General features: G+C 41.2%; 28 protein-coding genes and 2 pseudogenes. 20 read left to right on the top strand and 10 right to left on the bottom strand.

From position 1 onward, the window contains the following. A partial coding sequence (locus tag ACLFKQ_RS12905; protein WP_449000191.1) for an IS701 family transposase occupies positions 1–1,047 on the bottom strand: 1,047 nt, incomplete at its 3' end. Positions 1,048–1,295: 248 nt separating this feature from the next. Here ACLFKQ_RS12905 and ACLFKQ_RS12900 point away from each other — a divergent pair. The 3 genes from ACLFKQ_RS12900 to ACLFKQ_RS12890 all read left to right on the top strand — a co-directional run bounded on the left by ACLFKQ_RS12900 (position 1,296) and on the right by ACLFKQ_RS12890 (position 7,883). Then, positions 1,296–2,948: an alpha-amylase family glycosyl hydrolase gene (locus ACLFKQ_RS12900; protein WP_449000190.1), complete on the top strand. Its 1,653-nt coding sequence runs from the start codon at positions 1,296–1,298 to the stop codon at positions 2,946–2,948. A 343-nt stretch (positions 2,949–3,291) separates the two neighbouring features. Then, entirely contained in the window at positions 3,292–5,118 is a 1,827-nt protein-coding gene (locus ACLFKQ_RS12895) for a response regulator (protein WP_449000189.1), read from the top strand. Positions 5,119–5,354: 236 nt separating this feature from the next. After that, entirely contained in the window at positions 5,355–7,883 is a 2,529-nt protein-coding gene (locus ACLFKQ_RS12890) for an ATP-binding protein (RefSeq protein ID WP_449000188.1), read from the top strand. 159 nt (positions 7,884–8,042) lie between these two features. Here the strand turns inward: ACLFKQ_RS12890 and ACLFKQ_RS12885 are convergent, their stop codons facing one another. Beyond that, positions 8,043–8,909, bottom strand: a complete 867-nt coding sequence (locus ACLFKQ_RS12885; RefSeq protein ID WP_449000187.1) for an SHOCT domain-containing protein — start codon at positions 8,907–8,909, stop codon at positions 8,043–8,045. A 164-nt stretch (positions 8,910–9,073) separates the two neighbouring features. Here ACLFKQ_RS12885 and ACLFKQ_RS12880 point away from each other — a divergent pair, with 164 nt between their 5' ends. Beyond that, the gene (locus tag ACLFKQ_RS12880) at positions 9,074–9,814 is read left to right on the top strand and encodes a pantothenate kinase (RefSeq protein ID WP_449000186.1); all 741 of its coding nucleotides are present in this window, start codon (positions 9,074–9,076) and stop codon (positions 9,812–9,814) included. A gap of 103 nt (positions 9,815–9,917) precedes the next feature. On the opposite strand, the gene ACLFKQ_RS12875 is transcribed toward ACLFKQ_RS12880, so the two are convergent. The 3 genes from ACLFKQ_RS12875 to thyX all read right to left on the bottom strand — a co-directional run bounded on the left by ACLFKQ_RS12875 (position 9,918) and on the right by thyX (position 15,579). Continuing rightward, entirely contained in the window at positions 9,918–12,578 is a 2,661-nt protein-coding gene (locus tag ACLFKQ_RS12875) for a family 10 glycosylhydrolase (RefSeq protein WP_449000185.1), read from the bottom strand. Between the two features lie 497 nt (positions 12,579–13,075). Next, positions 13,076–14,803: an ABC transporter ATP-binding protein gene (locus ACLFKQ_RS12870; protein WP_449000184.1), complete on the bottom strand. Its 1,728-nt coding sequence runs from the start codon at positions 14,801–14,803 to the stop codon at positions 13,076–13,078. A 68-nt stretch (positions 14,804–14,871) separates the two neighbouring features. Further along, entirely contained in the window at positions 14,872–15,579 is a 708-nt protein-coding gene (gene thyX / locus ACLFKQ_RS12865; RefSeq protein ID WP_449000183.1) for an FAD-dependent thymidylate synthase, read from the bottom strand. Positions 15,580–15,702: 123 nt separating this feature from the next. Between thyX and ACLFKQ_RS12860 the strand changes: the two genes are divergently transcribed. From ACLFKQ_RS12860 to ACLFKQ_RS12845, 4 genes are all read left to right on the top strand, one after another. Then, entirely contained in the window at positions 15,703–16,368 is a 666-nt protein-coding gene (locus ACLFKQ_RS12860; RefSeq protein WP_449000182.1) for an HAD family hydrolase, read from the top strand. A 147-nt stretch (positions 16,369–16,515) separates the two neighbouring features. Then, a complete protein-coding gene (locus ACLFKQ_RS12855) occupies positions 16,516–17,055 on the top strand; it encodes an NADPH-dependent FMN reductase (RefSeq protein ID WP_449000181.1) in 540 nt (179 codons plus the stop codon). Between the two features lie 1,265 nt (positions 17,056–18,320). Further along, complete coding sequence (locus tag ACLFKQ_RS12850) at positions 18,321–18,455, top strand: hypothetical protein (RefSeq protein ID WP_449000180.1); 135 nt, start codon at positions 18,321–18,323, stop codon at positions 18,453–18,455. A gap of 41 nt (positions 18,456–18,496) precedes the next feature. Beyond that, positions 18,497–19,711, top strand: coding sequence for a serine/threonine protein kinase (locus ACLFKQ_RS12845; protein ID WP_449000179.1), 1,215 nt, complete (start codon positions 18,497–18,499; stop codon positions 19,709–19,711). An 86-nt stretch (positions 19,712–19,797) separates the two neighbouring features. On the opposite strand, the gene ACLFKQ_RS12840 is transcribed toward ACLFKQ_RS12845, so the two are convergent. Beyond that, entirely contained in the window at positions 19,798–20,691 is an 894-nt protein-coding gene (locus ACLFKQ_RS12840; RefSeq protein WP_449000178.1) for a c-type heme family protein, read from the bottom strand. Positions 20,692–20,821: 130 nt separating this feature from the next. On the opposite strand from ACLFKQ_RS12840, the gene ACLFKQ_RS12835 reads away from it, so the two are divergent. Next, on the top strand, positions 20,822–21,700 hold the full coding sequence (locus ACLFKQ_RS12835) for a phosphate/phosphite/phosphonate ABC transporter substrate-binding protein (protein WP_449000177.1): 879 nt from the start codon (positions 20,822–20,824) through the stop codon (positions 21,698–21,700). A gap of 492 nt (positions 21,701–22,192) precedes the next feature. Here the strand turns inward: ACLFKQ_RS12835 and ACLFKQ_RS12830 are convergent, their stop codons facing one another. Further along, a complete protein-coding gene (locus ACLFKQ_RS12830) occupies positions 22,193–22,369 on the bottom strand; it encodes a DUF4278 domain-containing protein (RefSeq protein ID WP_449000176.1) in 177 nt (58 codons plus the stop codon). 52 nt (positions 22,370–22,421) lie between these two features. Then, positions 22,422–22,658, bottom strand: a complete 237-nt coding sequence (locus tag ACLFKQ_RS12825; RefSeq protein WP_449000175.1) for a DUF4278 domain-containing protein — start codon at positions 22,656–22,658, stop codon at positions 22,422–22,424. A 177-nt stretch (positions 22,659–22,835) separates the two neighbouring features. On the opposite strand from ACLFKQ_RS12825, the gene ACLFKQ_RS12820 reads away from it, so the two are divergent. After that, complete coding sequence (locus ACLFKQ_RS12820) at positions 22,836–25,856, top strand: WD40 domain-containing protein (RefSeq protein WP_449000174.1); 3,021 nt, start codon at positions 22,836–22,838, stop codon at positions 25,854–25,856. Positions 25,857–25,938: 82 nt separating this feature from the next. Next, a pseudogene (locus ACLFKQ_RS12815) lies at positions 25,939–27,209 on the top strand (IS701 family transposase). Between the two features lie 102 nt (positions 27,210–27,311). On the opposite strand, the gene ACLFKQ_RS12810 reads toward ACLFKQ_RS12815, so the two are convergent. After that, entirely contained in the window at positions 27,312–28,604 is a 1,293-nt protein-coding gene (locus ACLFKQ_RS12810) for a HEAT repeat domain-containing protein (RefSeq protein ID WP_449000173.1), read from the bottom strand. 301 nt (positions 28,605–28,905) lie between these two features. Between ACLFKQ_RS12810 and ACLFKQ_RS12805 the strand changes: the two genes are divergently transcribed. Next, positions 28,906–31,584: a cation-translocating P-type ATPase gene (locus ACLFKQ_RS12805; RefSeq protein WP_449000172.1), complete on the top strand. Its 2,679-nt coding sequence runs from the start codon at positions 28,906–28,908 to the stop codon at positions 31,582–31,584. A 137-nt stretch (positions 31,585–31,721) separates the two neighbouring features. On the opposite strand, the pseudogene ACLFKQ_RS12800 reads toward ACLFKQ_RS12805, so the two are convergent. Next, a pseudogene (locus tag ACLFKQ_RS12800) lies at positions 31,722–32,375 on the bottom strand (IS66 family transposase); the annotation flags it as partial. A 73-nt stretch (positions 32,376–32,448) separates the two neighbouring features. Here ACLFKQ_RS12800 and ACLFKQ_RS12795 point away from each other — a divergent pair. The 8 genes from ACLFKQ_RS12795 (at position 32,449) to ACLFKQ_RS12760 (ending at position 41,438) form a co-directional block, all read left to right on the top strand. Then, a complete protein-coding gene (locus tag ACLFKQ_RS12795) occupies positions 32,449–33,660 on the top strand; it encodes an IS256 family transposase (protein ID WP_448998010.1) in 1,212 nt (403 codons plus the stop codon). Between the two features lie 297 nt (positions 33,661–33,957). Continuing rightward, positions 33,958–35,700, top strand: coding sequence for a potassium-transporting ATPase subunit KdpA (gene kdpA, locus ACLFKQ_RS12790; RefSeq protein ID WP_449000171.1), 1,743 nt, complete (start codon positions 33,958–33,960; stop codon positions 35,698–35,700). 95 nt (positions 35,701–35,795) lie between these two features. Next, on the top strand, positions 35,796–37,862 hold the full coding sequence (gene kdpB, locus ACLFKQ_RS12785; RefSeq protein ID WP_449000352.1) for a potassium-transporting ATPase subunit KdpB: 2,067 nt from the start codon (positions 35,796–35,798) through the stop codon (positions 37,860–37,862). 133 nt (positions 37,863–37,995) lie between these two features. Then, positions 37,996–39,348, top strand: coding sequence for an IS4 family transposase (locus tag ACLFKQ_RS12780; protein ID WP_449000170.1), 1,353 nt, complete (start codon positions 37,996–37,998; stop codon positions 39,346–39,348). A 31-nt stretch (positions 39,349–39,379) separates the two neighbouring features. Next, positions 39,380–39,649, top strand: a complete 270-nt coding sequence (locus ACLFKQ_RS12775) for a potassium-transporting ATPase subunit F (RefSeq protein ID WP_449000169.1) — start codon at positions 39,380–39,382, stop codon at positions 39,647–39,649. Between the two features lie 25 nt (positions 39,650–39,674). Continuing rightward, positions 39,675–40,256, top strand: a complete 582-nt coding sequence (gene kdpC, locus ACLFKQ_RS12770; RefSeq protein ID WP_449000168.1) for a K(+)-transporting ATPase subunit C — start codon at positions 39,675–39,677, stop codon at positions 40,254–40,256. A gap of 66 nt (positions 40,257–40,322) precedes the next feature. Next, on the top strand, positions 40,323–40,985 hold the full coding sequence (locus ACLFKQ_RS12765) for a response regulator (RefSeq protein ID WP_449000167.1): 663 nt from the start codon (positions 40,323–40,325) through the stop codon (positions 40,983–40,985). A gap of 6 nt (positions 40,986–40,991) precedes the next feature. Continuing rightward, positions 40,992–41,438 carry a CHASE3 domain-containing protein gene (locus ACLFKQ_RS12760; RefSeq protein WP_449000166.1) on the top strand — a complete coding sequence of 149 codons (447 nt, stop codon included), beginning with the start codon at positions 40,992–40,994 and terminating at the stop codon, positions 41,436–41,438. The last annotated feature ends 124 nt before the right edge of the window (positions 41,439–41,562 follow it).

Below are 41,562 nucleotides of genomic sequence, written 5' to 3'. Positions count from 1 at the left end.
GTAAGCTGAGAAAATAATTTCCCACCACCTTTCAATTTGTTCGAATTTAGTGAAACGGTAATCTGTCCAACCTAACTCTTGTTTGCACTGTCGAAATCCATATTCAACCCAGGTTCTCAATCCATAAAGATTACCAAGACGTTGCTTAATTTGACTTCTTTTGTCAGTAAGATTAGTCATAACAAAGGATGTAGAATTCTCTGGCATGGTTTCGGGGTTAGTAGTTAATTCCCAGTAGGTTCTCCAACATCTGCGACCAAAAACAATTTCTCTAACATATCTGATTTCTGAATTTTGATTACTAAAAATTCTTTCAAATTCACACCATTTATTAGCTCTAACTTTTTGATTATGAGGCATCCAAACCCCGTGATTATTCCTAATTGCTAAGACCCAAGGCAATTTAGGTTTGTCTAATGTCTGTATGAAATAACTGCTTTCTCCATACAAACTGTCTGCTAATACTAATTCAATCTCAAACTCAAAATCTATTAGTTCTTCGATTATTTCGGCAGCTAATTCAATCTTGGTTTGATATTTATCCCCTGGTTTTAATGTTCCTTTCGGTTTAAAAACTTTCAACATTAAAGGAAAAGTAATATTGTCGTATATCCCATAGCTATTTACTGTAACTATCCCCTGGTCTATCTTGCCAATACTTCCTAAGTATTGCCGCGCTACGTAGTCGGTTTTTTTTCCTTTCTTTCTATCTCCTGTTTCATCAATGACTACTGTTATTTTCTTCCCTGATAATGCCGAAAGTGTTTTTGATAATCTTCGTTTTCGAATCTCAATTATTGACCAAGGGGACTTAGCTAAAAAATGATGTAGTGATTGCGCTGAATTAATACCTACTATTTTCGCTATTTCTGGGAGTGATTTTCTCTTAATTGGTGAGACAATTCCTAAATGTAAGTACTTAAAACACTCGTAACTTCTTACTTCAGGGAATAAGTCTTTGTAGCTGCTACAATATTCGTCAATCACCGATACTGTCGGTCGTGCATCTCTGGCTAAATGTTTGAGAATTTGTAACTCTACATCCATTGCACTATGTACTCTCTAGCAATTTTGTTTTTCTAGTCCTTTATTTTACTACTCGGAGAGTGACATAAGAGGGTTATTCTGGCAACTGACCGGAGGAGAGGTTAAGTCAGCACTACTAGTCAAGCACCCAAAAAATTGTCGGCAAATATACCGCGATCGCTTATCTAGCAGTAAAATTTAAGGCGGTCGTTAATTTTAAGCTAGATCGAGTAACCGCAATCAAGATTAAAGAGAATAGAAAGAACAACATGCCCAAGCTGGAATGGTGGCAAAATGCCATAATTTATCAAATTTGTCCCTGGAGTTTTTACGATACTACTGGTAATGGTATAGGCGATCTCAACGGAGTCATTGCCAAACTAGATTATGTTGGCACCTTAAGCGTTGATGCTATTTGGCTCTCGCCCATTTTCGAATCCCCCATGGACGATCTCGGTTACGACATTACCAATATGTGCCGTATCGATCCTCTTTTTGGCAGTATGGAAGACTTTGAACGCTTGCTGGCTATGTGTCATGCCAGAGGATTGAAACTCATTATCGACCAAGTTTGGAATCATACTTCAGACCAGCATCCTTGGTTTATCGAAAGTCGCAGCAGTCGGGATAATGATAAAGCTGACTGGTATGTTTGGGTAGATCCTCAAGAAGATGGTTCGCCTCCTAATAACTGGTTATCTTCCTTTTTGGGCGAAAGTGCCTGGGAGTGGGACAAAACCAGACAACAGTATTATTTATACAATTTCGTTAAAAGTCAGCCCGACCTCAATTGGCATAATCCGGCGGTAATGGAGGCAATCTTGGAACGAGCTAAATTTTGGTTGGATAAAGGTGTAGACGGCTTTCGAATCGATGCCCCCAATTATTTTCTTCACGATCCTCAACTGAGGGACAATCCTCCTCGTCCCGACGACGCACCCTTACCCGACGGTATACCACCAGATAATCCGATAGTGCGGCAATTATTTAAATATAATTTTTGTCGTCCCCAAGTTGTCGAGATTATCAAACAAATTCGCGCCTTTGTCGATCCCTATCCTGAAGTTTTTCTTATAGGAGAAACTACTCTAGCAGAAGATTCGATCGCACTCTCGGCAGAATATGGTTCTGGTTCGGACAAGCTACACTTAGTTTATAATAGTGCCTTATTAGTCGACGAGCCTATTAGTGCCAAACTGATGCAGCGCATTATCAAAAAAGTCGAACATTACTTTCCCCACGGCGGCAACTGTTGGATGGTAGGCAATCACGATTACGGACGGATGCGATCGCGCTGGACTGGTAAAGATGCTAACGGTAAGCCCTATCCAGAAGAGTTTTATCAACTATTAGCTGGAATACTAATTTCCTTGCCTGGAGCTTTCTGTCTCTATCAAGGTGACGAGTTAGGATTGCCAGCAGCCAGAATTCCCGAAGATATTCCTGTAGATCAAATTAAAGACCCCTTTGGTAAGGCTTTATATCCTAAAGTTGAGGGGAGAGATGGTTCCCGTACCCCCATGCCTTGGCAAAAAGAGGTACCTAATGCTGGGTTTACCAAGGCAGAAAAACCCTGGTTGTCCATTCCCCAAAACCACTACGATCGAGCCGTAGACGTTCAAACTCACGACAGACGATCGCTGCTTAATACCTGGCGGCGTTTGCTTCACTGGCAAAAACAGCAGCCTGCTTTAAGATTTGGTACTTGTAAAATCCTAGACACTGAAGAACCAATATTAGGTTTAATTAGAGACTGCCAACGACAAAAAATGATCTGTTTGTTCAATCTCAGCGAAGAACCTACCAATTATTATTTACCTTCTCCCTGCCAAAATATTGGCTATTCGGGTTTTATCGCCAACCGACAGGGCGATTTGGTCAAAATTCCCGGTTACAGTGCTTTTTTTGGAGCTTTAGAATAACTTCATCCAAAATTTGTGTTTCCCTTACCTAACGAGCGAGTCAGAGCGATCTCTTTGGATGGTATCTACTCGGAATCGATGTTTTTTCAATATAGATTTTTATACATAGCTTCGATCCCAAAAATACGATCGAAAATGAGCGGAATAATTAAGAAAAAACTGAATATTTACCAATACAAAAGTAAACAATTGTAAAAAAGTGGGATTTTATAAAATTATTTAGCTAGAAATGAAAATAATATTATATTCAGTTTTAAAAAATTGCTAATTACTGACTTTAGTTTAGTAGTATTTGGATTCATCAACTGAATTAAATGCTAATCTAAATCGCAGTGTATATTTTATGAAAATTTTAGTGGTTGAAGATGATGAATTTATCGCTCAAACCTTAACAAAAATTTTACGCGATCGCCATTACATCGTAGATCTCGCTTCAGAGGGTGAGTTAGGTTGGGAATTTGTCGAAGCTTATGATTATGACTTAATTTTGCTCGATATTGTACTACCCAAACTAAATGGCATTGAGTTTTGTAAGAGATTGCGTTCTAGGGGAGATCGAACGCCAGTACTGCTGTTAACCGCACAAAATTCTAGTAATAAAAAAGTAATTGGACTAGATGCAGGGGCAGATGATTATGTGGTCAAACCTTTTGAGATTTCCGAGTTACTAGCTCGAATTCGCGTTCTCTTACGTCGCAGAAATAGCCTCACCGCACCAATTTTACGCTGGGGAAAACTAAGCCTTAATTCTAGTACCCATGAAGTAACTTATGACGAAGAAATATTAACTTTAACTCCCAAAGAATATCGTTTATTGGAACTCTTTTTAGATAGGAATGATAGTGTTTTAACCCGTGACCTTATTTTAGATCGTCTCTGGTCGATAGAAGAAGCTCCAAGTAAGAATGCTGTTTCTGCTCATATTAAACAGCTACGGCGAAAACTCAAACAAGCAGGAGCTGATGCTGACTGGCTCGAGACGATATATGATGTGGGCTATCGTCTGAAACCATTAGCTAAAGCCGCCGCTCCCTCTAAAGCATCTCAGCAGACAGAGAAATTAACCCGACAAGAGACTAAAGCATCACTAGCGGCAGTTTGGCAAAAGTTTGAAAGCTTAAATAGCGAGCGTCTAGAAATTCTCGAACGGGCTAATCGCGCCTGGCAAGAGGATCGTTTACAAGGACATCTCCTGCAACAGGCAAAATGGTCAGCTCACCGACTAGCAGGAGGACTTGGTATCTTTGGCTTTTCTGAAGGTTCCCGTTTGGCAACTAAAATTGAAGAACTGTTAAAAATTCGAGCAACTTCAGAATTAGAGAGAGCCAGATATTTTTCCCAACTCTTAATTGCTTTAAAAAACTCAGTCAAACCCCATTCCCCTCCCCAGCCAAATATAGTACGAGTACATCGACCCATTATCTTTGCAGTCGATCGCCATCCAAAATTGGTTCGAAAAATCGTAGCAGAAGGCGGTGCTTTAGCAATGAACCTGGAGATGGTCGCCGAACTAGCCGACTTGCAACGAGCTTTAAGCGATCCCAGCTTAGAGCTGGTGGTGTGGCAGTTCTCCCTCAGGGAACTGACGGAGACAAGTCTTATCAGATTCGTCGCAACAGTCAATCACCTACCTCTGACGATAATTCTCTTTACGGATAACGACAATTTAAGCGAGCGCCTAAAATTCGTCCGTTGCGCTAATAATATACTTTTACAGCCAGCTTCACTAAGCGATCTCGCTATTACCGCGCTTGTCAAAGCTGTAGAACGATTGCAAAACCAAGTTGTCAAAGTCTTGGTAGTCGATGACGATCCCCAGGTATTAGCTTCGCTTCACAACTGGTTCGAACCGTGGAAAATCGATCTAACTACATTAGAAGACCCCCAGCAATTTTGGTATGTAATTGCCCAATTAGACCCAGACTTACTAATTTTGGATGTAGCTATGCCCGAGATAAATGGTATCGATTTATGCCGGTTAGTACTGACGGAACCTCGTTGGCACGAGTTGCCAATTTTGTTTTTTACAGTTCACAACGATCTCAGCACCATGTATCGGGCTTTGACTGCGGGAGCTGACGACTATCTTAGTAAAACTCTCACTCAGTCAGAGATGGTAACTAAAATGTTTAATTACCTCAACCGCGTGCAGTTACTACGGGCGATCTAAAATCTAAAAAGCTAGTGTTTGGCGACGATGGAAAAATCTGAACTACTGAAAAATTTTGCCTACAAATTGTCGCCCTTCAATCGCACTATCTAACTCGATCCTGCTTTCTTAACGATCTCTGTTGACTTAGCCTGACAAATTCAAAGGCAGTGAGAGTTCCAAGTTTGGTCAAACCTTACCCAAACAACCAACAGCGAGGCTAGCATTAACTCCATCGATTTTAACTTGCTCGAACTATGATCCAATCTCATAATCCTTCAAACGGTCTACCAGAATACCATGCTCGAACCGATAGCAAAGCAGGAAAAATAGATTCTTTGGGAATGCTATTGCATCGGATGATGACTCGCATCCGTCAATCTTTAGAGCTATCGGTAATACTTTCAGCTACCGTAGCCGAGGTACGTGCCTTTTTGGGTACAGACCGAGTTAAAATCTATCAATTCGAACCAGACGGCAGTGGTGAAGTGGTAGCCGAATCAGTAGATAACGAACGCTTACCATCTTTGTTGGGTCAACATTTCCCCGCCGAAGATATTCCCCTAGAAATGCGCGAACTTTATCTCAAGGAACGCCAACGAACTATCGTTAATATGGCGACACGCCAAATAGGGATGATTTCCTCAGCAAAGGCAGCAACAGGAGGTAAAATTCAATTTCGCGATGTCGATCCCTGTCATGTTGAATACTTAATGGCGATGGGGGTAGAGTCATCACTGGTAGTTCCCATCGTGGATGATGACAGGCTTTGGGGATTGTTGGTTTCTCATCGCCGATTGCCGCGAATAGTCACAGAGAAAGAATTGGAAGTAGTTCAGCTAGTTGCCGACCAAACCTCGATCGCGATCGCTCAATCTAATTTATTAGAGTCAACCCGCATTCAAGCCAAACAAGAAGCCTCGATAAATCGAGTTGGCAAGTCACTGCATTCTATGACCGAGATGCAGCTAGAAAAGGCATTAAAGCAAACTATTACGGCATTAGGAGGATCCGGAGGCAGAGTTTATGTCCTTCCTCAAAATTCAGAGCAAGAAGCTCAATTGTTTGTTTCTGGAGAACAACCTTTATTGCTGACCACAACCAAGGGGGAGGCTCAAACCGATCCTTCGCTTCCCCTAGAACGACATCCCAGTTGGCAAACATGGTTAGAAAACACCCTACAAGCTCGAGAAGGGGAGGTAACTATACCTTGGGTGATCGCCGATTTCGATCTCAATCCCATGCCTTCGGCTTGGGAACTAGCCTTTCAACCGACAAAAATTAAAAGCATTTTGACCGTGCGGCTAGAGTATCGCCGCCAAATCTTGGGCTATCTGACTATTTTTCGACAAGGAATCGATACTGAAACCATTTGGGCGAGGCGCCCCGACCGCGACGATCCCCGTAATTATTTTCCCCGTCAATCTTTTGAGACTTGGCGCGAACTCAAACGAAATAAAGCTCGTCAGTGGACGAGTAGTGAAATCCAACTAGCTCAAACCTTAGGCAGTCACTTTGCCATCGCTATTTACCAATATCAACTATATCAGCAGATTCGCAATCTCAATACTACCTTAGAATATAGAGTACAAGAGCGTACGGCAGAGCTATGGCAAACCAACCAGAAATTAGTCCGAGAAATCAGCGAGCGTCTTAAAACTAGAGCCTCCCTAGAAAGACTCAGCCATCAACAGGAATTAATTTTAAACTCCGCAGGAGAAGGCATTTATGGACTAAACCTAGAAGGAGTAACGACATTTGTCAACCCTGCTGCTGCCGAAATGCTAGGATATCAGGTCGAGGAATTACAAAACCAGCCGCTACAAGAACTTGTCAATCACTCAACGGCAGAAGGAACTATCTATTCTTGGCAGGAAAATCCAATTTATCAAACCATACATACTGGCAACACCCAGTACGTAACTAATGAATTATTTTGGCGCAAAAACAAAACTAATTTTCCCGTAGAGTATGTTAGTACTCCAATTCGGGAAGAACAGCAGATTGTGGGGGCGGTAGTGATTTTTAAAGATATTACCGAACGATCGATCGTAGACCGCATGAAGGATGAATTTATCTCGGTGGTCAGCCACGAACTACGAACACCCCTGACCTCAATTCGGAGTGCCATCAGCATACTGTCGAGCGGTCGTTTAGACCCAAAATCTGCTAAAAGCCAGCGTCTGTTAGAAATCGCGCTCGATAATTCCAATCGTCTAGTGCGTTTAATTAATGACATTCTTGACTTAGAACGCATCAAATCTGGCAAAGTAACTATGGTTAAGAAAAGTCATAATGCTGCCGAGATAATGACCGATGCTGTAGAAATCGTCCAAAGTATGGCTGATAAGGCTGAAATAACTATCTATGTAACCCCAATCTCAGTTCGTCTCTGGTGCGATCGCGATCGCATTATTCAAACCCTAACTAACTTACTGAGTAATGCGATCAAATTTTCTCCTCCCCACACTACAGTTAATCTGGATGCTCGGTTTCACGAGGTTAAAACCACTGAAACTAAGTCAAATTCTGACTCTGGCGACTCTTCTGACTGGGTGATGTTTCGGGTTCGAGATTGTGGTCGGGGTATCCCGCCAGAAAAACTCGAAACTATCTTCGACCGCTTTCAACAAGTCGATGCTTCCGACTCTCGCGATCGAGGTGGAACCGGTTTGGGACTTGCTATCTGCCGCAGTATCGTCCAACAGCACGGAGGTCAAATCTGGGTAGAAAGCGTTTTGGGTCGAGGTAGTACTTTCTATTTCACCTTGCCAATTAGCGAGTAGTCCTTCGTCTTCGATGCTAGTAACTAAGAAGAAAAGACAAGATACATCAAAAAGGATGAAAAACCAATGACTAAAAAAATTTTGCTCGTTGACGACGATGACGAAATGATGAGTACCGAATCCATTTGAGCACTCTAAAAACTATTACAGAGGCAGAATTTATGGACAAGAATTAAGATTGGCAACTTTAGCTTCGTATTCTTCTTGGGATAAAAGACCTCCTTCTACAGATTGTTTCAGTTTAGCTAGATACTCTTTTTGCTTTGCTTCTAAACGCTGTCGCACGATTTGTTCTTCTATCCGCTCGGCAATATTGGCGACTTTAGCTTCGTATTCCCGTTCGTTTAAAATTCCCTCAATAAAGGCTGTTTCTAATTTTGCCATCTGTTCTTCAATGGCAAAATCGATTTCATATCGTTCGACTGTTACCTCTAATGCCTTTTTTTTAGCACTAAATTCAGCTTGTTCTAATATTCCTGCCTGGTAAGCTCGTTCGAGTTTTTGTAATTCTATTTCTACCTTAGCTTCTGCTTTTTGTCTGGGTGAAAGTTGGGTTTTGCTTTCCCAATCAGAGGTTTGGTAGTCGTGGCGATCACCACTTAAATCGGAAGCAAGATCGGATTTAATTCTGGTACAATGCAAAGAATTTTCTACATACTCCATTAGGTTATTCTCTACTACCACAGTCCACCCCGCACCTGCCAATCCCGTCAGGATGGTAATTCCCCCTGTAAATATCGAGGTTATGCCAGCACCTGCAAAATTGGAAATCCATTTTCCCGTAGTAGTTTCAACTACGAATTCATTGGCATGATGGCTCGATCTGTTCCAATATATTTTTACTTTAAAAGCTAAATTAGTACCAGTAAAAGTTCTTAGAAAACTGGTTTTTCGAGCTTGAATAAAATATTCATCCTGGTTTTGTTTCCCATTTACTTCATACTGTCTGGCTTTAAACCAAAGTAATATCTGTTGATAAACGTTATCTAAATCTCGTTTGTTGGCAATAAAGTAGTTAGTAGCCATCTAAAAATTACCCAAAATATATAATTAATTCTAATATGTTATGAATATAATAAATACTTGTTTCAGAACGCATACCGCTTAAGAGCGATTTATTTCAAAGTATTAATAGTATTAATTGGTGCGAAGGATATTCTGTTTTTAGCTGTTTATTTAAGTTCATTATAATGAATCAGTGGTTGGGGTTAACCATCGGAAATTCCAGATTAAACTGGGGTTTATTTCACACAGATAATTTAATCGAGTTCGGAGGTTGTCCTCATTTATCTACCGTTAGCGAAAGAGATACATTATTAAAACAAATAGGGCAATTTCCCAAAATATTATTGCCAGTTTGTTTGGCTTCAGTAGTTCCGCAACAAACTGAGTTGTGGTTAGATTATCCTCACCTAACCCTAATATCTCTAAAAGATCTTCCCCTGAAAAACCTCTATCCTACTTTAGGGATCGATCGCGCTTTAGGGATTTATGGTGCGGGAGAAACCTACGGCTATCCTGTATTGGTTATCGATGGCGGTACGGCATTAACCTTTACCGGAGTAAACGCCGAACGAAGTTTAGTAGGTGGTGCAATTCTGCCTGGATTGCGATCGCAACTTGCCTTTTTACCGCAAAACACTGCGGCTTTACCACGGATAGAACCACCCCAATCTCTACCCAATCGCTGGAGTTTAACTACAGAAACCGCGATCGCTTCTGGCGTAATTCATACTCTCATTGCTGGAATTCAAAGCTTTATCGATGATTGGTACGGACGATTTCCCAACAGTCACATTATTCTCACCGGAGGGGATAGTAATTTACTATGGCAATATTTATCGACTGCAAATAAAGTAATGGCTGATAACCCGATCGTCGACCGCCACTTAGTGCTTCAGACTCTAAGATTAATTTACCGACCAGCTTAATTTAATTTCATTTCACAACTTACACCAGTATAAATAAACTTAATAATCTAGGATCGAGCGTCAATTTACGATCCTTTTCCCCTTGACCTTAGTTCAGAAATTGCTAATGAAGAGAAGTTTGTCGCTGATTATTTAATACCCTCCTTTCTCCATAACTCAACAGACGCTCTAAAGTAGCCAAGCGATTTTGCCAAACTCGTGCTTGGTAGGGAGAAACGGTTGTGGTTTGTTTCATCAGTTGAGGAAATTGGCGACGAAAAGAGGAAAGTGCGAGTTGACTAGAGAGAAGGTGTTTGGTAGAGGGTTCTCTGGCTAGTTTTTGTAAATCTGTTGCTAATTCATCGGCTCGTTCTCCCCATCTTTTTAAAGTTACAGGCTCGATTGCAAGCTGATTGTGACTGATGAAGAAGTTCCACTCTTTCTGCAAACTTTGATAGCGAGACAGGGTTGCTTGAAATGGCTGACGAAATGGTAATGGTTCTGGTGTTTTAGTGTTGTAACGACTGTTAGTACGACTAAAAACGTTTTCAAGAGTGGGGTTTAAGTTTTCGGCGGCAAATAGAGCAAAGCCTTCTGCAGACATTCCCCGCAACAGTTGAGTTTGGTCTACTGCTACTACATGGGAAAGATTGAGCAAGCGAATTCCTGGTAACAAGAGAGCTTTACTCTGGTGCGAACCATCTAAAATTGGACTGGCTAGTTGCTCCAGTTTCTCGGTATCTAAAGCATAGGTCATGGGAACTAGCAGATCGATCCATCCCCGTTCGATCCATTCTTCCCAATGCTGCTGAATTTTAGACAAGCGTTCTTGACGGGGCATGGGAAATACTGCTGTCGAAAGAATCAACTCAGGACGCTGCTGTTTTAAGTCTTGGGAAACCGAAGCTATGAAATTATCGATTTGCCTGATGCGAAATCCCGTCCATTGCGGCCATAGGCGATCGCCAGGTTGCAAAGTTATGGGATCTACTCCTGTTTGCTGAAAAAACTGCTGTCTGGCAGCAATGCCGTAGCCATAGGTGAGAGTTCCCGTGGGATTTTGGAAAGGATAGCGGATGTAGTCGAGATGAATGCCGTCAACTTCGTAGCGGGTGGCGATTTCATCTAGCAGTTGAGATAGATAATGCTTGACTTCGCTGTTGGCAGGATCGAGAAAAACTTTACCAGAATTATAGTGAAAGCGACTACCTCCGCGATCGGTTATTGCCCAGTTGGGGTGTCGTGATAATAGAGGTCCTAAGTAACGATCTGGTAAATTGAGAACAACATTGTGGCGTTGATTGACTGCGGCAAAGGTCCAAACCCAGGCGTGTAATTCCATGCCTCTTTCACGAGCTAGTTTGACCGCAGCTTCTAGAGGATCCCATCGTCTCGTGAGAGGATTTTGTTGGGGAGCAACTCGGCTGGGATAAATTGTATAGCCAGCATTGACAGTTTCAAAAAAGACGGTATTGATACCTGCTTTTGCCATGCGGTCGAAAACTCGGGCTAAATCTGACTCAGACTTGGCTTTGACGATCGTACCTCGATCTAGCCACATCGCCCGTACTTCAGTTTGAGCTAAACGCCTGTCGGTCGGGTAGTTATCCCATAGAGAATTTCTGGCTTCTAACCAGCGTTGTTTGGCTTGAGTGTAGCTGCGTCGTTCTGCTAGATAGACGAACTGTTGTAAATTATCTTTAGCTGCTTTCAATACTTGGCGGTCTTTGGTCATGGAAGTTCGCCGAAGTTGTTTGTTTTGGGTTTGTCTGCTGAGCAACTGTTCGATAACTTCGCCAGTAGAAAGCTCGATCTCGCTCTCGCTAGCATTGGCACTGAGCAAAGACGCTTCAAAGCGACCGATTAAACCGGTTAATTCATCAGTCATTGCAGCTACTCGTTCTTCAGAAAGAGCGGGTTCTAAACGGAAGCCAAAACGCGATTCGGGTAATAAAGACCGAGACTGTTCTATATTGGGAAACAAGGGCGGAAGTTCGTCTGGTGCATTAGTCGAGCCACAAGCCTTCGGTTTAGCGTATGTCGTAGGAATGAACCGACGCTCGGTTAGAATATCGTAGCGATTGAGAGCAGATTTTAACCAAGCGCGGTCGAAACTAGCAGGTATCAAATTATCTCCCCATTGCCAGCCAAAAAAAGTACTGTTTTCTGTAAATACTACTGCTGCAGGTTCTCTTTCTGTTTGCCAAGCTGCAGCGGTTTGACTACTCTCATCGGTCGGGATTAATTCTCCACCTGCAAGAGTATCACTCAGCAACTCTCTGCCATTCAATTCTACTGGAGTATCGGTAGTAAGTTGCAAAGAAGCAGCAGGGAGAGAAGATTGCCAATATGCTCCAAATAGCGATCGCAATCGTTGTCGAACAGAAAATTTCGATGAGTTACCCGTAGCACCAGTGACGATGACTTTTCCACCTCGGTTCATCCACTGTTGTAGAGCTTCGGTTTGGTTTTGGCTGATGGTTTCGACATTAGGCAAGAGTAATACGTTAACGCGGCCAAAATCTCTTGGCGATTGCCAATCGACAGTATCGACAATACAGAATTCTACTCCTACATTTTGCAAGCGATTGGTGATTTCCTGCCATTGATTAACGTTTTCTCGGCTTTTGACTACACCAAGGACTTCTGCTGCTGTAGCGGAGTTTACAGATAAAATCCAAGGTATTAAAAAAAATGATGTTTTAAGAAGTATCTTTCCGGATAGTTGAGTTAAAGTAGTCGGTTTCAAGTTAGATAACTGTATCTGTTTAGCATTTTTCAACACAAAATACTCCTTACACTTTATGTTTTTCGCTTTTTTTGCTTGTACTGAGTATAAAACTTAAAATATACAGTTATTTATTATAAACTTGCGGCTCAAACTTCGTATCAGTAATGTTGACCAACAGTTTCGTGCCTTCTCTTCCATAAGTTGGCAGAGTAATCTGTAAAGTGTCAGCAATTCAGCCTATGATATGATATGTTTAATGGTAAAACTGATTAAGTGCAATTACCTAAATTAATTTATAAAATTTTAAGTTATAAGTAATTTGAATTCAAGGAAGTAAATAGAGCCAAACAAAAGCAGTGATTTAAAAAATTACCGAAGTAGTTTAAGCCATAAATACTAACTATTAACAAACTTATGATATTTACTATATACGTGTCGTTTAATTCAAAAATAATTTAATCTCGAACAATATTTTATATTCTTAGTTTCTAATAAGATAACGCGATCGAACTAATTTTAGAAAATCCAATTTATTTACTTAAAAAAATATTTTAATCTTTAAATTGCCTTGCATAAAAACGAGCGTAAACCTGATTTTTTGATAGCAATTCTTGATGATTGCCAGATTCTACTATGCGTCCTTTTTCTAAGACTAAAATGCGACCGGCATTGCGTACTGTAGCTAGACGATGAGCGATGATAAATACGGTTCTATTTTGCATGATACGCATCATTGCTTCTTGTACTTCAGCTTCAGACTCAGAGTCCAAAGCTGAAGTAGCCTCATCTAAAATTAGAATGCGAGGATCGAGAAAAATTGCTCGTGCGATCGCAATTCTCTGCCTCTGCCCTCCCGATAAACTAATACCTTTTTCTCCAATATAAGTATAGTAACCTCTAGGAAGTTCGCTAATGAATTGATGAGCATTAGCAATTTTAGCGGCAGTTTTAACTTTTTCTAGATCGAATACTGTTTGTCCAAAAGCAATATTGCGAGCGATCAAACCAGAAAACAAAGTAGTTTCTTGGGGTACGATGCCAATCTGTTGTCTGAGGCTCTTTAAAGTTACGTTGCGAATATCTATACCATCTATTAAAATTTGTCCTGAATTGATATTATAAAAACGGGGTAAAAGATTGACCAAAGTAGATTTTCCCGCTCCTGAAGCTCCAACCAAAGCAATAGTTTCTCCTGGATAGACGAGTAGATTGATGTTTTTCAAGATCGGCTTGTCAGCAAGATAACTAAAACTAACGTCAATATATTCGACTTTTCCCGTTATCGTTTGTAAAACATTTGCTCCTTGGCGATCGACAACTATTGGTTTGATTGCTAATAGTTCAAAAATCCGATCTACTGATGCCTGACCTTGTTTGAATTCGTTGTAATTGCTCGTAAGATGACTAATAGGATCGATAAGTAAAGCCACTCCAGCCAAATAGCTGACAAACTCACTACCAGTTAGATTTTCTTGGGAAATTTGCCAAGCACCCAACAAGAAAATAAAGACCACGCTCATAGCTAATAAAAAACCGACAACTACAAATTGTATTGCCTTGGCTTTTTCGGCTGAATATTTAGCTTGGCGATTTTGGGCTGCCTCTCGAGCAAAACGCTCTAGTTCGTACTCTTCAGCGGCATAAGCTCTAACTAGGCGAATACCGCTAAATACTTCAGTTAACAAGGAAGATAGATTGGCAATTCGGTTTTGGCTGCGACGAGCGTATTTAAGTAATTTTTCGCCAAAAATACCGATAACTAAAGCCATTAATGGAGCGAGTACTAAGGTTGCTACAGTGAGTTGCCAGTTAAGATAAAACATATATCCTAAAACGACAACTAACTGCAAAATACAGGGAATAAAATCGTGAAAGAAATTATTAATAACCTCGCCGATGCGATCGATATCTTCGGTCAAACGATAGGATAAGTCTCCTATTTTGACAACTTCAAAAAAGTTTAAACTCAGTTTTTGTAAATGAGCGTAGACAGACTTGCGTAATTCTAGAGCGACAGCTAAAGCCGCTTTCGCCATTAAAGAATCTTGTCCGTATTGGGCTATCCCCCGCACTAAAAAAATCATCGCCGCCAATCCTGCTAATTTGGCAATATTGCCAACATTTCCCTGTCCGATAAACTTTGCCATTTGCCCTGCCAACCAAGCTTGAATTGGCCAGAAAGCGGTGAACAGTAGAGTACAAATAAAAGCCAGGGTAATTGTGAAATATTGAGGGCGAAGATAGGGAAGAAGTTGCCAGTAACTAAAACGAGTTTTCAATGCGATCGCCTGAATAGATTTATCTCACAGTCTACATTAACGTGAGCTTGGAGTTTGTTTTTATTTCATCAAAACTTTTCCTCGTAGTCAGACCAAGCTTTAATCGCTACGGGAACGATGGGCATAATCAATTCTGTAATCGCACTAGCGTACATCCCAATTTCGCTTTGTGCGCCAGCACCGCGACGCAATCCGACAAAATGCAATAGAGCTTGTAGAGAAACCGTCCATACCCAAGAAGTGTATACTGCAGGAACTAAAACTCCTCGCGCCTGTTCTCGTCCTACTCCTAAATCTAGTAGTGCGCGATAGGCGGCATAGCTATTGTGACACTGCTGTTCGTAAATGTGTAAGGCTTTGCTGTTGTCTTCTTCTGATAAACTTCCCTCTGTCGCTTGTTTGTTGCTTTTTGCCTGTTGTCTGAAGGTTTTGGGAATATAGAACTCGTTGCTGTCGTCAATTGCCACATAGCGGAAGCTTTTTTCATTCCAGCCCAATTGTTCTTCATTGTGGTTGCTGGCAATAACGTGTTTCCACCATTGTCTGCAGACGTAAAGGGGAGCTTTAACCTTGAATTTGAATACTACACCACGAAAGGGGCTAGTATGCTGGTGTTTAATTAGGTAATTGATTAATTTAATGTCTTTTTCGCTCAATTCTGACGAACTTTTAGCAAAACTAGCACGAGCATCATTGACGATGCTTAAATCGCTGCCCATGGAGTCTATTAACTCGATACGACTTTTGTCATCCTGTAAGGGGTCTATCCATCTCATAACTGTAAGTTTTATTGCTCGATCGTTTCCAGTAAATTATTATTAGCTTGAAACCACAACTAGGTAAAGGAAAAGCGATCGCTTCTGCCGTAGAAAGTTTCGGGTTATTTAGAGAGAAATTAGATGAAATATTTAGCTTTAGCAAGTGATTATGACGGTACCTTAGCGACCGATGGCATAGTAGATCGAGCGACAGTAGACGCTCTGTTAGAGCTCAAACAATTAAAGATTAAGCTAATTTTAGCTACGGGAAGGAGAATACCTTCTCTCTCCCAAGTATTTGACCATCTGGGAATATTCGATTTAGTGGTAGCAGAAAACGGTGCGCTAATTTATCATCCTCAAACTGATAAGTCTCAGTTATTGTGCCCACCAGTTTCGCTAGAATTATGCGACCGCCTCAGACAACAGGGAGTGTCCAAGCTAGCTACAGGGGAAGCAATTATTGGTACTTGGGAAGACGACCGCCCAGTAATCGAACGCACCCTTCGAGAACTGGATTTGCCCTTACAGATAATTCCTAATAAAAGAGCATTAATGATTTTACCAACGGGTGTCAATAAAGCTAGTGGCATCAAAACAGCTTTAGAACAGCTAGGATTATCTCCTGCCGATGTAGTCGGTGTAGGAGATGCGGAAAACGATTTGGATTTACTAGATTTATGTGGGTTGGGAGTGGCAGTGGGTAATGCCTTACCAGAAGTTAAAGCTCGAGCGGGTTTTGTAACCCAGGGATCGAGAGGTTCTGGAGTGCAAGAATTAATTGCCGAGTGGATTGCTAGGAGATAGTTGTGGTTATTGGGGCTATCGCTATACTGCAAGATCGCCAAACACAAGACAAAGTCAAAGGAAAGTAAATTGCTTGTTGTCAATAAATAAAAAAATTTGTTAGCTTATACATAGTCATAACGAGTATGAATAATTTTAAATAATCTGATGGTTAAAATAGTTGGTATTGCTGGTAGCCTACGCAACAATTCCTATAGCGTTCTGGCACTAAAACAAGCGACAGAAAGGGTAGAAGCTCTAGGTGCAGAAGTAGAAAACATCGATCTCAAAAAAATGAATTTACCGTTCTGCGATGGCGGAGATGACTATCCCGATTATCCCGATGTCGAGGTATTGAGGGACAAAGTAAAAGCTGCCGATGGCTTAATTTTGGTAACCCCCGAATATCATGGTAGCGTTAGCGGCGTAATCAAAAATGCTTTAGATTTAATGAGCTTCGAGCAATTAGCAGGTAAAGTTGCAGGATTAATTAGTGTTTTAGGAGGACAATCGAACAGTAACGCTCTTAACGATATGCGAATTATTTGGAGGTGGGTTCACGGTTGGGTCATTCCCGAGCAAATTGCTGTAGGGCAAGCATGGCAGGCTTTCGACAATAACGAAAAACTCAAAGATGAAAAGCTATCGCAAAGATTCGATAAGTTCGCACAGAGTTTAGTAGAAAATACTGCCAAACTGCGCAGCTAAAGTAGGTTGTTCAATGTCTAGATTACTGCAACACTCTTCATTTAACTTAAGTTCGATAAGTTATGAAAATTAAATAATATAGAGCGGTTAAAGCGATTGTTTTCTATCTCATCGGCAAGATTGGTAGTTTGCCCCGAGAAATGGGATTAATCTATCTTGCTTGCCCGTTTCTAAAGCTAATTGATGACTAATGCCAATCGTCAAACCGCATCTACTTTGAAGTCCGTAGTTGTAGTTTCTTGTCTTTCTGCTTTTGGGTTAAAGGAAAAAGGTTAAAGGTTAAAGGAATTTTGCTAAAACTCCAGTTTTCAAACTGGACGGGATTTATCTGGTAGAGAAATTTATCAAAAAATATTTAACAATATTCAAAAAGTAGTCACAGGACAGTCAGCAGAGATCGCCAAAGTGCTAGCCGCCTTTGCCAGTGGCGGTCATATTTTATTATTTGTTTCTCTTAGCTTAATGTATTACCAGTGGTTAAAAGCGATCGCTCCTTTGACTATCTCACTGAGACAGTCATGAGTAAAGTATCGCTGTTGAGTAGCTGTGTTTGCATTTTTATTGCCTGGGATCAAGCTAGAAAAAAATTGGTCAATTACTTACAGACAGCAAACATCCCGATTATGGTACTAATAATTACCGACCGCGAAACTACTAGTAACTACTAGAGATAAGTCGTATACTGCTTAAAAGTGGGACAAATTCAACAAGACTTGATGAGTAAGCTCATTTCAGTTGTTCGCTCGTGATTCATCGTAGTTTTTGGGATGAAAACAATAGCAACAGCAATCAAAGCAATACTAGATCTCTTGCATGAATAAATAATCAAACCTTTTTTTCCTTTGACCTTTACCCTTTTCACCCTAGCTTGATTAGTTAATAATCATTCGTGCAAGTACTGTAGAGCGGGAATAAACAACGACCGGAATAATAGCCGATGATTATTTATTTTTATCTTTGGCAAACTAATCTTTTTCATCTAAAGATAATAGTTCGCACTGTTGCCAGACCAATATAATCATCTGCAATTGGTTATCTAAATCTAATCTTCGAGAATGTATGCTTCTAAAGCTAAAATAGATTTAGATTGTTGGTAGTTTGGCTCTTTGAGATCGAGATTGTTTTTGTGTAATCAGTCAGAGATTACTCCGCCGTATAGACTGGAAGGGCGCAACTGCGCCGAGTCGTTTATTTGTTTGGATAAAACGACTCGCGTCGGCAGTCGTCTGCCGACTTCGCTTGGCGAAGGCGAATCGCTGAAGCGATTGACGGAGCCTGTCTTGACGGATCTTCCCGTATCGGAGGAAACCAAGTCCTTCGGACTTGCTTCGCAACCAACGGGCTTCCGTCGCTGCTCTGACCGTTGGTCAATCATGCTCGATCGCCAGCTTTTAAATTAATTTTAGATTTGTTTTCACCAAATTATGGATCGCTCGAATTAATGAGTTTGTGCATCAATCCTCAATGTAAACAACCAAATAATGCCGATACCGTAATCTTTTGCCAGGGGTGCGGTTCGGAATTGCTATTAGATGGAAGATATCGAGTTTTACGTGAACTCGGGCAAGGAGGATTTGGTACGACTTATGAAATCTCAGATTTTAATACTCAACATTTGGTGCTTAAAGTTTTACTCGATAATCATCCTAAATACGTACAATTATTTCAACAAGAGGCACAAGTATTAGCTCTTCTCAATCATCCCGGTATTCCCAAAGTCGATCCAGATAGCTATTTTGTCTATTTTCCTCATGGCAGAGAAGAACCCTTACATTGTTTGGTAATGGAAAAGGTTGAGGGGTTGAACTTAGAAGAATACATCGAGCAAAGAGGTAACCGCCCTCTCAATTGCAAAAGAGTTTTACGTTGGTTGGCAGAACTAAGCTTGATTTTAGAAAGAGTTCACGACCAACATTTTTTTCACCGAGATATCAAACCTTCTAACATTATGTTGAGAGCCAATGGTTCTCTAGTTCTCATTGATTTTGGTACTGTCAGAGAAGTCAGCCAGAGTTACATTGAAAAACAAGCACTTGGAGAAATCACAGGGGTAACTACTGCAGGCTACACGCCAATGGAGCAGATGAAAGGACGAGCGGTGCTACAGTCTGATTTTTACGCTCTTGGGGGTACGATAATTTTTTTATTAACCGCTCAAAATCCCAGCAATTTTTATGATTTTGCTAGTGGTAAATTGAACTGGCATCATGCCGTGCCCGATATTCAACCTAAATTCGCCGATTTAATCGATCGCATGACGTCTTTTTCTCCAGATCAACGTCCCCAAACAGCCAGGGAAATATATAATACAGCAATCGAAATCTCTCTTAGCTTACAAGGGATAGAAGAGTATTTAAACTCGGGTTCTACGCTTCATCCATTTCACTCACCGGCGACGGCGACCGGAATCAATCCAAGTCAGAACACCGCTTTTTCATCTTTCCCACAGCCTAAATCTGAATCTGAGATTACCTCAGAGTTTGTCGAACGCTGTCGTCAAGAATTAGCAGAATTTATCGGTCCGATAGCAACCATTATTTGCAAACGTACCATAGCTCAAAATCCCAATCTCTCAAAAGTACAACTGCTTGAGATTTTAGCCAAAAGTATTGCCAACCCCGAACAGGCTCGTGATTTTCAGCGACGGATGATTTGATCTTTCCAGGAGGACGACGCTTCTGAGATATATTGCTCCTAACCGAGAATTGCTATGACTTCGATACTCATTCTAGATAGGTTTACTTACTTAGAATCCAGCATTTCCAGTGCCATTTTAAGACTGACTTTAAGACGATTGAGAGAAGCTGCCAAGATGCCGATTTCATCATTACTTTTTCGATCGAATTCTACATTCATGTCTCCGGTACTCAGCCTTTTAGATAATTGAGACATTTTGTTAATCGGGTCGGTAATCGTATACTTAAGAAAAACATTCAACAGAATAACGGCAATTACTAAAAAGATTAACACCTTACCAATAATTAACAGGCTTAAGTGTCGTGCATTCTCGAATACTCGACTTGCCGGTACGGAAATAATTTGTGCTCCTGTTAGTTCGCCAATTTTCCAACCAAAACCGTTGTTACTGCCATAAGTAGCAATTTGACTGGCAGGTGCTTGTTCTGGAGTGCCGTGACATCTAAGACAGCTTGCTTGAGTAACTCTCATTGGACGGGCAATATAAAAAATTTCTCCTCCGGGTATCGAACGAAAGCCTTGTTGTTGTTGGTTGGAATTGTTTTGAAAAGATTGAATAATTTCTGTTTCAAATTTATCAGCTTTGTCTCTTAAATTAGTAGGATTTAAAGTAGCTTCCTTATAGAAAAACTCTCTATACTCTTCGTTGGTTCTAAAATGTTCGAAAACTTCTCTAGCCGAATATGCAGGAACTGCTTGGGGTAAAAATAGCTCTTCAGTTTCTAGTCTCGAAGCCAACTCTGGAACGATTTGGCTGTTGGTGTAATTACGAACTGAGTTCATGGTTTCAATCAACATTAAGGCTCGATCTGCTATCACCTGTTCTGCATAACCTTGTATGACTACAGATAGGATCGAACCTACCGTTACAATTAGTAACAATAACATTACCCCTAAAAGTAGATTTAGTTTAAAGCCTAGCTTAAGTTTTTTAAACATTATATTTGTTAGTAGCCAGAATATATTATTGATATTTAATATGTTATATTTTCCCAATTAATATTTCTATGAATTCAAAACTTTTATAAATTTTTGCGATCGATTTATTAACCATTTTTCGAGTAGAGATATGTACTTAAGAAAAATAATATTAATAGTCGTTTTAGTAGTAGTTTCAGCTTGTAGTCGCTCTTCTGAAGAATTTAGCATGGTCAAGCTGAGTATTGGAGTAGTAAGCTATGAAGCTAATGATAATCCTGTCGAAAAATACGCTGATTTTCGCAACTACTTGGGTTCTCAGCTTCATAGAGTGGTGGAGCTAGAACCCGTCTACAACGAAGTTAAAGCCTTGGAGCAAATTGCTCAGAAAAAGTGGGATTTGGTAATCGCTCCTCCTGGTTTAGCAGCGATCGCCAATGCCCGTTACAGTTATTCACCGCTCGTTCCTCTCGAAAGTGGACAACGAACGCGATCGCTGATAACTGTCAAATACGACTCAGAATTTGAGACGCACCAAGATTTAGCGGGTGAAGTAATTGGTTTGGGACAAATAGGTTCGGCGACTGGCTATTATTTACCGATTTATAATCTGTACGGTTTACACTTCGCCGAAGTAAAATTTGCTCCTACCCCCAAGACGATTTTAAACTGGATAGATGAAGGAAAGATTGCGGCAGGGGCGATGTCTATGGCACAATTTCATCGCTATCGACAAAATTTCGAACCAAATAAATTTAAAGTTGTTTATATTGACTCTCATAGCGTACCCCCAGGAGCGATTTTAATCAGCGATCGCATCGGAAGTAGTTCCCAAGAAAAAATCAAACAAATTTTAGCTGAAACACCTTCCTCTATTGCGGCTTCCGTAGGTTTTTTGCCCAATGAACAGCCACCCAACTATGATTATTTAGTTCGGGTAATAGAAACAGTTCGACCGATTGCAGAAGGGATTAAAGGTAAACCAGCACTTCTATATAAACCAACAATAGAGCGACCGAGTAATAGATAAACCCCGCGCTAAATTAACTAAGCTGAGTTGGGCAGAAACAAAGAGGGAAGATTACACTAAAAAATCAAATCTTGTTCGGCATTTCTATAGTATTGAAATACTTGCTACAAATAAATTCAGTTTAAGGAAATTTAATTTTGTAGCAAGTTAAGTTTATAAATTGTTTGTCTTATCATTCTCCTCTCAAGCGATCGGTATAATTAAAGATTATTGTTGACAATTTTTTTAGTTATCTTACTTACGATCTGTTTGAGAACAGCGAATTGCCAATTGTCAAAACTAGCTTGAGTTTGCTTTAAATTTTAATCCATTGACAAACCAATTTTCCATCTATTTATTGCCAGCGAGCTACTAACTTTTTTTTAGTGGGAAAATCAAACTTTCGCTCGACATCGAATCGTTTGTCAGTAACGGTCTTTTCAATACAAATCATTTTATTTCTCCTGTTTTTAGGTTAATTACTCATACGACTAGATTGAGTAAATTATGCCTTTAGAGACCGTAAGTGATACCGCGATATTTTCTAACTCCTAACTGAGAATTAACGACGGCAAAAGGACGACAGCGAATATAAGTTTGTCCTAAGAAGCGAACGGTTTGTTCTGAAGCAATAGTTTGAATGCGATCGCCAGCAGCAGAGTATGTTTGTCCCAAAAAACGTAATTCCATTTTTGTCTCCTATATATTTATCTTCGGTCGGTTATATCGATTGACAGAATAATTAAACTAAGATTGGTTGGAGTTTTTCTCGCTCCCACATATCTTGAAAACTGATAGTTTTTTTGATGTAGTTAACGCCGCGATATTTAAAGACCAGTGTTGAGAAAGAAACAAGTTGAGTGCCGAGATTAATCTGAGAAGAAACCCCACGATATTTACCGGCGATCTCTAAAGTAGAACTAGGTGCGATTTGAACCAACTGATGGTTGTAAGCGTTGCCGCGATAAGTCAATTGCATTGTCTTTTTCCTGTGCATTTATCCTTGATTGGTTATTCTTAGCATCACCGATCTGCAATAATTTACGTAAGATCGCTTTTGGATCGACAATTGGATCGCTAGTGCTGAACTTGACAAACAGTCAAATATAATATATAGAAATCTGGCTGCAACAGTTACAGGAGGTTAATTACCTTAATGGCAAAACTGATAGCTTCTTCCACAGGACTCGCCAAAATTAAGCAAGCACGAAAAGAAAGAGGTTGGAATCTTAATGATTCTCGTTGGTTAGAGTCGGCTAGTGAAGTTTTAGGAGTTTTGCCTCAAGAGGGGAAATTTGCCGCCGGAATCTCTTATGGAACTTGGAAGCGTTTTTTAAGTGGCAAGTATCAAATTAACGCTCGTGCCTTTCAAGCTTACTGTCAAGTTTTAGGACTAGACTGGCAAGGAGTAATCGAAGACGACAGTAATTTTGGCAATGTTAATTCCAACGATCGAGATTGGGGAGAAGCGATTGATGTTTCGGTTTTCTTTGGTAGAGAAGAAGAACTTGCCGCGATCGAGAAATATCTTATTGAAGATAAGTGTCGTCTCGTTACTCTATTGGGTATGGGGGGAATCGGCAAAACTGCCCTATCCATTAAAGCCGCTCGTTTTGTTGCTAATAAGTTTGAATTTGTTATTTGGCGCAGTCTTCGCAATGCTCCACTTTTAGACAAAATACTAACAGATTTAATCCAGTTTATAAGCGAACAAAAACAAATATATTTGCCCGACGCATTAGAACAAAAAATATCTCTTTTACTTCATTATTTGCGTGTGTCACGCTGTCTGTTAATCTTCGATAACGTGGAGTCAATTTTACAGAGCGGACAGGATAAGTCACGTAGTTCTTTGGTGACAAACTATCAAACTGACTATCAAAACTATGGCAATTTGTTTAAAGCGATCGCGGAATCTAAACATCAAAGCTGCTCGCTGTTAACTTCTCGCGAACAACCTCCAAATTTTTCTGCTTATGAAGGAGAAAATTTACCCGTACGGACGATACACATCAAAGGTCTATCTAGTAACGCAGGACAAAAAGTTTTACATTCTAAAGGTAATTTTACTGGCTTAACAACTGCAGGAAACACCTTAATAGAACATTATGGTGGTAATCCTTTAGCTTTAAAAATAGTATCTTCGACAATTCAAGATTTTTTTGCTGGTAACGTTACTAACTTTATTGCTACCTTACAAACAGATGTTTTTATATTTGACGATATTCGCGATTTACTCCAGGAGCAATTTAAACGTCTGACCGGATTAGAACGTCAAATTATGTACTGGTTGGCAATTAATCGCGAGCCAGTTTCTATTAGAGAATTACAACGAGATTTTGTCACCAAGGTCTCTCCAGGAGAATTACTACAATCGTTAGCCTCTTTACAAAAACGTTCTTTTATTGAAAAGTACGACAATTTTTATAGCTTGCAAACAGTAATAATAGAATACATTATTTATGAATTGATAATCAAGATAACAGCAGAAATAAGTTCTCAAGAGATCGAGCTATTAAATCTAGTTGCCCTGTCAAAATCTCAAAGTAAAGACTATATTCGAGAATCTCAAGAAACTCAAATTTTAAAACCAATAGCAGATAAACTACTGGAACTTCTGGGTACACCGCAACAGATCGAAAAGCAAACTCGTGAAATCATTCAATCTCTACATTCTAATATCAACCGAATTTTAAAACGAGGCTATTTGAGTGGTAATATTATCAATATTTTGTCTCAACTAAACCTAGATATAAGCAATTTTGATTTTTCAGGATTGACCGTTTGGCAAGCTAATTTGCAGGAAAAGAAGTTACATAACGTCAATTTTACAGGTGCAGATCTATCTAAATCTGTTTTTACGGAAACCTTTGGTAACATACTTTCGGCTACCTTTAGTCCTGATGGCACGATCCTCGCCACCTGCGATACAGACTGTCAAATTCGACTTTGGGAAGTAGCAACGGGAAAACTGTTGGTTATTTGCAAAGGTCATAATAACTGGGTTCGTTCTGTTTCTTTTAGTCCCGATGGTCGAACTATAGCTAGTGGCAGTGCCGATCGCACGGTAAAATTCTGGCTAGTTAAAGATGGAAGTTGTATCAAGACTTGCCGAGGTCATAAAAATGAAGTATTCTCAGTAGCTTTTAGTCCCGACAATCAATCTATAGTTAGTGCTAGTGGCGATAACATTCTTCGCATCTGGGACTTTCGGACTGGTAAATGTCTTGGAACTTGCAATGGTCATAGTAACTGGGTGCGCTCGGTAGCTTTTAGTCCCGACGGTCAAACTCTAGCTAGTGGCAGTAGCGATCGCACGGTAAGAATCTGGGACTGGAAAAATAATCGCTGTATTCACAGCTTATCGGGTCACGAAGATTTAGTTTGTGGAGTTGCCTTTCATCCCGATAATCAAACCGTAGCTAGTGGGAGTCGGGATAACACAGTTAGGTTGTCGAATCTAAGTACGGGTAAATGCTGCCAAATTTTAGAGGGACATGAAGATTGGGTGTATGCGGTGGCGTTTAGTCCTGACGGTACGACTTTAGCTAGTGGCGGTGCCGATAAAACAGCCAGAATCTGGAATTACCAAACCGGTCGCTGTCTGCAAACTGTTTCGGGACATGGAGATCAGGTCTGGTCAGTGGCGTTTAGTCCCGATGGTAAAACTCTAGCTACTAGCAGCACCGATCGCCAAGTAAGGCTCTGGGATGTTGCTACGGGAAAATCTTGGCAGACTCTAACGGGACATCTAAATCGAATCAAATCAGTTGCTTTTAGTCCGCAAAATAGCAATTTACTAGCTAGTGGCAGTACCGATAATACAGTTATCATCTGGGACACAGGGCAAGGTAAACCTCTGAAAACTCTAGAGGGACATGACAATTGGGTGTTTGCTGTGGCTATTAGTCCTGACGGACGAACCATAGCTAGTGCCTCTCACGATCGCACTGTTAGACTATGGGATCTAGAGACGGGAGAATGCCGCCATATCTGCCAAGGACACCAGCATTTAGTCTCATCTGTTGCCTTTCATCCAAACGGTCAAATTATCGTCAGCGGCTCCCAAGACCAAACAGTAAGGTTGTGGGACGTTAATACTGGTAAATGTCTGCAAGTGTTGCAAGCCGACAGACTATATGAAGGAATGAATATTACCCGTGCTAGCGGTACTTAAACAATTTAAACAGACAAAATAAGATAGAATACCTTTGCTGATTAACTTTAACATTATTCTAAAGCCCGATCGCACTTACTTTATGAAAGAAACTACTCCCGCAGCCATGCCTCCCTGTTTCGATAGATGAGATGGTGTCAAAAGTTTGATGATTTACTGAGAACTAAAGCGCAAAAAAGGGAATTCAGACATTATTTAGGAGGATTATTAGGGGAAAGTGAGCGAAAAAATGTATCTCAAATGGCTAAAGACGCAGTAGAGGTCACATACCACAAATTACACCATTTCTTAACTGAAGCAACTTGGTCAGCGAACAAGATAAATGAACGTCGCTTAGAAGTGATGAACAAGTGTAATCAAACGAGAATCAGTAAGGGATTTAGTCTAATTGTTGATGACTCTGGGCATAGAAAAAGTGGTAACTTTACCGCAGCAGTAGGTCGTCAATATATTGGGGAAATTGGGAAAACAGATAATGGCAATGTTGTAGTAACAACTCATCTATATGATGGCCAAAAAAGCTTACCTTTAGACATAGAACTATATCAACATGGTAATTCGTTGCCCGAAGGAAAGAAAGACAGAGAATTCAAGAAAAAACCCACCTTAGCCTTAGAATTAATCGATAAAAGTTTGAAGAGGGGATATCGACCAGGACTAGTATTAATAGATTCGTCCTATGGTAACAACACAACTGTTTTACTCGAACTGGAAAAAAAGAAATTAAAGTATATAGGAGGAATCGCTAAAAATCGTAATATTTTGGTTAAAACTCCATCAAATCAATTAGAAAAAATCAGAGTAGATGAATATGCTCAATGGTTATCTGATGAGGAATTTAAGGAGATTCAAATCCAGGGTGAAAAACCTAGAACCGTCTGGGTAGCAATAATAGAAGCAGAAATATCAAGGCTAGAAGGAATCAGAAAAATAGCTATCGTCATGAGTGCACCAATCTTTGAAGATGCTGAAGATATTGACTACTTACTCACAAATGTTGAGGGAGAAATAGTAACCGAGCAATGGATAGTTCAAACTTATGCTCAGAGAAACTGGATAGAAGTTTTCTATCGAGAAGCCAAGGGATGGTTAGGATTAAAAGAGTATCAAGTTAGAGATAAGAAGAGTTTGGAAAGACATTTTATTCTAGTTTTTTGTGCCTATACTTTTATCCTTTGGCATAAGCTTACTGGAGGTTTAAGAAGACGTTGGGCGAACAAACCTTTGGAGACATTTCCTGAAGCATTAGAAGCTTTTCGTACAGGTATATCTTATCGTTTTGTCCAATGGTTGAACCAAAATCGCGACGTATTCGTAGCTTATAAAGCTAGTTTGGGCTTTGTTTGGGCTTGATTTTTGTTTAAGTACCGCTAGAGGTTTGACTCCAGCCCAAAAAGCAACCCTAAAAACCTTGGGGGCAATAGAATTTACCAACCGCTCGTACTAGTGTCTCGGTCATTCGGTTTCATCGGTTAATGATTCGGGTAATTTTTTTAAAGCGGCGATCGCGTGTAACCTGACTACTTGATGTTCGTCATTGGCTAATTCTTGTAGCACTGTCTTAGCGGCAACGTCTTGTAATTCTCCCAAAGAATTAGACAGTAGCTGTTTTAATTCGGGCGAGCTATCATGCCTTCCCTGAACTTGCCAAAAGTCGATTAATGCCCCTGAAGCTTTAGCTGTTAAATTGGAGGCTTTAATTCTGCCTAGAACGTTGATAATTTCTAGTGTGAGTAACTCTAAATCGACTGAGTCAGAGGCAGGCGCGTCATGTTTTGACAGAGACTCTCTGAGGCTCAAACTCTGACGTAAATAGTCAATTGCTAATTCAGTTTCGCTCCAAGCTAAGGCTCGTACCAAATCTAGCTTCAAACTCACTGGAGTATTGCTAGAGTTTAGAGGGATGAATAGAGCCTTTACTGCCGACTCGTGTTTCATTCTTCCTAGAGCAAAAGCGGCACGACTGCATACTTCTAAATTGAAGTCATAAAGTAAAGGCTGAAGATGGGCGACTAAATCTAATTCCTCGCACAGATCCGGACGAAAACCCAAGGCATTCGCCGCTTCTTTTCTCACCGATGAAGAGGTATCTTTCAACGCCGTCAATAACAACAGAGGAATGCGCTCGTCGTGGAAGCTACCCAAAGCTTCGATCGCCACGGTTCTTATTTCTGGATCGCGATCGTCAACTACGGTAATTAAAGGCGTGATAATCTCTGGACGACGAATATAAGCCAATGACTTGACCGCCAAATGTCGATGTTGCGATCGCGGCAATAATTCTACTAAGGCATCGATCGCTGCAGTTCCAATTTGAGTTAGAGTTTTACCCGCGACAACCGCTAATTCTTCGATTTCTGTTTCTTGTAATAATTTGACTAAAGATAATACTACCTTTGGTTCGGGAAATTTGCCCAAAACGCTGCAGATAAACCAACGAACTTCGCTATCTACGGCTTCATCTTCTAATAATTCAATCAAAGGCTCGACGATCGAGTTACCTAAAAGAGGTAGTGACTTAGCAACTTCCCATTGTTCCTGAAAATCCCCTTCAAGTAAAACCGTCGATGCCAATTGAAATGTTATTTTCCAATCCGATTCTGTCGGTAAAATTAAGCGAGTTTTGTTTTTAGAGACGGGTAGTTGTCGCAAGTATCTGTTGACTGCCGACCAATTTTGCCGTTTTGCCGCCTCCATACCCCGATTTAAAGTTAGTTCGACTGAGTTTTCCGAGCTAAAGTTGGTCATGCGATCGCTACCTATATCTGTTCAAAACTTTGTCTTTAATCCCTACTATTGCTTTCTGGGATAATTTTAGTCTTTAATTGGTAGATAACGGGATCTTCTGAATGGGACATTTGATTATCCTATCGCGTCGTGTATCTTCTTTCCCCCGAAATTTTTCTCGATCCCTGAGTTCAAAGTATTGTAACCCTAACTTTGAGTAGAGGTTTTCATACAAGCTTCGCCTCTATACTTTGTCTAAGTTTTGAGACTACGCCGAACTTAAATCTCGATCGATCGAGCATTAGCTTTGAGGGGGAGCATTATGCCAGAAACCATTACGGAAAAAACGCTCGAACGCCAATGGCATCAACTCACCATGCAGGAGGTAGTTCAAACATTAAAAAGCAATCGAGACACGGGACTACCTGGAAATGAAGTAGAGGAACGACGAGAACGTTTCGGAGCCAATCAGCTAAACCCCCAAAAAGACAAAAATCCTTGGGTACGATTCTTAGAACAGTTTAACCAACCCCTGCTATATATTTTATTAATTGCTGGTGCCATCTCCCTCTTCCTGCAACATTGGCTAGATGCTGGGGTGATTTTTGCGGTTGTCCTCATTAACGCCATTGTTGGTTACATTCAGGAATCTAGAGCCGAGAAAGCCATGAAGGCATTAGCGGAGTCTGTCACTACTGAGTCAACAGTAATTCGCAATGGCAAAGAACAACGCTTACCTTCAAACGAGTTAGTCCCAGGGGATATAGTGAAACTGAGTTCGGGGGAAAAGATACCCGCTGACTTACGGCTGTTTGAAACCAAAAACCTGCAAATAGACGAGTCAGCCTTAACCGGAGAATCAGTTACCGTTGAAAAAGCAACTGAGCCACTGAATGCAGAAACCCACCTAGCAGACAGAGAAAATATGGCTTACGCTGGCACCGTGGTAACCTCTGGGCAAGGACGTGGCATTGTTGTTGCCATTGGTGAGGCAACAGAGACAGGACATATCTCTGAATTAGTCGAACAAAGAGCAGAACTGACGACCCCCCTAACTCGTAAATTAGATAAATTCAGTTGGAAATTGCTATATGTCATTTTAGGACTAGCAGCATTGACCTTTGCGGTGGGATTGGGACAGGGTAAATCATGGTTAGAGATGTTTCAAACCGCCGTAGCATTAGCAGTTAGTGGTATTCCTGAAGAGTTGCCTTCCTTGGTGACAATTACCCTGGCAATTGGGGTTTCCCGTATGGCCAAACGTCATGCGATTATCCGAAAACTACCCGCTGTCGAAACTTTAGGTAGTGCGACAGTAATTTGTTCCGACAAAACTGGCACGCTAACGGAAAACCAGATGACCGTTGAAAACATTTATGCTGGGGGCAAACGTTATCAAGTTGAGGGGGCAGGGTATCAAACAGAGGGTGAAATTTTGCACGATGACCAGTCTGTTGACTTAGCGGAAACGCCAGTGTTGTGGGAATGTTTGCAGTGTGGACTGTTATGTAATGATTTCCGACTGCAAGAAAAGGAAGGACAGCCAACTGTTGAAGGCGATCCTACTGAAGGGGCGCTGATTGTGGTTGCCAATAAAGCGGGATTAACTCGGCAAGATTTGGAGGAGAAACTGCCGAGGCTAGATGAGATTCCCTTTGAATCTGAGTATCAGTACATGGCAACCTTACATCAAAAAGATTTGGACAAGATAATTTATGTGAAAGGGTCACTGGAAGCCATTCTTAGCCGATGCGATCGCAGCCTCGATGCCCAAGGAGAAGAGACTTCCTTAGATCCCGAACGGGTCGAACAAGAAGCCGAGGCGATGGCAAATGAGGGGTTACGGGTGCTGGCGTTTGCGAAAAAGCCTGTCTCGGCTGAGGTTAAATCGTTGAAGCGCAAGGATATTCAACAAGGGCTGATTTTTCTGGGCTTGCAGGCCGCGATCGATCCGCCTCGTCAGGAGGCAATTGAGGCGGTAGATGTCTGTAAATCTGCTGGCATTCAAGTCAAAATGGTAACGGGCGATCCTGCAGTCACGGCAGCCGCGATCGCCCGCATGATGAATTTGAACCAAGAACGAGAAGTGCAGGCTCTAAGCGGTAAGGACTTGGAGCAAATGAGCGATCGGCAACTCAAGAATGCCTTAGAAGATAGCGTAGTTTTTGCCCGCGTCGCCCCCGAACAAAAACTACGTCTCATTGAAGCTTTGCAATCTAAAGGTGAAATTGTTGCCATGACTGGGGATGGAGTCAACGATGCTCCTGCTCTCAAGCAAGCGGATATTGGCATTGCCATGGGGCAAGCAGGTACGGAAGTAGCCAAGGAATCTGCCGATCTTATCCTAACTGACGATAATTTTGCCTCCATTGAAGCAGCGGTTGAAGAAGGGCGCACCATTTACCTGAATTTACGCAAAGCCATTTCCTTTGTTTTACCCGTTAATGGCGGAGAACTACTCACGATTTTGGCAGGAGTCTTAGTAGGAACGGCTCTTCCCATCCTACCTCTGCAAATTCTGTGGGTTAATATGGTCAGTTCCGTTGCTTTATCGGTTCCCCTCGCCTTTGAACCTAAGCCTGAAGGTATAATGAAATCGCCCCCACGCAACCCTAACGAACCGATCCTTTCTGGTAGTATTATCAGACGTGTTGCCATCATTTCCTTATTTAACTGGGCGATTACCTTTGGTGTTTTTGAATTGATGTTGCAACAGACAGACGAAATCATGTTGGCTCGGACAATGGCGGTTCAAGCCTTAGTCGCTGCAGAAGTTTTTTATCTGTTGAGTCTCAGTCAGTTTATCCCTTCGGTTTGGCGCAAATTGCGACACAAAACCGAAAAAATTGCCTATGCTCCAGCAATTGGCATTGCCTGCGTTATTGTTTTACAAATTCTTTTTAGTCAGCTACAGGTTATGAATAGGCTGTTTGAGACAGTTCCCCTCAGCTTTACCCAAGTCTTAATTTGTGTTGGTGCTGGCTTACCTGTAATTATTTAATTATTGCCGGAGTTTTGCTGAGGCGTTTTGATTAACGGTACTTAAACAAAAATCAAGCCCAAACAAAGCCCAAACTAGCTTTATAAGCTACGAATACGTCGCAATTTTGGTTCAACCATTGGACAAAACGTAAGGATTCAGGTGCAAGCATGAGGAATAAGAGAAGGATAAGAACAATGTCCAACTGTAGCTTGTAAAGTCTGTTGAAAAAAAGTAATCACCGAACGTCCTTGCAAACGACAAGATTGAATTGCACTCAGCAGGTTGGCTGTATGTTGAAACCGTTCGATGGAACGAGAGCCACCACAAACTTTCCGCTTGGTTACAGCAGTTCTCAAACATCGTTCAGCTAGATTATTGTCGGGGGGTATCTGAGGATGTGTCAGAAAATACCACCATTGCTCCGCCTTATCACGCAGCGAACGTAGCAGTTTTCCAGCTTCATGACCAGCATTCTTGAGCCAAGTCTTAATTGCGCTAGTCACTCGCCTTCGGAAATCCTCTGCCCAATCTCGATAGTGGCTTTCCTGATGGGTCTGTCGCCAAACCCGATGTTGCTTAAATGCCTCATCAATTAGAGACAGAAAGGTGGTAGCAATTTCTTGGTTATCTACCCCTTTAGTCTTTAACAGTTTTTGAAAATGACGACGTAGATGAGCCAAACACTTTTGTTGTCCTGCTACTGAATAGCCGTTGTAGACACTAAAATCGTCGCTAATCAAAACTCCATCATAGAATACTCCTAATACAGCTTCCAATTCTCTGCGTTTTCTAGTATCGCCGGCATGAAAGGGTATGTAAAATAAATTGTGTCAAAGGTCAAAACACACTCTAATAAATAGAATTAATGTGAGGAATGAGACTATGACCTTTCGACCAGAGTTAATTGATGAACTGCTCAAAGACTATGAAAAACCAGAAGACCTTATTGGAGAAGGAGGAATCCTCAAACAACTGACCAAAAAACTCGTAGAGCGTTGTTTAGAAGCTGAAATAGACGTACATCTAGAGACTCAGAAGGCAGAGCGGGGCAAAAAAGAGCGACAAAATCGACGCAACGGACACAGCCGTAAAACCATTAAGGGGGAGTTTGGCGAAGCGGAACTTGCCGTGCCTCGCGATCGCGATCGCCAATTCGAGCCTCAGATGGTCAAAAAAGGACAAACTCGTTTTACAGGCTTCGATGACAAGATTCTCGCCCTGTATGCGAGAGGAATGACCACTCGTGATATCCAAGCCCAACTACAAGACCTTTATGGAGTAGAAGTATCGCCAGCCCTGGTATCTCAAGTAACCAATGCGGTTCATGAAGAGCGACTCCAGTGGCAAAATCGCAGCCTAGAGGCAGTGTATCCAATTATCTTTTTTGATGCTTTGGTCGTCAAAGTCAGACAGGAGGGAAGAGTCATCAACAAAGCCGTCCATCTAGCTCTGGGAATCAACATCGAAGGCGATAAGGAGTTATTGGGGCTGTGGATGACCCAGACAGAAACGGCAAAATTCTGGCTGTCGGTGTTAACTGAGTTAAAGAATCGTGGAGTCAAGGATATCTTTATTGCTTGTATCGATGGTCTGACGGGCTTCGCCGAAGCGATTGAAACGGTATTTACGCAAACCCGCGTACAGTTATGTATGGTACACATGGTCAGGAACTCCCTACGCTATGTCTCCTACAAACACCGTAAAGCTGTTGCCGCTGACCTCAAACGAGTGTACACTGCCGCTACTGAAGCTGAAGCCGAACAGGCACTAATAACTTTTGCTGACAAGTGGGACTCCACTTATGCCCCAATTAGTAGGTCTTGGCTGGCTCACTGGCAGCACGTGATTCCGTTTTTCCAGTTTCCTCCAGAAATCCGTCGCATTATTTACACCACTAATGCGATCGAGTCGATGAATATGACTCTTAGAAAAGTGTTGAAGAATCATCGGATTTTTCCAACAGATGAAGCTGCGCTCAAAGTTATTTATCTTGCGATTAATAACTTATCTCAGAGATGGACTAGACCTTTACGGGATTGGAAAGCTGCTTTAAATCGATTTGCCATCGAGTTTGAAGGACGGCTTCCACTTTAACTTTCTTTGACACAAACTTATTGACAGATCCTAATATTTTCTTGAAATTTTTTTATTCCCCTAATTTAATTAATTCCTCGTGTTTATTGCTTGGGATTTTTACGATCGCTAATATATTTAATCTATATCTTTAGATATATAACTATTGTCATAAAGTTTTTTGATGGGATTACCTAAAAATATATTTAATTTTATTTGAATAAATATAACAGTTGTTATATTGTCAAACAAATTTTGCAGCGTCAAAATATTACTATTGATTTTCGTTCTGCGCCCGAAAAAAGCTAAATATTAGAAATGATTCAAGGATTTATTCAAATAGCCTTAACTCTACTGATTTTAATCATCATCGTTCCCTTTTTGGGGAACTATATGGCTCGGGTATTCTTGCATGAAAAAACTTTACTCGATCCAGTAATAAAACCAGTTGAAGGCATAATTTATGCAGGAATTGGCATCAATAAAGATAGAAATATGGGAGGTTGGCAGTATGCCAAAGGTGTACTCATCAGCAACCTAATTATGTTGGTTTTAGTCTATTTAATCTTCATGCTTCAAGGGATTTTACCCTTAAATCCAGTCGGATTAGAAGCACCCAGTTGGGATTTAGCCCTCCACACGGCTATTTCTTTTGTTACCAATACTAACCAACAGCATTATTCTGGGGAAACAACCTATACTTATGCTTCCCAAATGTTTGCCTTGGGATTTTTAATGTTTACCTCAGCAGCCACGGGTATTGCTGTGGCGATCGCTTTTATTAGGGGTTTGACGGGTAGACCTTTAGGTAACTTTTATACAGATCTAACTCAATCGATTACGCGAATTTTACTGCCTATTTCCTTAGTAGGAGCTATTGTTTTATTAATTCTCGGCGTGCCTGAAACTTTAGAGGGACCAGCAGTAGCAACAACCTTAGAAGGTCTAACCCAGTATATCGCTCGCGGACCAGTAGCGCATTTTGAAATAATTAAACAACTAGGAGAAAATGGCGGCGGTTTTTTTGCCATTAATTCTGCCCATCCTTTTGAAAATCCCAATCCCTTCTCCAACCTGATAGAAACTATCGCCATGGTTGCCATACCGGCTTCCCTAATTTATACCTACGGAATATTTATGGGGAACAAAAAACAGGGATGGTTGCTATTTGGGATGGTATTTATCGTCTATGCAATTTTAGTAGCGATCGCTGCTGTGGGTGAATTCTATGGCAACCCCCTCGTTAACGGTTTTTTGGGCGAAGTAGCCCCCAACTTAGAAGGCAAAGAAGTCCGCTTTGGTTGGGCGCAGACGGCACTGTGGGCAGTCACTACCACGGGAACGATGTGCGGCGCAGTCAACGGGATGCACGATTCTTTAATGGCTCCTGGCGGCTTTGTTACCCTATCCAATCTGTTCCTGCAAATCATTTGGGGCGGACAGGGGACGGGAACTGCCTATTTAATCATCTTTCTGATCTTGACTGTATTTCTCACTGGATTGATGGTAGGCAGAACGCCAGAATTCTTGGGACGCAAAATTGAGAAAAAAGAAATCGTGCTGGCAAGCGTGATTTTGCTCGTTCATCCCATCATGATTTTAATTCCAGGAGCGATTACTATGACCTTTGCTAATTTGGGAGTATCGCCAGAATTAACTACGCAAGCTACTGTCTCATTGCCAGAATTAGTGTCGCTGGCTGGAATTACTAATCCAGGTTTTCACGGCATTTCCCAAGTTATTTACGAATATGCCTCTGCTGCGGCTAATAACGGTTCGGGGTTTGAAGGTTTGGCAGATGGCAATCTGTGGTGGAATTTGAGTGCCTCTGTCAGTCTTTTAGGAGGACGCTACATTCCCATTATTGCCTTACTCTTACTCGCAGATAACATGACTCGCAAACAGCCAGTGCCTGAAACTCCCGGTACTCTTCGCACCGATACGGGTTTATTTACAGGCGTTACGGCAGGGATAATTCTGATTCTCGGCGCACTAACCTTTTTCCCCGTCCTCGCCTTAGGACCGATCGCCGAAGGATTTCTAATCGTAGCTGGAGGATAAAGGCGATCTCGCAAATCGTTTCAAATTACAAGCAATTACTAGCAATGAATACAGGAAATAGACAACCAACCAGAAATCGCCCCAATCTACGTCCCATGACAGAAAGAGGTGCCCGCCATCGTCAAAACAAGCAAAAGCGAGTCAGCACTAAGGGACTATATCAACGGGCATTTAAAGAAGCTTTTGTCAAACTCAACCCCAAGGTGATGCTGAAAAACCCAGTTATGTTTGTGGTTTGGGTTGGCACCATCGTCACTGCCATAGCAACAATCGCTCCGACCTTATTGGGTTCGGTTTCTGGGGAAGACGAGCGTTTATTTAACGGCTTAGTCACGATTATTATTTTCTTTACCCTTCTGTTTGCCAACTTTGCCGAAGCGGTAGCCGAAGGCAGAGGTAAAGCTCAAGCGGACTCTTTGCGAGCGACTAAATCGGATACGATCGCTAAAAAAGTACTGCCTGATGGTTCCATTGAAGAAATAAGTTCTACAACACTTCACAAAGGCGACATTATCCAAGTCATTGCCGGGGAGATTATTCCCGCCGATGGAGAAGTAATTGAAGGGGTTGCTTCCGTCGATGAATCTGCCATTACCGGAGAATCTGCCCCCGTTCTCAAAGAACCAGGTTCGGACGTGGCTAGTTCCGTTACGGGAGGAACTAAAATTATCTCTGACGAACTGAAAATAAGGGTTACTTCTGATGCGGGAAAAGGTTTCCTAGACCGCATGATTTCCCTAGTAGAAGGGGCAGAACGATCGAAAACCCCCAACGAAATTGCCCTGACTGTATTGCTGGCAGTTTTAACTCTAGTTTTCCTGATCGTCGTAGCGACTCTTCCTCCTCTCGCCAATTACCTAGGTAGTCCCGTTAGCGTTGTCATTCTGGTTTCTCTACTCGTTGCCCTCATTCCTACTACTATCGGTGGTTTACTCAGTGCGATCGGTATTGCGGGAATGGATCGAGTTGCCCAGTTTAATGTTGTAGCTACTTCGGGAAGAGCAGTAGAAGCTTGTGGGGATATTAATACTCTAGTACTGGATAAAACGGGAACGATTACTTTAGGAAATCGCTTGGCAGAGGAGTTTATCAGCGTTAACGGTCATAGCGAACTAGAAATTGCTCAAATTGCCCTCGCTGCTAGTCTCTTTGATACCACTCCTGAAGGCAAATCGATTGTCAAACTTGCCCAAAAATTAGGGGCGAGCGTCAATTTTGACTCCGAACAAGCCGAAGGAATTGAATTTTCTGCCAAAACTCGCATGAGCGGTACGGATTTACCCAATGGTGGAGAAGTGCGCAAAGGAGCAGTAGATGCGATTAAAGGTTTCGTTCGTTCTCGGGGTGGTGAAGTTACACCGGATTTAGACCAAGCATACGAAAGGGTTTCCCGTCTCGGCGGTACTCCCCTAGCAGTGGCTTTGGATCGGGAATTATACGGGGTCATTTATCTCAAAGACATTATTAAGCCGGGGATGCGCGAACGTTTTGACCAGTTACGGCGCATGGGGGTTAAAAGTGTGATGCTGACGGGAGATAACCGCATTACTGCTTCGGTAATTGGTCGAGAAGCAGGAGTGGATGACTTTATCGCCGAAGCTACCCCAGAAGACAAAATTGCCGTGATTCAAAAGGAACAGCAACAAGGCAAGTTGGTGGCAATGACGGGAGACGGTACCAACGATGCTCCTGCTTTGGCACAGGCAAATGTTTGTTTGGCAATGAATTCGGGTACGCAAGCGGCTAAAGAAGCAGCAAATATGGTGGATTTAGATTCCGATCCGACTAAGTTAATCGATTTGGTGACAATTGGGAAGCAATTATTGATTACTCGCGGAGCCTTGACTACTTTTTCTCTGGCTAACGATATTGCTAAATATTTTGCGATTATTCCGGCAATGTTTGCAGCAGTTGGTATTGGTAGGTTGAATATTATGGGTTTGGCTAGTTCTCAATCAGCGGTGTTATCGGCATTAATTTACAATGCTTCGATTATTCCAGCTTTAATTCCTTTGGCATTGAGAGGAGTACAATTTAGACCTTTAAGTGCTAATCAATTGTTAGTCCGAAATATTTTTATTTATGGTTTGGGTGGAATTATCGCGCCGTTTATTGGGATTAAAATTATCGATTTAATTATTGCTGGGATTGGTTTGGCTTGAATTAAGTAATAGGCATTGGTGACAAGTTAAGAAAATGTACAAGATGTCAAATGTAATCAAATCAGGGGGTGTAGGAATTTTAAACTAGGTAGTGAAAACAGATTAAGCGTCAATGCGATCGCTAAAATTAAAGATGGCACACTCACAAAAAAGTATTAGAGACCACGCCAGAAATAGAAGCCATCCAAACGTGAATAACAAGGCAATTTCTCAGCAGTTAGAAGATTTGGTCAAACCATGTGTCTATAATCAACTAGCTTACTATCGTTCATTAGGCATGAGAGACCGAATTTTAGGTTGGCCTATGATGTTAGCAGCAGTGTTGACCTTGGTATGGAGACAAGTGCCTTCGTGTCGAGAACTTAATCGAATGCTAGCCAGGGAAAATCTGTTGTGGGCCAAAGCAACTTCTGTCTCGCAGCAAGCTCTATCCCAAAGACTGTTAACCTTTCCTGCGTCAATGTTTGAGAAAGTCTTAACTGATTTGTTAGTAACTCTCAATCAGAGATGGCATCAAAGGCAAAAGCGACCTCTTCCTTTAAGTGTGATTTATGCCAGTCGACATTTTAAGCAACTCTGGATTGTTGATGCTTCAACCTTAGAGGCACTGTTTCGCAAGCTCAAAAGCTTAGAGGATTCAACTTTAGGCAAACTAGGAGGACGAATTTGTGAGGTTGTAGCTCTAAAGACTCGTTATCCAGTCCAAACTTGGTTTGACGAGCGAGCCTATGCTCATGAAAGTAATTTTGTGCCAAACTTGCTCGAACTAGTTAGACCCAAAACATTGCTGCTGCTAGATCGAGGATTTTGGAACTATAGCTTGTTTGAGAAACTGATTTTAGCTCAATCAGACTTTGTGACTCGACTTAAAACTAACGCCAAATATGAATCGATTTTAATCCTGAGTCAATCTTACACTCATCGAGACAGTTTAATTCGTTTGGGTACTGGTTATCAAGGCAATCCAATTCTCGCTCTACGTCTAGTTGAAATCCGTCATGGTAATGGTTGGTATCGATATTTGACTTCGGTAGTTAACCCCAATATTTTACCTCCCTTTGTGGTTGGAGAGCTCTACTCCCGTCGCTGGCGAATCGAAGAAAGTTTTCTTTTGCTCAAACGATTGCTAGGTTTGAGTTACTTGTGGACTGGTTCAATTAATGGGATTAAATTACAAATCTGGGCAACCTGGCTTTTTTATGCCATCCTTCTCGAGCTGTGTGATGAAATTGCTGACGAGTTGACCCTACCTATGGATTCTATTTCAATAGAAATGGTTTTTCGTGGAATTTATCACTTTACTCAAGCACTCAATCAAGGCAGTACCACTGACATTATTGCCTATCTAACTGCACCTGAAAATCGAGACTTAGGGATAGTCAAATCCCCGCGCCCAAAACGGACAAACCGCCTCTTAATTTGTCAGCCAAACCCTCTTGACAACTGGCTTTTGAGCCTTAACTTGTCACCAATGGGAAATAAGTAATAAGTTTTTCTTAGTTATTTAGCTAAAGCTCATGAAAACAAATAAATCAAACGAATTTTTCTTGTCTCATAATCTTCGAGAAACAATTCAAAATATTGGCGATCGCTTTTTAAAAAATTCTCTGGCGAAAGTTTTATTGTTAACTACAAGTTTGAATCTAGTTATTGCTCCGGCGGTTATGGCTGCTTCGGGTACGGAAATTACTCGCCAAACTGCTTATGCGATCGGAATTTTATATTGTGTAACTTTAGGGTTATCGGTCTATCTGTTTACCGTAATTTTTCAACCGGAACGCTTTTAATTTTGACTTTTGAATTTTTAAAACTATGTCTATTTTTCGAGAAATAATAACCGCCATTAGAGCCACCTTAGTTTTATGGATTTTAACGGCTTTGATTTATCCTTTTTTGATGATTTTTATCGGGCAAATTTTCTTTCCCGAACAAGCTAATGGCAGTTTAATTACTAATACCCAAGGTGAAATTATTGGCTCGACTTTAATCGGACAACCTTTTAGTAGCGATCGCTATTTTTGGAGTCGTCCTAGTACTACAGAATACAGTACTAGTGAAGATGCTGCACCCACTGGAATTTCTGGGGCGAGTAATTTAGCTCCCAGTAATCCAGAATTAATCGAGCGAGTCAAAACCACGGTTGCGCGACTGCAACAGCAAGAAGTTGAACCTACTGCTGACTTGGTTTACACTTCCGGTTCGAGTTTAGATCCTCATATCACTTTGGAAGCTGCTAGGGCGCAAATTGCCAGGGTTGCACGGGCACGAAATTTGGATACCAATCAAGTTGAAATTCTCATTTCTAGAGCTGTTGATGGGCGTTTTCTCGGCATTTTTGGCGAACCAGGGGTGAATGTTTTAAAGCTCAATTTAGCCCTCGATGCCCTTGAATAAAAAGTTGTAGAGATGTAGCAGGAATAAATCTACTAAACAAACTCCTCACAAAATAAGCAAAATCTCATGATTAGTCGAAAAATTTTAATAGTAGACGACCATAGAACAATTCGTCAAACTGTAGTGCAAGCCTTGGAAGCTTTAGGACATCAAGTAGTTCCTGCAACCGATGGTCGAGATGCTCTCAGACAGTTGGAAAATTCAGAATATGACCTGATGTTGTTAGACCTAAAAATGCCAGGAATGGATGGTTTGGAGGTCCTAAAAAAAGCTGTTAAAAAATACCCAGATTTGCCAGTAGTTATTATTTCAGCCCACGGAACGATTAATAGTGCTATAGAAGCGATGAAATTAGGGGCAGTAGATTTTTTGGAAAAGCCCTTTACACCTCAGCAATTACGAAGGGTAATTTACCCTATTTTAGAGCAGGAAACCGATGAGAATGAAGAAAATAGAACTTATAAAAAGGCGATTAATACTGCCAAAATTAATACCAGTAAAGGAAAATTAGATCGTGCGATCGCTCACGTTAAACAAACAATTGGGTTAAATCCTTCTAATCCAGAAGCTTTTAATCTCCTAGGCGAAATCTATGAATTAGCAGGAGAACGTTTAGAAGCATTAAAACAGTATCGGGTGGCTATCGACCTCGATCCAACTTATAAACCAGCCCAAGCTAACCTCGACCGCGCTACGCAATCGCCCAAAACTCGCCCCACAAAACTATAGAATTGAGTGAAACTTAAAACAAAAATTCTTGCTGGTTATGGACTTGCTCTTACCCTAGTTGTCTTGGTTTGTGTCTGGGGTGCGCTCAATTTGCGGCGATTGGGAAAAGCCAGTGACGCTATTTTACAGGAAAACTATCGCAGTATTTTGGCAGCAGAAAACATGATTGACGCGATCAAACGTCAAGATAGTGCTACTCTATTATTTTTGTTAGGAGTACGATCGCGAGGAATCGAGCAATTTCGTAGTAGTGAAGTGGCTTTTTTACAATGGTTAGGACGTGCTAAAGATAATATTACTATCCCAGGAGAAAAAGAAATCTTGCTCGAACTTGAGGGCAGTTATGAAAATTACCTCATTACCTTTGATCGATTACAACAACAAGAACTTACAGATGATTCAGTTATAAATTACTATTACAAAACATTATTTCCTACGCCGCTTCCATTTTAAATACCAGTTTTCAACGCGCTATTGGCAACCATTTTTTAGAGGTTTTTAATAATCCACAACTTTACGAACAAATTAACGGTACTTAAACAATTTAAACAGACAAAATAAGATAGAATACCTTTGC

This window comes from Myxosarcina sp. GI1(2024) (genome assembly GCF_053543375.1).
Note: the sequence above shows the minus strand (reverse complement) of the source record. Positions and strands in the feature narration are given on the sequence as shown.

Bases quoted from the DNA above. Each gene is read 5' to 3' on its own strand.
- kdpC (WP_449000168.1), top strand. From the start codon at position 39,675: ATGTCTATTTTTCGAGAAATAATAACCGCCATTAGAGCCACCTTAGTT.
- ACLFKQ_RS12885 (WP_449000187.1), bottom strand. From the start codon at position 8,909: ATGGCTACTAACTACTTTATTGCCAACAAACGAGATTTAGATAACGTT.
- ACLFKQ_RS12810 (WP_449000173.1), bottom strand. From the start codon at position 28,604: ATGACCAACTTTAGCTCGGAAAACTCAGTCGAACTAACTTTAAATCGG.
- ACLFKQ_RS12840 (WP_449000178.1), bottom strand. From the start codon at position 20,691: ATGTTTAAAAAACTTAAGCTAGGCTTTAAACTAAATCTACTTTTAGGG.
- ACLFKQ_RS12795 (WP_448998010.1), top strand. From the start codon at position 32,449: ATGACCTTTCGACCAGAGTTAATTGATGAACTGCTCAAAGACTATGAA.
- kdpB (WP_449000352.1), top strand. From the start codon at position 35,796: ATGACAGAAAGAGGTGCCCGCCATCGTCAAAACAAGCAAAAGCGAGTC.
- ACLFKQ_RS12900 (WP_449000190.1), top strand. From the start codon at position 1,296: ATGCCCAAGCTGGAATGGTGGCAAAATGCCATAATTTATCAAATTTGT.
- ACLFKQ_RS12845 (WP_449000179.1), top strand. From the start codon at position 18,497: ATGAGTTTGTGCATCAATCCTCAATGTAAACAACCAAATAATGCCGAT.
- ACLFKQ_RS12835 (WP_449000177.1), top strand. From the start codon at position 20,822: ATGTACTTAAGAAAAATAATATTAATAGTCGTTTTAGTAGTAGTTTCA.
- ACLFKQ_RS12825 (WP_449000175.1), bottom strand. From the start codon at position 22,658: ATGCAATTGACTTATCGCGGCAACGCTTACAACCATCAGTTGGTTCAA.
- ACLFKQ_RS12830 (WP_449000176.1), bottom strand. From the start codon at position 22,369: ATGGAATTACGTTTTTTGGGACAAACATACTCTGCTGCTGGCGATCGC.
- ACLFKQ_RS12890 (WP_449000188.1), top strand. From the start codon at position 5,355: ATGATCCAATCTCATAATCCTTCAAACGGTCTACCAGAATACCATGCT.
- ACLFKQ_RS12780 (WP_449000170.1), top strand. From the start codon at position 37,996: ATGGCACACTCACAAAAAAGTATTAGAGACCACGCCAGAAATAGAAGC.
- ACLFKQ_RS12820 (WP_449000174.1), top strand. From the start codon at position 22,836: ATGGCAAAACTGATAGCTTCTTCCACAGGACTCGCCAAAATTAAGCAA.
- ACLFKQ_RS12855 (WP_449000181.1), top strand. From the start codon at position 16,516: ATGGTTAAAATAGTTGGTATTGCTGGTAGCCTACGCAACAATTCCTAT.
- ACLFKQ_RS12895 (WP_449000189.1), top strand. From the start codon at position 3,292: ATGAAAATTTTAGTGGTTGAAGATGATGAATTTATCGCTCAAACCTTA.
- ACLFKQ_RS12805 (WP_449000172.1), top strand. From the start codon at position 28,906: ATGCCAGAAACCATTACGGAAAAAACGCTCGAACGCCAATGGCATCAA.
- ACLFKQ_RS12880 (WP_449000186.1), top strand. From the start codon at position 9,074: ATGAATCAGTGGTTGGGGTTAACCATCGGAAATTCCAGATTAAACTGG.
- ACLFKQ_RS12860 (WP_449000182.1), top strand. From the start codon at position 15,703: ATGAAATATTTAGCTTTAGCAAGTGATTATGACGGTACCTTAGCGACC.
- ACLFKQ_RS12775 (WP_449000169.1), top strand. From the start codon at position 39,380: ATGAAAACAAATAAATCAAACGAATTTTTCTTGTCTCATAATCTTCGA.
- thyX (WP_449000183.1), bottom strand. From the start codon at position 15,579: ATGAGATGGATAGACCCCTTACAGGATGACAAAAGTCGTATCGAGTTA.
- kdpA (WP_449000171.1), top strand. From the start codon at position 33,958: ATGATTCAAGGATTTATTCAAATAGCCTTAACTCTACTGATTTTAATC.
- ACLFKQ_RS12765 (WP_449000167.1), top strand. From the start codon at position 40,323: ATGATTAGTCGAAAAATTTTAATAGTAGACGACCATAGAACAATTCGT.